Source organism: Dactylosporangium sp. NPDC051485 (assembly GCF_040682015.1).
In the GTDB taxonomy this organism is placed as follows: domain Bacteria; phylum Actinomycetota; class Actinomycetes; order Mycobacteriales; family Micromonosporaceae; genus Dactylosporangium.
In genome coordinates, this window is sequence record NZ_JBFAZW010000001.1 from 1 (window position 1) to 57,671 (window position 57,671).

The following is a 57,671-nucleotide window of genomic DNA, read 5'->3' on the forward strand; positions in this document are numbered from 1 at the left end:
CCCTGCCTAACGCCATCCCAGCAAACTACCCGAAATAGATCCAAAACGATGGCCGCCACGCCAGTGGCGGCCATCGTTTAACACCAGTCACCTAGGGGGCGTATCAAAGTCTGTGCCATCAGCGCTGCTGTCCGTAGTAGGTGTCGTTGCGGGTGTCCGGCTAAGCGGTGGCGTTGGGTAGTGTCGATGTGTGGCGGGGGCAGGACCGCGGCGTCGGGGGCCGAATCGGGCGGTGCCGTGGCAGCATGAGGGTCCGGTGTCGGTGTTGCGTCTGCCGCTGGATGTGCATGAGCCGCGGGTGCGGCTGGTGTTGGAGCGGGTGTTCGGGGCCGCGTTCGCGGTCCGGCGGGCGGTGCAGCGTGACGCCCGGGCCCGGGTCGACGCCTTCTGGGCCGCCCGCTGTGAGCGGGCGGCGGCGGGCCCGGAGGCGGTCCGGGGCCGGCTCGGGTTGTCTCGCAGCGGGCTGGAACACGCCGCCTACCGGCATCTGGACGGTGCACCGCACCTGCGGCGGTACCTGACCAAGGCCCTGGCCATGCACCTGGCCGACGGGGTGTGGCAAGCGACCGTACGGCATCTGTTCCCCGACGTCACCGGCCGCCGGCATGGCCGACCCCGCCCGGGCGGCTGGTGGGAGTTTGCCGCGATCCCGGGCCGGGCTCGTTCCCATACCCGGGCCCGGAAGTGGGAGACGTTCCGGCTCGTGGGGAGCCTGGCCGGGCACTGCGCCACGTTCGGGCACGGTGGCCGGTTGTGGCAGCCGCGCCGGATGCCGGCCGTCACCGCCACCGCCGCGGGCGTGCCGGTGCGGTCGTGGTGGGACCACGACGGCCCGTTCGCGATCGTGTGCACCGGCCTTGGCGGGGGTGACCTGGTCATACCGGTGCGGCTGCCGCAAGGCCCGGGCCGCTGGCCGGTCCTGGAGCACTACCTCGCCGATCCCGACAGATGGCACAAGATTGACCTGGTCCGGCACCGCGATCCGGGCAGCCCGGGTGGGTGGCGGTACGAGGCGCACCTGATGGTCCTCGGCCCCGGCTACACCTCACCCGCCGTCACGCAGCGCCGTCAGGCGGCCGCGCGGCTGGAGCGGCGGGGCGGGGTGGACGTCAACGTGTCCAACCTGACCATCGTTTCCGTCCCCACCAGCATGGACGGCGGGTTGGCGGCCAGCCGTGTCGCCCGCACCGGCGACCACGACACCGCCCTGGCGGCGGAGCGGCTGCGGCAGCGGCGCCGCAACCGGGCCCTGGACCGGTCCCGCCGCGCCGCGAACCCCGGCCAGTACCGGCTCTCACCACGCCAACAACGCCGCGCCGACCGCCGCCGCGCGGCCGGGCTCCCACCGGTGCAGGTCACGGTGCCCGGCGGGCCACGGGTCGCGAACACGGCCGGGATACCGGTCCGCGCCTACCGGCATGACATCGCGTCGAACACCTACCGGCGGCTCCGCGGACGGGCCGCCGCCGACGGTGCTGCCCGCACCAAAGCCGGGCACACCCGCGCCCGCATCACCGCCGCGGCCCTGGTCGCGGTCCACGGCGCGAGCCTGGTGGTCGAGGACGCCGATATCCGTGTCTGGGCCCGGCGGTGGGGCCGCGGTATCCACGCCTTCACCCCAGGCATGCTGCTGACCGCGCTGCGCCGCGAAACCACCGCCGTCACCGCCCACACCGGCCGCGGGCCGGGGCTGGTGCGGGCCGGAACCCGGCACACCGCCTGGACCCAACACTGCCTCTGCAGCCAGCGAGTCCCGAAGGGCCTGGCCGATCGCCGCCACTGCTGTCCCAGCTGTGGGCTGGCCGGGGACCGCGACCTCGTCGCCGCCCTCATCGGCGCGCACACCGTGCTCACCGACCCCGCCCAGCCCGCCACCGCCCGGGTCGACTGGGACGCGGCCCGGGCGACCCTCGCCCGGTACAGGGTCGAGACCATCAACGTAGGGCTGCAAGGAGCCCTGACCGAGTCAACCGGAACCCACCACCCCGACCCCCACCACACTGGTGGACGGTCGCGGCGGCCGCAGCCCACCACCAGCCAGCACGGTCGGTGGCGGGGCGCTCGGCGAACCTTCGGAACGAGCCCTCGACAACCCCGGATGAGCCCCACCACCACACCAGTGGCCAGGACCACGCCGGAACGACGAGACGCACAACCCGAACTGTTGAACAAGCCCGGCATTACGACCGGACTTCGATACAGACCTTAGGGCGCACCTCGCTGCCCAGCAACGGCAAGCAGGAACGCTCGCAGCCGACCCGGACGCGGCCAGAGAGCGCGCGGCCCTCCAGCCAAGGGCATCAGGCAGGCATGCCCGCAGGCCAGGAGAGTCCAGGAACGGGCGCCCCGCCGACCGAGTGAGGGCGGGGACCAGCGGCGAGCCTCAGGGCGGATCGGCTTCAGGCAGCGGCCGTATGCGGACAACCCTCAGCCTGGCTGTCAATCCGATGGTGATGACCGGAACAGCGCCCGGTTGTCCCTGGACCACTGTGCCCGGGCCGCGAGTTCCTCGCAGAACCCTTGCGCAACCCAGGTGCGTTGCGGTTCCAGCCCCCGCTCGGCCAAGGCACGCACGTACACACCGTCCATCTCTTGCCGGCGGATCACCGCCTCGACGAGCCCGTCGACGGTGGCAAGCCCGTACTCATCGGCGAAGATGGCGATGCGTTCGGCGCGGTCCGGTGGCATGTCGTAACCCTGCCAACGCATCGCCTGCGCGTCGTCGCAGAATGGCACCACGTACCCCAAGGCGTATGCCACATCGTCGAGCGCTTCGCCAGGCTGGGCGAAGTCGAAGTCCACCAGACCCACCGGGACCAAGCCGTCCCACACGATGTTCCACGGGCCGAAGTCGCCGTGACAGATGACCTCACCTGCCCCGGCAGGCCCATTCGCCAACGCCCAGCAGGCATCGGGCGGTGCGACGAAGCCCTCAACCGCCTGGTGGTACTCACGAAGCAGCCGGGCCAGCGCCCGCAGGCCAGCCTCGGGCACAACCCGCCGCCAACCAGCCGACCCCGAGTCGCCCGGAATGAAGTCGAGAACCTCTCGGCCGTCGACCACGCCGAGCGGCCTCGGTACCCGGGTGAAACCCACGTCGTGCAGATACCTCAGCAGCGCATGCACCGTCGGGGTCCACCACCCGGCAGGCCGATACACCCGATCACCTATCACCGCGACACGTTCATGTGCCATGCCCCGACCGTAGCGGGCTACCCGGTCCGACATCGCGACCGATTGATGTCGCGCTCGGCACCTGCAAGACGGTTCACGAACGTGGCCGCCCACCCGGAATTCCCGCTAGCAGACGGGCCCAGCCCGCGGCACAGCCCCGTGGACCCGGCGCCGGCGTTGAATCCGGAGGCCGGACGCGGACAGCCCCGGCCCGGGGCGGAACGCGAACCCCGGCGACCGACGAAGGCAGGTGGGCCGGACGCGGACAGGCCGAGCCGGGCCGAGCCGACGCGGGCGGGCGGGCGGGCGGGTCAGGCGGACGCGGTTTGCAGGAGGGCGGCGAACTCCTCAGCCGGCATGATACGGACGCCCAGTTCCTCGGCCTTGGCCGCCTTCGAGCCCGCGCCCTCCCCCACCACCACGAGGTCCGTCTTCTTCGAGACCGAGCCGGACGATCGGCCGCCGAGGCGCTCCACGGCCTCGTTGCCCTCGTTGCGGGTCAGGCCCGGGACCGAGCCGGTCACCACCACCGTCATCGGCGTGCCGTCGTCCTTCTGCAAGGGGAGCAGGGCGACGGCGGCGGCCGGGTCGGCGTCGGAGCCGTCGGGCGAGGCGTCAGAGGCGGCGTTGGAGGCGGCGGCCGGGCGGGGGCGGTGGGTCGGCTCGGTCATGTTGACGCCGCGGGTCGTGAGGCGGGCGATGACCGGCTGGAGGTCGACGAGCTCAGCGGCGATGGTCACGGCGCGCTCCGGGCCGACGCCCTCCACCTCCTGCAGGTCGGCGACGGAGGCGGTAAGCAGAGCCTCCATGGTGCCGAAGTGGGTGGCCAGGCGGCGGGACATCGAGCGGCCGGTCATGCGCACGCCCAGGCCGGTCAGCACCCGGGACATGGGCTGGGCCTTGGAGGTCTGGATGGCGGCGACCAGCTTGGCGGCGGAGACCTCGCCCATGCGGTCGAGGGCGGCCAGCGTCGGGGCCTGCAGGTCGTAGAGGTCGGCCGGGTCGGTCACCAGGCCGGCGGCGGTGAGCATGTCGATGAGCTTGCCGCCGAGGCCCTCGATGTCCATGGAGTCGCGGGCCGCGTAGTACGACAGGGCCTCGCGGGCGCCGCAGGCCCGGCCGCGGGTGCAGCGCCAGCGCTTCTGGGTGCGGTCGATCTCGCCGTCGCAGCGGGGGCAGTGAGCCGGGGGCTCGAAGGGCTGGGCGTCGGCCGGGCGCTCGTCGAGCTTGGCGCCGGTGATCTCGGGGATGACGTCGCCGGCGCGGCGGACGAAGACGGTGTCGCCGGGGCGCACGTTGCGGCGGACGAGGTCGTCGAAGTTGTGCAGGGTGGCCGAGGTGACGATGACGCCGCTGATCTGGACCGGCTCGAGGACGGCGACCGGGGTGATGACGCCGGTGCGGCCGACCTGGACCTCGATCGCCTTGAGCCGGGTGGTGCGGGTGTCGGCCGGGAACTTGTAGGCGATGCCCCAGCGCGGGGCGCGGCTGGAGGAGCCGGCCAGGTCGCGGTCGGCCGGCTGGTCGGCCTTGATGACGGCGCCGTCGATGCCGTAGCCGAGGGTGCCGCGGCTCGCGTTGAGCGCCTCGACCGCGGCGAGCAGGTCGTCGATGCCGGTGCAGACGGGCATGCCGGCGGTGGAGGAGACGCCGAGGCGGATCAGCTCGGCCATGGCGGCCGAGTGCGGGCCGTCGCCGAGGCCGCGCACGCCATACGCCAGAAAGGACAACGGCGCGTCGTAGGTCCGATCCTGCGCACGCAGTGTGCCGGCCGCCGCGCTGCGTGGGTGCGCGAACGGTGGCTCGCCCGTGCCGGTGCGCATGGCGTTGGCGACCTCGAAGTCGGCGTCGGTCATGAACACCTCGCCCCGCACCTCGATGGTGCGCGGCTCGGCGAGCCGCTCGGGCAGGCCCGCGGCCCGGCGCGCCTGGCCGGTGACGTCCTCGCCGGCCCGGCCGTCGCCGCGGGTGGCGACCTGCACGAGGCGGCCGTCCTCGTAGCGGGCGGCGATGGCCAGGCCGTCGATCTTCGGCTCGACGGTGTAGCCGTCGGCGGGCCGGCCCAGCAGCCGCTCCAGCCGCTGCGCCCACTTGCGCAGCGTGTCGGCGTCGAAGACGTTGTCCAGGCTCAGCATCGGCTCGCTGTGCACGACGTCGCCGACCACCCCGCCGCCGGCCGCGACGACGTCGGTCGGCGAGTCGTCGACCTTCCAGTCGGGGTGCTCGTCCTCCGTCGCCGCCACCCGCGCCATGAGGGCGTCGTAGTCGGCGTCGTCCATCGCCAGGTCGGGCCCGGCGTAGTAGGCGGCGGCCGCCTCCCGGATGTGGGCAACGGCGGCGCGGTAGTCGGCGAGCGTTTGGAACGTCATGCGGGGGAGCCTAGTCAGGGGGTACGACAAAATCGGCGGCGAGACGACCGGCTCGCCTCGGGTCGCCGCCGTCAGGCCGTCGAGGTCAGGCCGTCGAGGTCCTCGGCCGGGAAGCCGGCGGTCCCGAACGCCCGTAGGGCCGGCCTAGAAGCCGGCCCGCCGCAGCCACTGCACGTACCCGTCGTCCTGCTCGAGGTACGACATCCGGTTGATGACCCCGGGCAGCTCCGGCGGCCGCTCGAACGCCGACTGCACCGCCCCGCCGGCGATGGCCCGCTCGAGCGTCGCGTTCAGCGCGAGATGCCGCTCCAGCCCGGGCAGCACGACGTCGTCGAGCATCCGGCGCACCTCGGCCCCGTACTCGGGCGCCGCATCGGCCTGCCGCAGGTTCCAGTCGTCGCTGCCCCGATGGAAGGCGTACCCGTCCCCGGGCCGCACCCTCCCGTAGACCTGCCCGAGCAGCGCGGCGACGTCCGCGTCGGGGTCTTCCCGGCGGCGGTACTCCACCCAGCGCCCGGTCGCCGCATCGACATTGACGAAGAACGCGACCTGTCCGGGGAACGTCGGCTGCGAGCCCTGGAACCACAGCGAGATGGCGTCGCCGTTCCCGGCTACCCACAGGTGCCGCCCCCGAGCCTCGGCGAACCCTCGCTCGACGAGCAGCGGCACCACGATCGAGGCCAGCATCTCCTGATAGGCAACCCGGACGTCAACGGACACACCATCAGCGTAAGCCCGAGATGTCGGATTCGTCCGGAAAACCCGGCAGGCCGGCCACGGATCTCAAGCGTATTGACATACATGCCCATCGATCATATCGTGAGAGCGCTCTCAGCATCCGCCGCCCGCCCTCATTTCCCTTCCTTCGCGGATGTGGAGAGCGCTCTCTGCACATGTCCCGCCCCGGCCGCCAATACCGGGCGAGGGCCGGTCCGGGGTGACATCGTCCGAACGGAGGACACCCCCTCAATGCGTACACGAAAGCTGCTCGGCCTCATGACCGGGCTGGCCACGGCCGTCGCCGCCACGGCGGTCGTGGTCGCGGGCGCAGCGCCGGCCGCACATGCGGTCGGGCCGGCGCTGCTGCCCGTCACCGTCACCAACAGCACCGGGCGCGGGGACGCCGTCTACCTCTACGTCCTCGGCGTCAACCTGGCCACCGGCAAGCTCGGCTACGTCAACTCGGCCGGGACGTTCACCCAGTGGAGCGGCGGCGCCATCCCGCCCTCGCCGGCCCCGGACGTCTCGATCGGCGGGCCCGGCAACGGGGGCTCGGCCACGCTGCGGTTCCCGCGGGGTTTCTCCGGCCGGGTGTACTTCTCGTTCGGCGAAAAGCTCAAGTTCTTCCTGACGCCGGACGGGCTCGTGCAGCCGGCTCCATGGGCGGCCGGCGACCCGAACCAGAACATCCTGTTCGACTGGAGCGAGTTCACCTACAACGACGCCGGGCTGTGGATCAACAGCAGCCAGGTCGACATGTTCGCGGTGCCGCACGCGGTCGCGGTCACCGGCGCCAGCGGGGCCACCCAGCGCACCGGCGACCCGGTCAACGACGGCCGCAACAACGTCATCAACCAGATCAAGGCCCAGTCCGGCTGGGCGAGCACGGTGTACACCCGCAGCGACGGCACCGTGCTGCGCGTGCTCTCCCCCGGTAAGGCGGCCAGCTCCGGGCTGCTCAGCGCCACGTACCTCGACTCGTACATCACGAGCGCCTGGAACGCCTACACGTCCAAGACGCTCACCGTCGTGCCCTTCGCCGACCAGCCGAACACGAAGTACTTCGGCCGGACCAGTGGCAACACCATGACCTTCACCAACACCTCGGGCGCGGTCGTGGCCTCCTTCAACAAGCCGGGCTCGGCGGACGTCTGGGGCTGCGCGGGCAACCTGCCGGCCCCGAACGACCAGGTCGTCGGCCCGATCTCGCGCACTCTGTGCGCCGCCCTGAACCGCGGCACCCTGGGCACGGTCGACACCCAGCCGGACCTCAACTCGGCCGGCTTCTACAAGAACAACCCGACCAACCAGTACGCGAGGGTCGTCCACGCCAACATGACCGACGGCCGCGCGTACGCCTTCCCGTTCGATGACGTCGGGCACTTCGAGTCCCTCGTCACCGACTCGGACCCGCGCTCGGCCGCGATCGTCCTGAGCCCCTTCGGCGCCGGTGGTGGCGGCGCGCCGAGCGGCTGGTCGAGCATCGTCAACAAGAACAGCGGCAAGTGCGTGGACGCCCGCTCGTCGGGCACCGCGAACGGCACCGCGATCCAGCAGTACACCTGCAACAACAGCTACGCGCAGCAGTTCCAGCAGCAGGGCACGGACAGCGGCTACGCGCGGGTCAACAACCGCAGCAACGCGGCCCAGGTCCTGGACGTCAACGGCGTATCGACGGCCGACGGCGCCCTGGTCCAGCTGTGGGCCTACGGCGGCGGCGCCAACCAGCAGTGGCTCCCGGTGGCCGAGTCCGGCGGCTACTACCACTTCGTGAGCCGCAACAGCGGCAAGTGCCTGGACGTCCCGGGCTCCTCCACCGCCGACAGCGTCCAGCTGCAGCAGTGGACCTGCAACAGCACCGGCGCCCAGTCCTTCCGCCTGGTCGCCCAGCCATAGCGATCGATGCGATCCGCCGGGCGGGGCACGCCCCCCGCCCGGCGCGATCAAGCCTCAGCAGGGTACGGGCTGGAACGGGCCGACCGTGCCGACCGTGCCGACGCCGGGCTCCACCAGCTCGTAGCTGGACTCGGCGACCGGCTGCCAGGCACCGACCAGCCCGCCCAGCGGCTCGGACACCACGATCCGGGTCTCGTCCGACACCTGCTGCAGGACGTTGTTGTCGGGGTACATCTCGCGCAGCGTGTCGACGGCGGTGCTGCAGTACAGCGACCGGCTGTTGCGCTCGGTCGAGTAGCGAAACGCCCACAGCCGCTCGCCGTCGGTCATCGCCACCGTCATCTGCACCGGGTTGTCGATGCCGTTGCGGCGCCCGGCGTCCTCGATCCGGCCCACCATGTGCTCGACCGCGGAGACCGGGTCGGCCTCCAGCCCGTAGGTGAGCGCCAGGTAGAACATCAACTCGGAGTCGGTGGAGCCGCCGATGTCGGGGTACAGCTCCGGGTCGACGGACATGGCCAGGGTGCGCTTGAGCTTGGCGTAGCCGCGAATCCGCCCGTTGTGCAGCCACAGCCACCGCCCGTGCCGGAACGGGTGGCAGTTGGTCTGCTGTACCGGCGTGCCGGTGCTGGCCCGGATGTGCGCCAGGAACAGCCCCGAGCGCACCGAGTGCGCCAGCTCCCGCAGGTTCTCGTCGCCCCAGGCCGGCCCGGTGCCGCGGAACAGCGTCGGCTCGGCCGTCCCGTCCGGGGTGTACCAGCCGACACCGAACCCGTCGCCGTTGGTGGTCCCGACGCCGAGCCGGGCGTGCATGCTCTGATCGATCAGCGAGTGCTCGGGCTTGTAGAGCAGTTCCTCGAGCAGGATCGGCGTCCCCGAGTACGCGAGCCATCGGCACATGTGGCACCTCCTCACCCGATCGTCGGCGCCCGGCCACAGCGGCCACTCACCCGGGCGGGATGACGTGCGGGGTCGCGGCGCGGGGTGACGCTTCACCCGACAAGCAAGCGTCCGTGAAGGGAGGCGAGCGACGATGCTCACCGTAGGCGTGCTCACCGTAGGCGTCGAAGAGGAGTTCCTGCTGCTGGAGCCGGACGGCTCCGTGGCACCGGTGTCGGCCGGCGTGCTGCGGGTCACCGACGGCGACGACCGCCTGCGGCACGAATTCACGGCGTACCAGCTGGAGACCGCCAGCGGCGTGCACACCCGGCTCGACCGGCTGCACGACGAGCTGGCCGAGCTGCGCTGGGTCGCCTCCCGCGCCGCCGCGCTGTCCGGGGCGCGGCTCGTCGCGACCGGCGTGCCGCCCTTCCGGCGCGGCCCGCTGGAGGCGCTGGCCGACGACGCGCGGTACCACCGCCTGGCCGCCCGCTTTCCCGCCGCGACCGCGGCCGCCGCGGGCACCTGCGGATGCCACGTGCACGTCGGGGTGGCCGACCGCGACCTGGCCGTCGGCGTGCTCGGCCGGCTGCGTCCCTGGCTCGCGCCGCTGCTCGCGCTGAGCGCCAACTCCCCCTTCGTCGGCGGCGCCGACACCGGCCTCGGCAGCGCCCGCTACGAGGCCCGCCGCCACTGGCCGACGTTCCGGGCCCCCGAGGCCTGGGCCGACGCGGCCGAGTACGACCGGGCGATCGCCGGGCTCATCGCCGACGGCACCGCGCTGGACGTGGGCGGCGTCCACCTGCTGGCCCGGCTCTCCGGCCGCTTCCCCACCATCGAGTTACGGGTGGCCGACACGTGCCTGCGCGCGGCCGACACGGTGCTCTTCGCCGGCATCGCCCGCGCGCTGGTCGCGACCCTGATCGACGACATCCGCCACGGCCGCCCGGCCGAGCGCCGGGGCGCGGGCGAGGTCGAGGAGGACCTGGCCGCCGCGGCCCGGCACGGCCTCGTGGTGCGCGGCCCCCAGCCGCCCGGGCGGCCCGCGGCCGCGATCGCCGACCAGCTGCGGGTGCTGCTGCGCAAGATAACCCCGGCCCTGGCCGAGTTCGGCGACGCAGCCGCCGTGCACGCCCGGCTCGGCTGGCTCTGCCACAACGGCACGGGGGCCGAGCGTCAGCGCACCCTGCGCCACCACGATCCCCGCCCGCGCGCGTTCATCGCCGCCCTGGCCGACCACACCGCGCCCCACTCGGCCACCGCCCGCCAGCTCGCCTGGGCCGTCTGAGGTCCGTGTCGCCGGCCGCAGAGCCGGGCGCGTGTGCGCCCGGCTCGGGTGCCTGCCGGCCGACGCTCCGGCCCGACGACGTACAGCTATGGGACGACGACGTACAGCTACAGGACCGCGCCGCGAGGTGCCAGTTCCAGGGCCGCCACGCCGCGTCCGTACAGCACGACCACCCGGTCGCCGTGGCGGGTGCGGATCATGCCGGAGTCGGCGGCGAGGGCGGCGATCACGCGCTCGGCCGCCTCGTCGACGTCGGAGGCGTCGGCGTCCTCGTACGCGACGTCCAGGCTGTCGCCGGTAATCAGCCGGATACGCAGCACAATCATCGCCATACGGTCAGCCTACGCGCACCACAGGTGATCGTCGGCCGCGCCAAGATCGCCCGCGTTCCTTGGCCGGGCCTGGTGTTATACGGTCGGTAGGTGAGAATCGAACGTCATTGGTGGAACGGCGACAGCACCGTGCGAGGGCGTCGCGATGTGTACATCCGCACCGATGGCGAATCATGGGAGGTCGAGGCCCAAGCCGGCGGCGGCGCCGGCCGGTCGAAGATTCACCAGTGCCCGAGCCGGCAGTCCGCGGAGATCCTGGCCGGGGCGTGGATGGCCGGGCGGAGCCGGTGGCAGGCCGTGGCGCACTGACCGGCCGCTGCCCGCTGCCCACCGCCGGTCAGCGGGCAGCGGGCCTCGTGGCAGGGTCGAGTAGAATGGCGGCGCGACCCGCCCGATCCTGGCGGGCCGGGTTCGATGTCCGACGCCACGCGCCGCGACCGAAACGGTCAGCGCCGGGCGGGACGTCCCTTCGACGTACGGAGCCTCTATGGCGGCACGCCGCCCGCAGCAGCAGACCCCCTCGCCCAAATCCCCGACCTTCGCCGACCTCGGCGTGCCCGACGCGCTCATCCGCGTGCTGGCCGCGACCGGGGTGAACCGGCCCTTCCCGATCCAGGCCGCGACCCTGCCCGACGCGCTCGCCGGGCGCGACGTGCTCGGCCGGGGCCGCACCGGCTCGGGCAAGACCTACGCCTTCGTGCTGGCGGTGCTCACCCGCCTGGCCGCCGCAGCCACGCCCCGGCGGGCCGGGCGGCCCCGGGCGCTGATCCTCGCGCCCACCCGCGAACTGGCCGCCCAGATCGACGCCGTGATGGCGCCGCTGGCCAAGGCGCTGTCGCTGCGGACGATGACCATCTTCGGCGGCGTCGCCGCCGGGCCCCAGGTCGCCGGGCTGCGCGCCGGGGTCGACGTCGTGGTGGCCTGCCCCGGACGCCTCGCCGACCTCGTCGAGGCCGGCCACGCGCGCCTGGACGCCATCGAGATCACCGTGCTCGACGAGGCCGACCACATGGCCGACCTCGGGTTCCTGCCCACCGTACGGCGGCTGATGGAGCGGACCCCGCGCGGCGGGCAGCGCCTGCTGTTCTCCGCCACGCTCGACGACGGCGTCGACGTGCTGGTGCGGCAGTTCCTCACCGACCCGGTCGAGCGCAGCGTCGACTCGAAGCTCTCGCCGGTCGCCGCGATGACGCACCACGTCCTGCACGTGCGCACCGAGGACCGGTTCGCCGTGCTGGTCGAGCTGACCGCCGCGCCGGGCCGCACCGTCGTGTTCACCCGCACCAAGCGGGGGGCGAAGCTGCTGACCCGCCGGCTGGTCGCGGCCGGCGTGCCGGCCGTGGAACTGCACGGCAATCTCGCCCAGGCCGCGCGCACCAGGAACCTGCGGGCGTTCTCCGACGGGGACGTGCGCACGCTCGTTGCCACCGACATCGCCGCCCGGGGCACCGACGTCAAGGACGTGGCCCTGGTCGTGCACGCCGACCCGCCGGCGGAGCACAAGGCGTACCTGCACCGCTCGGGCCGCACCGCCCGGGCCGGCGCGGCCGGCACCGTCGTCACGCTGATGACCGACGGACAGGCGCCCGAGGTCCGGGAACTGACCCGCAAGGCCGGCATCGCCGCGACCACCACCCGGCTGCGCCCCGGCGACGCGCTGCTGCGCACGCTCGCGCCCGGGGAGCGGACGCTGGTCGCCCAGCCGGCCCCGCAGCCCACCGGCCCTCGGCGTGAGGTTCAGGCCGCCCGGGGCGACGCGGGACGCCGCGGCGGTGAGCCGTCGCTGACCGCCTCGGCAAAGTCCGCGCCGGCACGATCCGGTGCGGCGGCCTTCTCCACCCGGGCCCGGCCGGGCGCTCGCCGAGGCCGGGCGGGACGAGCCTGAGCCGAGGCCGCCCGGGACGAGCCTGAGCCGAGGCCGCCCGGGACGAGCCTGAGCCGAGGCCGCCCGGGACGAGCCTGAGCCGAGGCCGCCCGGGACGAGCCTGAACAGGGCCGCGGCCGGCATTCCCGGCGGCCTGCCATGACGGCCAGGCCTCAGGCGCCGGCCGGCACCGAGCTTTGAACAGGGCGGCGGCCGGCATTCCCGGCGGCTGGTCAGGGCGGCCGGGCCTCAGGCGCCGACGGGGTAGGGAGTGCGTCCGACCGCGTTCAGGTGGCGCAACGCCTGGGCGTACGAGGCCAGCAGGCTCGTCTGGCAGTACGCCAGGTCGTGCGCGTGGCAGAACTGCCTGACCATGGCCTGGGCCCGGCGCAGGTTCGGGCGCGGCATGCTGGGGAACAGATGGTGCTCGATCTGGTAGTTCAGGCCACCGAGCATGAAGTCGGTGAGCCAGTGCCCGCGCACGTTGCGCGACGTGAGCACCTGCCGGCGCAGGTAGTCGGTGCGGTCGTCCGGGCGGAGCATCGCCATGCCCTTGTGGTTCGGCGCGAAGGAGCAGCCGAGGTACAGCCCGAAGAGTCCCTGGTGGAGCAGGATGAAGGCCACCCCCTGCAGCGGCGACAGGACCACGAACACGGCCGTCAGGTAGCCGGCGACGTGCGCGGCGAACAGCGCGGTCTCCCAGCCGGGGCGGCGAATCGCGCGCCGGGCCAGGGCACGGAGGCTCGACAGGTGCAGGCTGAGGGCCTCCAGCAGCAGCAGCGGGAAGAAGAGGTACGCCTGATAGCGGTAGACGACCGCAGCGGTCCGGCCCCGGCCGCGGGCCTGGGCGGCCGTGAACGCCAGTGCGCCGATCTCGATGTCGGGGTCCTTGCCCTCCTCGTTGGGATGGGCGTGGTGCCGGTTGTGCTTGTCGATCCACCAGCCGTAGCTCAGGCCGATGGCGAGGTTCGCGTGCAGGACACCCACGACGTAGTTCGCCCTGCTCGAGCTGAACATCTGCCGATGTCCGGCGTCGTGGCCGAGGAAGCCGAGCTGGGTGAAGACGAACGCCAGGAAGGCGGCGGTCGCGAGCTGCCACCAGGAGTCACCGATGGCGACGAATGCGGCCCAGCCACCCAGGAACAGCGCCGTCATGACGGCCATCTTCCACCGGTAGTAGCGGGGCCGCCGGTCGAGCAGACCGGCCGCCTTGACGAGGCGCAGCAGGTGCGCGTACTGGCTGCCGTGCCCGAGGCGGACGGTGGGCGGCGCCGGCTGCGACGGTGACATGGTTCGATCTCCTGGCTGCACGCATGCATGACATGACGGGGGGGGACGCCTCGCAGAACCGCGACGGCCCGGCCGGTCGGTCGAAGACCGGATCGGCCGGGCACGCTCAGTGCGACACGGGTCGCTCAGATGGCGCGGATGTTGGCCGCCTGCGGCCCCTTCTGACCCTGGGTGATGTCGAACTCCACCCGCTGGTTCTCCTCGAGGCTGCGGAAGCCGCCCGCCGAGATCGCGGAGTAGTGGGCGAACACATCGGCGCCACCGCCATCCGGGGTGATGAAGCCGAAGCCCTTCTCCGCGTTGAACCACTTCACAGTACCGACGGTCATGTGCTTGCTCCTTCGCAAGGCAGATGGAGGCCACACGGTGTGGTCCTCCCGCGTCGCCGCTTTGATCACCCTGCTCCGGCCAGACCGGCAATACTGACAGCGCCCGCAGGTGTGGTACCCACGGGCGCGGCAACGTACATGGAAATCAAGACTGCAACAGCGCAAACGTAGCACGGGCAGGCCCCCGCAAGACCGCGTTGCGGCAGCTCCGACGGCTGGCACGATGACAGATGGCCGACAGCCTTTCCCACGCCGTTAGGCCAGCATCTCCTCGACGCTCATCGCGTCGCCCTGGGTCATCAGCAGCACCCCGTTGTACACCGCCTTGAACAGATCCGCGGAGTTGATCGTCTTGTCGATGACGCAGGTCATCCGGTCCTGCGGCAGGAACTGGATCGCCCACCGGGGGCTGAAGAACAGGATGCCCTCCGGCGTCGTCGGGTCGACGATCACCGCGGAGAGCGTCGCCGCGCCGACGTGGAAGTGGGCCGACATGAGGTCCCGCTCCTCGCCGTCGAGCTCGGCGAGCATCGACCGGATGTCCTTGGCGCTCTCCCGCAGGTGTACGGCGCCCTCGGCCGCGATCGGGCGAAGGCACGCATAGGTCGTCAGGATGAGGGTGACCCGGACGTGGCGCTCCTTGACCAGGGCGACGAGGCCGCGCTTGCACTCACGGTCGCTGAGCCAGCTGCGCAGGTTCGGTCCGGCCAGGATCAGCTCCTTGCGGGCGCGCCGCATCAGGTCGGCGCGTGAGTAGCCGGCCGAGTCGAAGATGGCCGGCCCGGCGAGGATGTGGTTGCCGGCCGGGACGACCCGCTGGACGGTCTGCAGCGACGCCCAGGCCCGGCCGGCCAGCTCGACCAGCGCGCGGGTGCGCGCCTCGGGCGTGAGGACGCCGAAGGCGATCTCGTCGATCAGGTCGGCCGGGACCTCGGTGAGCGTCTCCGGGGAGTCCGCGTAGGGCGCCACCGTGACCTGCGGCGACGCGAGCGCGTGCCGGAGCTCCTTCATGCACCAGCGCGAGCGCAGATAGCTCTTCGTGACGTACGCGAACATGAGGCTCGATCGCGAGATGGCCTCCTCGATCGCCGGATTCAGCCGGTCGCCGGCCCGGATGTTGGCGGTGTCGATCCAGCATTCGACCCCGGAGGAGAGCAGATCGCCCCGGAGGTCGCGCACGTAGTCCTCGTCGCGCCGCGAGTACGACATGAAGATCTGCGGCCGAAGCACAGTCACCGGCCCAGGCTAGTGACCCCGCGCGAACCGGGCCCTCCCCGGAGGCGGCCGCGGCATCGGGACGAACCCGGCCGCACCGCCCGTTGCGCGGCCCGGACGCGCGCCGCGGGCCGGGGCATGACACCCTACTCGGCATGGCGCTGTTCACCGTGGCCGAGGCCCGCGCCGAGCTGGCCCGGCTCCGCCCGACGCTCGACCGGCTGGTCGCCGTGCGGGCCGACGCCGCCGAGCTGGCCGCGTCGCTGAGCCCGGGTGGCGCGCCGACGCCGCTGGGCGGCATGCCGGAGCTCAAGGCGGCCGAGGCGCTGCTGGACGAGCTGATCACCACCGTGCAGGACACCGGGGTACACCTCAAGGGGCTGGCCCCGCTGCTGCTGGACTTCCAGGCCGAGCTCGGTGGCGAAGAGGTGCTGCTGTGCTGGCTGGAGGGCGACGCCGGCATCGACTGGTACCACCGCGTCGACCTCGGCTTCGCCGGCCGCCGTCCGCTCCCCTCCTGACCCGAAGCCCGCGCTACCGACCCCGATGTCGCCCGGGTCGACGGTGGCGCTGCGGGAGGTACAGCGGGCATCCTCTGGAGATATGACCGACATCCCCGCGGCGCCGCTCGACCCCCACGCGGTCGAGGCGGCGCTGCGGCCGTTCGGGGCGTCCCGGACGCTGCCGGCGGCCGCGTACACCGACCCGGCCGTGCTCGCCTGGGAGCGCCGCCACCTCTTCGCCGGCGCCTGGACGTGCGTGGGCCGCCTCGACGAGCTGCGCGAGGGCTGCACCCAGCGCGCGGTCACCGCCGGTGACGTCGGCGTGCTGCTCACCTTCGGCGAGCGCGGCGCACCCCGGGCCTTCGCCAACGTGTGCCGGCACCGGGGCCACGAGCTGCTGGCCGACGGGGAGGTCGCGGACCGCCCGTCGGCCGTGTGCCCGTACCACGGCTGGGCCTACCGCCTCGACGGCTCCCTCGCCACCGCGCCGCACCTCGCCGCGACCGACACCAGCGAGCTGAGCCTGGTGGAGCTGCGCGTGGCCGAGTGGCACGGCTGGCTGCTGGTCAACGCCGGGCACCCGGCGCCGCACATCGGGTCGTACACCGGTGCGCTGGACGGGCTGCTCGCGCCGTACAACTTCGGCAGTCTGCGCAAGGCCGCCCGGCACGACTACCGGATCGCGGCCAACTGGAAGGTCGTGGTCGAGAACTACCAGGAGTGCTACCACTGCCCGCTCATCCACCCCGAGCTGTGCCGGGTCTCGCCGCCTGCCTCCGGCGACAACTGGGCGCTGCCGGGCGCCTGGGTGGGCGGCACGATGGACCTGCGCGAGCACGCCGAGACGATGTCGTTCGACGGCCGCGGCCCGGGCCGGTGCATCGCCGGGGCGCCGCGGCGCACCATCCTCTACGTGGCGCTGTTCCCGAACCTGCTCGTCTCGGCGCACCCCGACTACGTCATGACCCACCGGCTCACCCCGGTGGCGCCGGACCGCACCGACATCGAGTGCACCTGGTACTTCCCCGACCCGGACGTCGACCCGGCCTACGCGGTCGACTTCTGGGACCTCACCAACCGGCAGGACTGGGCGGCCTGCGAGTCGGTGCAGCGCGGCCTGTCCTCCCCGCACTACGTGCCCGGGCCGCTGGCGGACAACGAGGACGCCGTGTACCAGTGGATCGCCCTCGTCGCCGCCGCGTACCTCGACCCGGTCGCGGCCCTGCGCAAGGCGACGTCAGCGCTCGTGGAAGACACACCCGGCTAGCGCGCCGCCGGTGTAGGCGACCACGCCGGCGTCGCGCCCGGCGACGGCGCGCACGAACGTCCCGGCGTAGCCGCGGCCGGTGAGGAACACGCCCCACGTGGCCGTGTACGGGTCCGGCATGAGCTCCGGCTCGGGCACCACCCGCCGCTGCAGCACGAACGGGCCGCCCTCGGCCCGGCGCAGCTCCCGCTCCCACTCGTCCGGCCCGACCAGCCAGCCGGCCACGAAGCCGTGCCCGCCGTGCAGCATCGTCGCCTTGACGACCAGCCGCTCCCGGTCGCGCAGCGCGTAGTCGAGCAGGTCGGCCCGCTCGCCGTCGACGGTGACCGGGCCGGCCTGCAGCCGCCGCGTCCACGGCAGCACCCGGTCGATGACGTCCAGCTCGGCCGCGCAGAAGCGGTCCCGGTGCCGCTCGTCGGACAGCAGCACCAGGGCCGTCTTGCTGCCGTAGAGCTCCGAGGCGATCGGGGTGAACATGGCGACCTCGCTGCGGGCGGCCGCCGCCAGCACGGGGGCCAGCAGGCCGGCGCCGCCCGGGCGCAGCAGCGACTCGACCAGGAAGAGCCGGTACACCACGTCGAGGCGGCGGCCGTGCAGCCAGACACCGCCGTCGCGGTACTGCAGCATCCCGACGTGCCCGACGATCGCCTCCACCCCGCGCTCGCCGAGCAGCTCGGCGTTGCGGCGCAGCTGGACCTCCAGGTGCGGGTAGCTGTCCGGCCAGTCCACGATGCCGACCAGCGGCTGCCGGCCGGCCGTGCCCGTCTCGTCGCCGAGCGTCTCGGCCAGCGCCACCAGGGTGTCGACGTGGCCGAGGTTGTGCTCGGCGGCGAACTGGGCGAAGGCCGGGCTCTCCAGGTACGCCTCGTTGAGCCGCGCGTTCTCCAGCCCGCCGACCGCGCCGGTCACGTTGAGCTCGAGCAGCTTGAAGCCCTCGGCGTCGGCGTAGAGGTCGGCCCGGGCCAGCCGGGTGACCTGCCCCTTGGCCGCCCGCGCGGCGTCGATCTGCGGGCCCTGCGCGCCGACGGCGGCGGCGAAGGCGGCCGCGTCGCCGTCGAAGAGCCGGTCCGGCAGGCTGGTGAGGGCGGCGTGCAGCACGCGCAGGTCCGCGTCGAGCCCGTCGCGCTGGGCCCTCGACAGGAACAGCGGGCGGGGCAGGTGACCGTTCCCGTAGTACGTGTCGTTGAGCCCGGCCCCGCCGAGCGCCTTGACCAGTTCGTCGGGCGGCACGCGCCCGGCGGCGACGGCGTCGAGGTACGCCCGGGTCATGGAGTTCACGACGGCACCTTCTCGATCTCGATCCGGCCCTCGATGGCCCGGATGTGCTGGTAGTCGGCCTCGATCCGGTCCGGGTCCGGGCCGGCCAGGATGACCCAGGCCAGGAACGTCACCAGGTCGTCGCTGGCCGGCACCAGGTCGCCGGTGCCGAACGGGAAGTGCTTGGCGACGAAGGACGGCAGCGCGTCGACGCCGTCGAAGATGTCGCCGTTGCGCCAGATGCCGGCCGCGGGCGAGGAGATGAAGACCGCCGACAGGTGCTGCCGCAGCTCGTAGTCGGGGCGGAACCGCCCGTGCAGCCGGTGCGCGACCGTCCGGGCGATCTGGCTGTCGCCCGTGGCCATCCGGGTGATCATCTGGTGGCCGCCGCCGGCCGGGCGGGCCCCGACCTCCATCAGCCGCGGGCCGTGCTTGGTGAGCATGACCTCGCTGTGCCCGCAGCCGTTGCGCACGCCGAGGGCGTCGAGGACGGCGAAGACGTACGGCCGGATCTCCGCCACGTCGGGGTCGTCCGGGGCCAGGAACTGCACCCGCTCGTAGATGCCGATCCGGTCGTCGCGGCGGGCCTTGGCGTAGCGGCACACGTCGACCAGGCCGTGCCGGCCGTCGACCGAGTACGTGTCGATGAGGAACTCGGTGCCCTCGGCGTACTCCTGCACCAGCACGGCCTCGTTGCGCAGCCCACCGTAGTTGATCTTGCCCAGGATTCGGTCGAAGACCGGGTGCCAGTCCTCGCCGGGCCGGATGAGGTGCACGTCGTCGGTGGCCGCGGACTTCGGCGGCTTGACCACGAACCGCCCGCCGGCCAGGCCCTGCTCGGCGATCCAGGCGTCCAGCTCGTCCCGGTCGGCCGAGCAGTGCTGACGCAGGTGCGCCAGCCCGGCCCGCCCGAGGGCCTTCGCCATGTGCCACTTGTCGCGCCGGTCCAGCGTGGTCGACGAGTCGTTCCCGGCCTGCGGGCACAGGATGCCGGTGAGCGCGTCGCACAGCTCGACGCCCACCTCCGATCCCGGGATGAGCCATTGGGGGTCGTACTGCCGCAGCTCCCCGGCCAGGTCGGCGACGCTGCGCTGCCCGAGGACGTGCACCTTGGCGAAGTTCTCCGGGTGCCAGGTGTGCGCGAACGCGGGGACCGCCCGCTCGGAGGTCATGACGGCGATGGGGGTCAGCCCCTCGGCCCGGAACGCCTCGGCGTACTCCTGCCCGGTGGAGATCGGTTCCACGAGGACCGCATACTGCTCAGGCATTGGCGCTCTCCTTCGCTGCCGGTTGGGTGTCGCGCATCGCGGTCCAGGCCACGACCAGGCCGAGCAGGCTGGCGGCGCCGAAGAGCCACCACACCGGCGGCCCGAGGGCCAGCCACAGCGCGACGCCGCAGATGGGGCCGAGCACGGTGCCAAGGCCGAACATGGCCTGGGCCGCGCCCTGGTAGCGGCCCAGCAGCTCCTCCGGGGCGGCCAGCGCCGGGTAGGCGAACATCGTCGGGCCGCCGACCAGCTCGGCGAGGGACCACAGCACGGTGCCGGCCACGAACGCGACCACGCCCCAGCCGAAGCCGTACAGCCCCTGCCCGACGCCGAGCAGCAGGAACCCGGCGGCGGCCACGTAACGCGGCGCCCGGCGCTGGGTGACCTTGGTGACGAGCAGCTCGAACGCGACCACCATGAGGCCGTTGAGCGCGAGCATGGCCGCGTACCAGCCGGTGGCCAGCCCCTCGGCACGCATGGCCAGCGGCAGCACGGCGATGTACTGCACGTAGACGAAGATGTTGAGGAACATGGCACCGAGGAAGAGCACGTAGCGCCGGTCGCCCAGCATCGCGCCGTAGCCGCCGCGGACCGGCGCCCCGGACTTGGCCCCGTCGCGCCCGCGCGGGAACAGGAACACGGCCACGAGCGCGAAGACCGCGGTCGAGCCGGCCTCCACCCAGTACAGCAGCGTGTAGGAGACCGCGACGAGCAGCGCGCCGAGCAGCGGGGCGGTGCTCGCTCCGATGTTCTGCACCAGCCGGTACACCGCGAAGATCATCACGCGGCGGTGCCGGGCGGTGTGCGAGGCGAGCATCGCCGAGGCGGCCGGCCGAAAGAGCTGGGTGCTCAGCCCGACCAGCGCGACGACGACCAGGATGGCGGCGTACCGGTGCAGGTACAGCACGGCCGGCAGCAGCACCGCCGAGCCCGCCATGCTCAGCAGCGTGGTCCGGCGCGGCCCGAGCCGGTCCGCGAGCGCCCCGCCGGCGAGCAGCCCGCCGATCGTGCCGGCCCCGTAGCCGCCCAGCGCCCACCCGGCCTGGGCCGAGGAGAACCCGCGCGTGGTGAGGAACAGCACGAGGTACGCCTGGAAGAATGTCCCCAGCCGGTTCACCAGCACACCGACGAGCAGCGCCCGCACCGGCGCGGACGTGGCCCGCAGCGTGGCGAGGACGCCCGCCTCGGCGTGCTCCTCCGCGGTGGCGACGGCGGCGGTCACGTGGTCACCCGCAGCGCGGCGCCGGCCCCGTCGAGCGCGGCGCGGCACTCGGCGGCCGTCTGCGCGACCGCGATGGCGAACGCGAGCCGGCCGAAGGTGGTGCCCCTCGGCGGCGGCGAGACGACGGCGCCGGGTTTGACCAGGGTCACCGCCTCGGCGATCGCGGGCGGCAGGGCCTCGGCGTCGAACGCGATCGACGCGACCGTGGTGTCCTCGGCGTCGGCGTAGAAGAACCGGATGCCGGCGACGCGCGAACGGTCCCGGGCCACCTCGGGCGGGAGGCCGCAGGCGGCCGCCGCGGCGGCCGGGCCCGGGTCGACGCCCGTGGCCAGGGTGCCCAGGTGCGGGATGAGCCCGCCGCCGAGCCGCGCGTTGATCTCGATGACGAGCGGGGCGTCCGCGGTCAGGCGCAGTTCGGTGTGCGTGAAGCCGTCGCGCAGGCCGATGGCGTCGTGGGCGTGCTGCAGTACCGCCCGGAGCCCCTCGTCGGCGAGCAGCGGGTCGGCGCCGTCGACGATGTGGCCGAGCTCCTCGAAGTAGGGCTCGTAGCCGACCTCCTTGCGGGCCAGGACCACCGGGGTCAGCACGCCGTCGTGCACGACCGAGTCGACGCTGATCTCCGGGCCGTCGGCGTACTGCTCGACGAGCACCGACACCTCGTAGGACGGGGCGCCGGGGACGGTGGTGTCGCGGGCGAAGGCGAAGTGCCGCTCGACGTCGGCCGGCCCGTCGGCGCGGACCACGCCGAGGCTGGCGGCCAGCGCACGGGGCTTGAGCACGACCGGGTAGCCGATGCCCCCGGCCGCGGCGAGGGCCTCCTCGAGCGAGCCGACCAGGACCGACTCGGGCTGCGGGACGCCGGCCGCGGCGAGGGCGGACCGGGTGGCGTGCTTGTCCCGGCAGGCGGCGACCGCGGCCACGCCCGGGCGGGGCGCGCCGAGCGCCGCGGCCAGATGGGCGGCGGGCAGGATGAGCGCCTCGTCCCAGCACAGCACGCCGGCCACGTCCTCGACCGCCTTGCCGGCCACGGTGAGCGCATCGACGTCGGCGAGGTCGGGCACCTGGGTGGCGCCGGAGAGGTACGGCGGCTCCCAGGTCGGGGCGGACGGGCTGAGCAGGTGCAGGCGGTAGTGCGGGGAGATGGACTCCAGCAGGTACTGCCGGTAGTCGCGCATGCCGGTGCCGACCAGCAGGATGAGCGGCTTCGCCACGGTCGTCATGCCGGCACTTCCTCGATGCGCGAGGTGCCGGCCGAGCCGTCGGCGCGCCGCCAGCGCTCGGTGAGCCGCAGCCGGCCGTCGGCGAGCCGGTCGGGGGTGCTGACGCAGGTGCCGGCGATCACCGCCCCGTCGGCCATGACCTGGCAGTAGGCGGCGCTGATGACGCCGTCGGACCCGCACGTGCCGACCAGGCGCCCGGAGCGCACCGGCCCGCCCTCGAACTCGGCCCACACCAGCGTGCCGTCCTGGTGGTAGCAACCGACGGCGCCGTTGGGCTCCTCGGGCTGCACGACCAGCCCGTCGTAGGTGCTGACGGTGGTGCTCATGCGATCCACCGCACCGGGCAGAGGTCGTCGATGACGTTGAAGACCTGGCGGCCGGCCATCGCGTTGATGACGGTCGCGGCCCGCACCGGCAGCAGGGTCAGGTTGGCGTCCGGCACGCCGTGGCTGTACCGGGCCCGGTTGAGCACGAAGATGCGGTGGCCGTTCATCCCCTTCCACCGCAGCGAGTAGTCGGGCTCGATGAGCATGTCGCCGTCGTCGTCGTACTCCACCCGCTCCGCCAGGTCGTCGTCGAACGGGACCGGGCTCGCCTCGCGGCCGACGGCGACGACGACGTACCGCGCCCGGTGCTCCTCCCGGCCGCCCGGGGTCTCGCAGCGCATGACCAGCTCCCCGCCGTCGGCGGCGACGGAGACGACGTCGCGGCCGGGGTACAGCACCGCCGGGAACCGGTCGAGGTCGAGCATGCGGTCGTAGTTGCTCTGGTACAGCACCCGCAGCGCGCCGGGGGTCAGCGCGTCGCCGGTCGGGCCCTGCTCGACCACGAGCCGGCGACGGGTGCCCCGGCTGAGCTGCTGCAGGAACTGGCCGTGGGCCGGGCGGTAGAACTCGTTGGCCACGGGCGAGTCGTCGATGGTCTGGAACCACTGCCGACGGCCCAGCCAGCGCACGTCGGTGAAGCCCGCGTACAGCAGCTTGAGCACGCACTCGAGGCCGGTCTGCCCGCCGCCGACCACGGCGACCGGCGCGTCCAGGGCCCCCTCGGCGGCCTTCATGGCGCCGATGTGCCAGCCGAGGTCGTCGGCGATGAACGCGGTGTCCGGCAGGCCGTCCAGCCACGCGGGGCGGGAGGCGCGGGTGCCGACGCCGATCGACAGGTGCCGGGCCCGGGCGATGGGGCGGCCGCCGGCGAAGAGCTCGAAGCCGTCGTCGGTGTAGGTGATCCGCTCGACGTCCGTGCCGTAGTGGATGCCCTCGATGCGGCGGGCGGCCCAGGTGAGGTACCGCACGTACTCCAGCCGCGGGATGGTGTCGAACTGGGCGTTGAGCAGCGCGAACAGCCGGCCGGTGGTGACCAGGTAGTTCATGAACGTCAGGGGGTGCCGCGGGTCGACGAGCGAGACGAGGTCCTTCATCCACGACGTCTGCATCCGCACGCCGGGGCTCAGCAGCGCCGGGTGCCAGGCCGGGCCGGGCTGGCGGTCGAAGAGGGCGACCGGGCCGAGGCCGGCGGCCGGTAGCAGGGCGGCGAGGCTCAGGTTGGCCGGCCCGGCCCCGATCCCGACGGTGTGATAGGTCGGCAGCTCAGTGGGTTGCACGCGCTTCCTCCTGGATGTGCATGAGTTGGTCGGTGGCCCGGGCGGCGGCGGCGAGCGCGGTCTTGGCCGCGCCCCCGGAGCCCCCGGTGAATACGTGCATGCGTCCCCCCGTGCCAGGGACCTCGCGCAGGGCGAGGACCGGCGGGTCGGCGTAGCAGTCGGTGGCGTCGGCGCGGCCCAGCGGCGGGCCGATGCGCAGCCCGGGCAGGCGGCGGCCCAGCAGTGCCGCGACGTCGGCCGGCGGCGCGGTGGGCGGGGCGCCGGGCTCGACGCCCCACTCGTCGGTGGCCACGCCCGCGATGAGGCGGCCGTCGCCGAGCGGGATGCCGTAGAGCGGGCCGTCGCAGAAGATCGGCGGGGGCGGGCCGAGCAGCCGGTGCACGGTGTACCGGATCGCCTTGACCTTCAGGTCCAATGTGGCCAGTCCGGCCCTCGCCAGCAGCGCCGGGGTCCAGGCGCCGGTCGCGTAGACGAGCACGTCCGGCTCGCCGCTGAGCCGCTGGCCGATTGCCGCGCCGGGGCGGCCCTCGAGGTCGCGCAGCAGCGCGTCGCGCAGCGCCGCGACGTCGATGCGGCCGCCGGTGTCGTCCCGCACGGCGGTGGTACCGGCGGCCAGGCCTGCCCAGCCAAGGCCCTCCAGGTCCCCGGTGCCGAGCGGGCCCGGCTCGCCGACCAGGACCGTCGGCATCGGGCGGAAGCGGGACCACTCCAGCAGGGCCGGGCTGCCGCGCAGCTCGGCCAGGCTCGCGGTGGCCAGGCAGCGCTGGACGGGGTCCGGGTCGTAGGAGCGCACCGCGCCGCCGGAGACCGCGGTTGCGTCCGTGCGCCCGGGCGGGCCGGTGGCGAGCTCGACCCGGACCCCGGCGCCGGCCAGGCGCCAGGCCAGGGTCGTGCCGGCGATCCCGGCGCCGAGGATGCCGACCCGCATCACGCGCCGCCGGTGAGCACGGACCGTAACGTCGCGCCGGCGTCCCCGCCCGCGGCCAGCAGGGCCAGCAGCGCCCGAGCGGCCAGCGGGGCGTCGAAGCCGGTGTAGCGCAGCGCCAGCTCCCCGCGCCGGCGCTCGGCCTCGATCAGCTCCGGCGGCAGTGCGTGCGGGTGGACGGTGCCCTCCAGCAGCGGCCGGACGTAGGCGGCGAAGGCCTCGAAGGTCTCCCGGGTGAAGTCGCTGCCGACCCGGTCGGGCCGGTTGAACGCCAGGAACAGCCGCACGATCGCCGGGTCGGCGCCGGCGAGCAGGTCGTTGGCCCAGATGGCGTGGTTGCGGCTGGTGGAGAACTTGAAGCCGTCGAGGGTGAAGAACCGGTTCACCACGCTCATGCCGGCCAGCCGCCCGAGGTCGACGCCGGCCGAGGCGAGCAGGGCCGGCCACATGATGCCGTAGAAGTAGGCGTTGTCGATGCCGTAGAAGTTCCACATGCCGCGCACCCGCCGCCGCCACACGTCGGCGTAGGCGGCCGGGTCCTCCTCCACCCCGGGCTGCAGCGCGTGGGCGACCCCGCGGACCAGGTTGAGACAGACCTCGACGTAGACGTCGACGCGCATGCCGTCGATCGGGCCCGTGCCGGGCACGCCCCAGTCGGTCGGGTACGCGGCCGGGATCACCGGCAGCTCCCCCCGCAGGGCCGTGCCGATCAGGGCACGCACGTCGACCGGCAGCTCGGCGCGCAGCCACAGCGACTCCAGGGCGGCCCGGTGCCGCTCCAGGTCGAGCACGGGGATCGTGGCGGTGAACGGCACCGGGGCGCCGCCGCAGCGGGCGCAGCGCACCTCGACCATGGTCTGGGCCGAGGTGAAGCCGCCGCAGCCCTCGCAGCCGCCGCCGCAGGCCTCGTGGCCGCAGGCGCCGCACAGGCCCTCGACGTAGGAGTGGTGCAGGGTGCGGGCGCAGCCGGCGCAGCGGTGCAGCTCCAGCTCGCGCAGCGGCAGGGCGCCGCGCTCGACCAGCCGGGCCACCATGCCGGCCATCGCCGGGGCGTAGCCCTCGGCCCGCGGGTCGACGAAGGCGTCGTAGCCGATGCGGGCCCGGCGCAACGCCTCGACGATGTCGTCGCGGTAGCCGTCGACCATCTTGTCCACGTCGACGCCGTCGAGCTCGGCCCGGGTCAGCACGTAGTTCTGGTGCACGTCGACGCCGGCCATGGCCAGCACGTACTCGCCCCGGGCCCGGGCGGCCCGGGCGGCGAAGTCGGCCGCGAGGTACGGCCCCGAGAGATGCCCGACGTGCAGCGGGCCGTTCGCGGTCGGCGGCGGGATGGACACCACGTCGACCATCGGCTCCGGCTCAGCCATCGTTCTGCCCTCTTTTCGCAGCCCTCTTCGGACCTTGCTCGAACCAGTAGGCGCTGAAGACGACCAGCGGCTCGTCGGGCCGGCGGTTGTGCACCACGTGCCGCTCCCCCGCCTCGAGCAGGAACGCGCCCCCCTGCCGCACCTCGACCGGCTCAGCACCGTCGACCGACACCGCCGCGTCGCCGCTGACCACGATCGACAGCTCCAGCTCCGGGTGCCGGTCGGCCGGGCTCACGCCGCCGGCCGGCACGCGGTACCACATCGCCCGGAACGGCATGGCGCCCGCGCGCTCATAGCCGTCCCACCGGAACACGTCCACGTCCCCGACCGGCTCGTTGGGCCCGTCGGACAGCTGATACGTCCGCATGGCGGCCAGTCTCGGGGTGCGTCCCTGCGGACCGGTTGCGGCGCGGTGCCGGACCTCCTTGCGGTTGCCTTGCGGCCCGCGTTCCTCGAACGATCTCGACCCGCCGCGCCTTGCGATCCAGCGATAGGGTTCGATCGTGCAGTTTCGGTTACTCGGCGCGGTCGAAGCGGACGTGGCCGGCCGGCCGATCAAACTCGGCTGGCGCCAGGAGCGCTGTCTGCTGGCGTTGCTCCTGTTGGAGGGCGGCCGGCCGATCCACAACGAGCGGCTGGCCGAGCTGATCTGGGAGGGCGAGCCGCCGCCGGATCCGCGCGCCGCGCTGCACGTGGTGGTGGCCCGGCTGCGCGGGCACCTCAACGGCGCCGACGCGGCCGCGCACGGGGTGCGGCTGGTGACCAAGGGCGACAGCTACGCCCTCGAGGTCGCCCCCGAGCAGGTGGACGTGGCGCGCTTCCGGATGCTGGTGGCCCGCGGCCGATCGGCCGAGCACCCGGACCGGGCGGCCGCGTTCCTGCGCACCGCGCTGCGGCTGTGGCGCGGCCCGGCGCTGGCCGACGTGGCCGGCCCCTGGTTACGCCGGCGGGTCACCGACCCGCTGGACGAGCTGCGGCTGACCGCCACCGAGGAGCTCATGGAGGCCGAGCTGGCCGCGGGGCGCCACCACGAGCGCATCGCCGAGCTGACCCAGCTCGTGGCCGAGCACCCGCTGCGCGAGCGGCTGCGCGGGCAGCTCATGACGGCGCTGCACCGCGAGGGCCGCCGGGTGGCCGCCCTGGACTGCTACGAGCAGCTGCGCCGGACCCTGCGGGACTCGTTCGGCCTGGAGCCGGGCGCCCAGCTGCAGCAGCTGCACGGCCGGATCCTCCGTGACCTCGGGCCCGCGCCCGCACCGCAGCCTTCGCTCGGGGTGCCGGCCCGGCCACCCACCCCGGCCGAGCTGCCGGCAGACGTGGCCGGGTTCGTCGGGCGGGACGCCGAGCTGCACCGGCTCGACGCGATGCTGCCGGAGGCGACCGCCGGCGGCGGACCGGTCGTGGTGACCGCGATCGCGGGCACCGCGGGCGTGGGCAAGCCGAACCCAGGAAACTAACCTACAAATTTCCGCCCGGATCGCACCGTTTGATCCGGGAATCGACCCTCGGGTCCCTGCATCTGGTGCTCAGTGCTACCGACATTCCCCGCACTGGGAGCGCCTGCCAAGCATACGGCACCGAGGCTGATCGTCTCCTGACTCGGGCGCACGACCTGGCGGCATCGTGGCTCAACCGGCGCGAACTCGTGTTGATCCACTCCGTAGGCCCGCCCGGCGAAAGCAGACGGCTCTGCGACATCGCGGCCACGATCGGCCACGGCGTCACCATGGGCACGGCGAACCGGCCGGCGACCGCGTGAGCCGCCGCCGTCACCGCCGCGACCGCATCGGCGAAGACCGACCCGGCCGGCTCCGGCATCACCGGATCCGCCGAGACCGCTACCAGCACCCGGGTGAACCAGACCCGCAACCGCTCGGCCCGGCCGGCCACCCGCCGCAGCCAACCCCCTCACCGTCCTCAACGGGCGGCCGGCCGCCGCCGCGATCGGCCGCGCACCCAACCCGACTGCCTTCGCCATTAACGCCGTCCCGATCACCGCCACCGTGTCCGCCCGCCCGGGTGTGTCAGCCGCAGCGAGGAGCTAGGCGACCCCATGGCGAGCGAGATAGAGCGATACCAGAGCAGTGATCGCGGGAACCCCGATGATCAGCAGACAACCTTGGTTGGCCAGCGGCACTGGCGTCCCGACAGGCTCGCCAGTCACCGTATTCACCCACCCCGTCCCGCCGCAATCCCAGCAGTGCTTTGAGCCACCGCCCTCTCTGTTGCCGTAAAAAGATCCTTTGCCTTTGCATGTCGGGCACCATCGTGCGTTGCCATTCGACAAGATTTACATCCTCCGCTCAGGGGTAGTTGTGTGTCCGCATCCTCTCCAACATCTATGCGGAGAGCAATCGGCCCAATAGCCCGAGCGGGCCTTCCGCGCAGCCCATCGCGACGTGGTGCGGCCCCAGGGCCCGCTCTGTCCGTGCAGCTCTCGTTGTGATAGCCCCGCAGTGCCTGCATCACCGACACGGTGATCAGCTCGGCATCGGTGATCTTCGGGGCAATCCCGACCTTCGGCCGCCACCGATTGAGCTGCGGGGACGCCTTCAAGTCGTCGTCGATCCTGACGTACAGTGCGGTCGCGAGGGTGTCCAGATCGACGTGCACGGGGCCTCCATGGTCTCGTTGCCTAGGCAACGTCGATCATGGATGCCCTCGCGCCTGTCTGCGGCCCCGTATCCCTTAGAATCGATCATCTAGGCAACACCGGGCCGGCTGACTCCGGCCCGGGTCCGGCGCGGATTTCGTCACCTACGCGCGAAACTCCCCGTCCCTGCCGGCGCACCGAAACCCACCCGGCCAGGACCAGGCCGCCCACCCGGGTCCCGCAACAAGCACGTCGCCGCTCATCCACCCGTCGGGAAAGCCGAACACCGGAACCAGACAGCAAGCACCAAACCTATCGAAAAGGTTTAAAACTAGCTAAGCAGCCCGGGGTGATGAGAGCGCGGCTAGGGCTAGGTGCCATGGGAACGCGGTGATCTGCTCGTCGCCAGTTCCCGGCGGGTGAGGCACCCACTCGCCTGATCCGAAGAGGACTCGCACACCCTCGGCGCGCAGCGACGCTACCGATCGGATAAACGGGTGTCTTGAGGCTAGGGCTGAGTTGACGAACGGGAGGATGACGACTGGGGTGCCTCGTCCGATCGCTTCTGTGACGACGTTCAGGGCGTAGGTGTCGTTAATACCTAACGCCAGCTTGTTGATGGTGTTATAGCTGGCTGGCGCCACGATGAGAGCGTCCGGAGCTCTTGATCTTGTCGTGCCGGACGGCCGATAGTCATCGCGGACCTTGGCGCCACATATGGCGCTGAGCGCGTTGACGTCAACAAATCCCATCGCGGCGGGCGTCGCGACCACGCGAGCGGACCAGCCGGCCGTCTGGGCCAGCTCGACCAATGTTCCCACGTGCGGCGCGGGACCAGCGCCGCAAACCACGATGCACAGCGTTGAGCCTGGCTGAGGTCCGCTCACGCGGCGGCTCCAACGGCGCGGGCGTAGTCCTGGACTTGGCGCCGCAAGGGATCCGGGCATCGGCGGCCGAGCTCATTGATCAACTGATGCACCGAGCGACGGCTCCGGACTTCTTCGGGCGCAAATGCCTCGGCCGTCCGGATAGCGTCCAGCGCCCGCTGGCACTTGCCCCATTGCGTCAGGGCTCTGGCGGTATCCAGCATTAGCATGGCTTGGCGTTCCGGCACGGCGATCGCTTTGAGATTAACGGTTTCGGCGAGATCGACGGCGGTGCCAGCGTCGCCGAGTTCGACGGCGACGGCGACTCGATGTACGAGGACGTTTGTCGGACCGAATGCCGTCCAACAAGCGTTGCCGTCATGGCCGAGATGAGCTGCGGATGCGGCTGCCTCGTCGAGCAACGCGCCGGCGAGGTCTCGATCTTCAGCATGGGCAGCAGCGACGGCGCCACGCAAAAGAAGAGCGCCGTGCACCGAAAGCGCGGGCTTGGAGTTCAGCCCGGCATCCGCGGCGAGTCGGTCAGCTGCGACCGCTGCAAGGTTGGCCGCTCGTGCCGGATGGCCACCGGCGAGCAAACTGTGTACCACAGCGCGCACGCTACTGGCGATGACGAGCGGCTCACCGCTGTTCTCGGCCGCTGCCATGCTGCGGTCTGCGGCCACCGCTGACAGCGCAACATCATCTGACTTCAAGCAGAGTCCGCTGGCAACTTGATATGCCTGGGCGGCCAACTCGGCAATCCGCGGTTCACGTGACTCGGCTTGTGCGCCGGCAAGAGCCGCTAAGACGGTAGGCAACTGCCGTAGGGCGTTCTCGTAGCGGCCGTGTTGGTAACCGCGGCGGACCTTTGCTACCTGCGCCTCGATCTGATCGAGATCGGTTGTCTCGCTCGGTGATGCTTGCGCTAAAGATCCGTACGGCGAGGAGAGGGCGCCTATCAGGCCGGCAAGGACGGTGCGGCGGCGCATGGTGTCGTTGTCCTCCGCCGTGAGGTGATCCGAGGTTGTTCCCTTGTCAACGTAGAGGCGGTCTAGTCGGGCCGCCAATCGTGTTGGGAATATCGGTCCCGGGCGAGCGCCGGCAGGAATATCGTGCTCGCTCGTCGATGCCTGGGGATTGTTAGGCAGCGTGAACCACAGCAGTGCTGGTGGTATGTGCAGCAGCTGGGCCCAGAAGATGAGCCGGTCGATGGGTTGGCGGTCGGTGGGTTGGCGTTCGAGGCGGCTGATCTGGGCCTGGGTGAGGTGTGCCCAGCCGGCGACGGCAGCTTGGGTGATCGGGGTGTCATGGTACGGGTGGGTGCGGAACCCGGCGATCATGTGGCCCATGTGCCGCTCGTGAGCGGCGCCCCGGATGGATGGGTAGTCCCAGAAATCCGGGGGGACGTCGGGTGGCTGCTCCCGCTCGCTGATGACGGCCGGTCCGCACACGCTGCAATACGGCCCGGGGTTGTCCCGGGCAAGACCGGCGTGGCAACGGGCGCATCCACGCCCGCTCGGGAAGTCCACGCGATCAACCCCCACCCACTTCGGAGGACTGCGATACGCAGGGGAGCCTACCGATATCTCCCAGTGACGTACACCTAGGCGCACCACGATCGTCGACCTGGAGGCCGATCGTCTAAAGATCAACGGGTCGGGTAGCCATCCGCCGTCCGCCGTGATCGCGTCACGGTTACGCCATGACGGCCCAATAGGGTGGAGCTGGCCCCGGTGCGCGGGGCTGCTGCTTGGGTCGAGGGAGGCGGTCGGGCGTGGGTTCGGCGTATCGGCAGGTGACGACGGCGATTGATTCGCTGGAGCAGGCTCAGCGGTTGGGTCGGGCGGTAGTCGAGGCACGGCTGGCTGCCTGCGCACAGGTTCTGGGCCCGATGTCCAGTACCTATTGGTGGCGGGGCGAGGTGCGGGTCACGGATGAGTGGCTGATCGTGTTCAAGACGTCGGCTGACCGGTTCGCGGAGTTGGAGGCGTTTGTCAGGACCGCGCATCCGTACGAGGTGCCCGAGGTCGTCAGTGTGGCGATCGATTCGGGCAGCCGGGCGTATCTCGACTGGATCGATGTGGAGGCAACCGGCCGGGCGGGGACTAGTGGAGGCTAGTGGCTAGCAGCTCGTGTAGTTGCCGCATGGCGGGCACGTGCGTGAGCTGCGCGGCCTCGCGCTGGACGCGCTGTAGGCGCTGTCTGCCCATGAGGACGTCGTGGGTGAGGGTTGCGGTCAACGCACTCGTGGCGTAGGTGGCGGCGTTGTCATATTGCCTGCGGTGGAGTGCGGCGGTGGCCACGTCGGCCAGGACGATGGCGTGCAGCTTCTCGTCGCCGGGTTCGAGACCGGCAATGACCGCGTTGGTTGTGGCGTCGAGGTCGGGGTGGTCGAGCCGGGTGTAGGTCGTGATGGCGATGCTGCCGAGCCGGCTGGGGTTGAGGAAGCTGGTCCAGCTGCGCTCGATGGCCGGTCGCGCTGTGGCATACGCGCCAGCGGCTCGTGTCAGCGCGCGTTCCGCTGATGCGTGCTCGCGTGGGAGTCGAGCTGCTACCTCGGCTTCCCGGGCGGCGAGCCAGGCGCCGGTCGTCAGGCTCGTCTTCGCGTTGATGAGCGTTTGTGCGGTGCGAAGCTGTTCGAGGGCCTGCGGGTGTGCGGCGCGGGCTTCGGCGAGGTAGCTGCGGTACGCGAGGACGCACGCGTGCAGCGGTCCGTCGCCGGCGTCGCGTGCAGCGTTCTCGGCGAGGTCATAGAACCGTTGCGCGGTCGGCTGGTCGCCCAGGTCGAAGGCGATCCAGCCGTAGAGCACGAGCGCTTCACCGGTTGTGGACAGCAGCTGACGGCGCAGAGTCGACGGTGGCTGCTGGTCCGCAACGATCGTGGTCAAGCGTTGAATGTGCGTCCGTAGGCCCGCAGCGAGTCTCCGGTTTGGGACGAGTTCCTCGCGGCGGAAAAAGTCGGCGGTGCGATCCTCAAGGAGGGCTATCGCCTGTTCGTCGAGTGGTGCTCGGCCGGCAAGGATTCTGGCGATGCGGTTCCACGGTTGCTCGACGTCGACGCCGAGGCCGGTTGCGGCCACACCAACAGCGAGCGGGAGTGTTACAATGCTGCGTCGTTTCACTGGTTCCTCCTCGCCGTGGCTGTCCGTTTCGACGGTACCGGCGATGCGGCCAGGGTCCGATACGTCGCTCGCGTCGGTGGGAAACCATGTATACGAGGGCGGCATCTTGAGCGCTCGCGCCCAGCGCTGCAGCTTCTCGGGCGTGCGGACGCGGCTGGTGCCGCGCTCGATGCGGCAGATCTGCGCTTGGGAGAGCTCCAGCCACGATGCGATCCACTCCTGCGGCACGGGCCGCCCGTCGGGGAGCCGATTGTCCGGGTGGTAGCGGTAGGCGCGGCAGACCTGCCCCATGTCTTCGGTGTGCCCGGCGCCCTGCAGGGACGGATGATTCCAGAACTCGTCCGAGCGGCTCGGGGCTTCGGCTGGTGCGGCGACATGTGCACCGCAGGGGCCGCAAACCGGGCCGGCATTGTCGCGGGCGAGCAAGGCGCGGCAGCGGGCGCACCGGTGCGTATCCGGTGAAGCCATGCCATCGACCTCCGCCTGTGTCGGAGCTGTAGCGGTACGTCGACGAGCGTAATCGACCTGGACACGGTGCGTACATACGCCGGGCTACAACCGTTGCCCGCGTATGCGGCCCCGGCTAGGCGTTGATCTATGTCGCCGGAGCCGCTCGGCCGTGATGGATGGCTGTGACGGGCAGGAACAACGCGCGCCCGGCGTTCCGTCGTTAACTCGCCGCTACCGACGTGCTGCGCCTTGTGATCTCCGCGGGGGTCGTTGAAACTCGTTCGAGCAACTCCGAGCACGACCCGAGCGAAGGAGACCCCCGTGACGCTACGGTTCCTGGGCAAGGACCCCGACAGTCCCGTCAGCGACTCGCCGACGATTTGGGACAATGGCCACAGTTACGTGATCCAAGGGTGGAAGATCGCTGATGCGGCGACGCTCGCCGAAATCGGTGAGATCCCGGACCACGAAACCGTCCTTGAGATTCCCAAGCGGATGATGCAGTTCTTTCCGGAGGTGCACGGTGACAGCGCAGCCGCCGACGTTTGACGAGCTGCTGCGTGCGACCCAGCGGTCAGCACTGCACCTCGAAACTCGGGACGGCTACTCCACCAGCCACCACGCCTACCGAAGCTGGCAGGCCGGCGAGCACGTCGACCCGCACGCTGTCTGGCCGCAGTGGCGTGAATTGCTTGCACCGGTGACCGAACGCGGCGCCGTTGTGCAGCGAGCCCGGATCGTCAGCGAGCCGATCAGCGACTACATCCGCTTCGAGCACGCCATCACCCCGGACCTCAACCTTGCCGCCGGTGAAGACGTCCGGTGGCTGCCGCGCCGGCAGGCATCCGACCTTGCCCTGCCGGGCAACGACTTCTGGATGTTCGACCACCACACGGTGCTGTGGGTCCACTTCACCGGCGACGGTGAGTCGGCAGGCCACGAGATCACCGACGATCCGGCGCTGGTCAAGCTGTGCAGCGACGCATTCCAAGCAGTGTGGGAGCGGGCCATCCCGCACACCGACTACCGGCCGAACTAACCTCACCAACCAGCAGCCTCCGGTGCCATCGCCGTCCTCCAGCGTCCAACAAGCCAAACAGGCCCTGGGCAGCCGGCTGCGTGAGATCCGCAATGACGCGGGCCTCACCGGCCGGCGCCTGGCCGACCTGGCCGGATGGCACCGCACGAAGGTGAGCAAGATCGAGCACGGCACGACCACGCCGACCCCCGACGACATCCGCGTCTGGTGCGTGCACTGCACCGCAACAGACCAAAGCGCCGACCTGATCGCCTCCCTGAAGGCTGTCGAGGGGATGTTCGTCGAGTGGCGGCGGCTGGAACGCACCGGTCTCCGCCTTGCTCAGGAGTCCGTGACTCCGCTGTTCGACCGGACTCGGATCTTCCGGGCGTATGAGTCGTGGCTCGTCCCGGGGCTGCTGCAGACCGCCGGATACACCGCGGCGATCTTGACGGCGACCGCCGCCCGACGCAACGTGCCCGACGACATCGACGAAGCCGTCGCAGTCCGCATGCACCGCCAACGCGTGCTCACTGAAGGCGACCACCGCTTCGCCGTCGTCATCGAGGAGTCTGTGCTCCGCGCCGGCATCGCCGAAGTCGACGTCATGGCCGGCCAGCTCGGCCACCTTCTGACCGTCGGCTCATTGCCGTCGGTCAGTCTCGGGATCATCCCGTTCGGGCACAGCCGAGCACTCCGCCCGGTCGAAGGATTCTGGATCTTCGACGAAGAGCGCGTCACGGTCGAGCTGATCTCCGGATTTCTGACGATCACGCAGCCACGGGAGATCGCCATGTACGTCCATGCGTTCGACTCGCTGGCAGGGCAGGCAGTCTTTGGCGCTGCGGCTCGGACCTTGATTGCATCCGCGATCACCGCGCTCGACGACCTGTCGTGAAGCGTTCGAGCAACTTCAAGCACACTCGTTGAGGTTGATCTTTCCGTCGCCATAGCGTGCTGAAGCAGTGAAACGGCATTCGTTGTCGCAGTTCGGCCACCAGGCTTTATACATCGATCGTCCGTTACTCCGGGTGCTACTCGAAGGACGTATAGGTGATGCCGGTCGACGACGCCACGATGGCTCTGCAATGAAGATCGATGGCGGACGAACCCGTCAGCCCGTCCCCGCTGGAGGTATCGATGTTGACGGCCAGCCGTCCTGCATCCGAAGCGGGCCGCAGAGAATCGGATGCTGCGGCTCGTCCATGGCCTACCAACGCGGCGGAGCAGCGGCTTACGGGACCAGGTACCGGCGTTTCCCGGTCCACCGGTTGGCTCAACGCCCCGGCGCTCGGGTCGCTGCTGGTGTGCGACGGGTGCGACCGACCCCTGCAACTGTCGTGGAGCCCGGAAGGCCGACGGCGGTACGTGTTCCTGTGCGGTTGCCAGCGGGCCGAGGTCGACGCCGCACTGGTCGAACGGCTCATCCGTGATCGGGTCGAGGCCGAGTCGGCAATCTTGGCGACCGACATCAGTCCTGAGGAGCTTTCGCGGATCGTCCGCGCTCTGTTCGTCGCGGTTCGCATCGGCAATAGCGCTGACGACCTGGTGTTCGTCTGGAGGATCTAGCAAGGCTTCTGGCCGCCGTCACTGCGCAGGCTGATGGCGGCGGCCAGATTTCACAGCTCACACAACACGGCATCAGCGCGTCAGGCGGTGACGCGCGGATGGGTCATGCCCACCGGCGGCCGGTCGGTGGTTCACGAAGTCGATTGGGAGGACAAGCGACGTGAGTACAACACAGCGAGTACCGGTGCCGGCGGACGGGGCGCCGGTGCAGGGCAGTGGGTACCGGCCGGAGTTGCGGCGGACCCTCGGGTTCCGCGACCTCGTGGTGTACGGGCTGGTGTTCATGGTGCCGATTGCCCCGATGGGCATCTTCGGCTCCGTCTACGCCTCGTCCGGCGGCATGGTGGCCTTGGCGTACGTGGTCGGCATGATCGCGATGCTGTTCACGGCGGCGTCCTACGCCCAGATGGTGAAGGCGTTCCCCCTCGCAGGGAGCGTCTACAACTACGCGGGCCGGGGCATCGCGCCGCCGGTGGGGTTCCTGGCCGGGTGGGCGATCCTGCTGGATTACCTGCTGGTGCCGAGTCTGCTGTATCTGATCGCGTCGGTGGCGATGAACGCCACCGTCCCCGCTGTCCCGGTGTGGGCGTGGCTGATCGGGTTCGTGGCGTTCAACTCGTTCGTCAACGTCCGCGGGATCAAGATGACCGCCCGTTTCACGATGGTCATGCTGGCCCTGGAAGCGGTCGTGCTGGTCATCTTCCTGGTCGCCGCCGGGATCGCCCTGCTGGAGGGCAAGGGCCACGGCTCGGTGTTCGCACCGTTGTACAACCCGGCGACGTTCAGCGCGGTGGTGGTGTTCGGGTCGGTGTCGGTGGCGGTGCTGTCGTTCCTCGGCTTCGACGGCATCAGCATGCTCGCGGAGGAGAACCGCGGCGGCGCCGGGCAGATCGGCAAGGCGATGATCGCCGCCCTCGGCCTGGCCGGGCTGCTGTTCATCGCGCAGACCTGGGCCGCGTCGCTGCTGGTCCCGGACCCGGCCGGGCTGCTGGCCAACGGCGACCCGAACGGGGTGGCGTTCTATGACGCGGCTGCGGTCGCGGGTGGTGCCTGGCTCAAGGTGCTGACCGCGGTCGCGACGGCTATCGCGTGGGGTGTAGCGAACTCGATGGTCGCGCAGGTCGCCACGTCGCGGCTGCTGTTCGCGATGGCACGGGACCGGCAGCTGCCGAAGTTCCTGCGCAAGGTGTCGATCAAGCACGGCGTCCCCGCGAACGCGATCGTGCTGACCGCCGTGCTGTCCGTGGCGATCGGTCTGTACATGGCCTGGCGGTCCGACGGCATCGAACTGCTCTCATCGCTGATCAACTTCGGGGCGCTGTGCGCGTTCCTGGTCCTGCACGTCGCCGTGGTCTGGCACTACATGGTCCGGAACAAGTCGCGGAACCTGTGGGCGCATCTGCTACTGCCGGCGGCCGGGTTCGCGGTCCTCATGTACGTAGTGATCAACGCCAACGTCGCCGCGCAGCGCCTCGCGCTGATCTGGATCGTCATCGGTGTCCTCGTCCTGATCGGCCTGTACGCGGCCGGGCGCCGCCCGACGCTGTCGGGGATGAGCACGTCGGCGTCGAAGGAGGCGGCATGACCACCGCCGGGCACAGCACGGTGACCGGTCCGACGGTTGTCGAGCACCTGATGACGGAGCCGGATCTGACCTATGTGTTCGGCGGGCGGGACCCGATCGCAGAGGTGCTGCCCGGTCAGGTGCTGCTCACCAGCACGGAGGACTGCTTCGGCGGTGCGGTGCTGTCCATCGACGACCTGCCGTCCAAGGTGTGCCAGGGCCGGTTCAACCCCGTCACCGGCCCATTCCAGGTGCCCGGCGCGATGCCCGGCGACACCCTCGCGCTGCACTTCGCGGCGATCCGACCGGCCCGCGACTGGGGCATGTCCGCGGTCTTCCCGCACTTCGGCGCCCTGACCCGCACGCACGCCACGGCGATGCTGCACGAGCCGCTGCCGGAACGCGTCTGGCAGTACGACATCGACACCACGGCCGGCATCGTGCGCTACCGAGCCCGGCACAGCGACTACACGGTGGAACTGCCCCTCGATCCGATGCTCGGCACCGTCGGGGTCGCCCCACCCGGCGGCGAGGTCCGCTCCAGCATCGTGCCCGACCTGCACGGCGGGAACCTCGACACCCCGGAACTGCGGGCCGGGACCACACTCTATCTGCCGGTTAACGTGCCGGGTGCAATGTTCTCCCTCGGCGACGGCCACGCCCGGCAGGGGCAGGGCGAGGTGTGCGGGGTCGCGGTGGAGACGGCGATGCACGTCACCGTCGTCGTCGAGGTCCTCAAGGACACGCTGACGCCGGTGCCGCGCATCGAGACCGACCATCAGCTGATCTCGATCGGCGTGGCCCGGCCCCTAGAAGACGCCTTCCGCGGCGGCTACCACGACCTGGTCCTGTGGGCCGCGCAGCTGACCGGACTGGACGTCCTGGACGCCTACCAGCTCGTCTCGCAGGCCGGCCGGGCCGCGCCCGGTAACGTTTGCGACCCGAACTACACGATGCACGCCGCCGTCGACACCGCCGTGCTGCATGGTGTGACCGGCTACGGCGGCGTCCACCGGCGGCTGAGGGACGTGGGCCGGACTGTGCCCGCCGACGTCCTTGAGACGCCGCCCGGGACGGCGTTCGGGACGATGCGGTGAGCGACGATGACTCGGGCACTCGGCGAACCCGCAGCCACGATCCGGCACCCGCTGCGGGTGGAGCTGTACTTCCTGACCCACAACGAGGCCGGCGAGCCGCTCGCCCATCACCGGGCTCTGTCCATGGCGCTGGCCGGTGCGATCCTCGCCGACCTGGCCGCCCCGACAGCCCATGTGCAGATCGTCTACGGGTCCGTGCTGGTGCGGACGTGGCAGCTGACCGGCGACCCGGTCGCCGACTGGGCCCTGCGGGTTCTGCAGGCGCACCGGCCCCCACCGGCCGCGCACGACGCGGAACATCAGTACCTGAAGGTCCGCGACGCGATCCGGGAGCTCGCCGTCGCCGCCTACGAACGGACCCTGGCCGGGCTGGTCGCCGGGGACCTGGTCCGGGAAGCCGTACGCCGCCGGATCGTCGGGACCAAGGTGCGGACCTTCCCGCCGACCGACGACCGGGTCATCGCCAGGGTCCGCGGCCGGTTGAGCAGCGTTCTAACCGGGTTCACCAAGCCGGACTGGCAGACCGACGCGCTCGGCGGCATGGTTCGTGCCCTGGACCTGGTGTCGGAGCTATACCTCGACGGCTCCGGTCTCGACATCCCCGCGCTGCTCACCGAGATGGTCCAACGCGTCGGCGAGGGCTACTCGGGCGTGCGGGAGATCATCGAGGCCACCGATGAGCTCGTCGCTGAAGCGGCCGTAGCGGTCTACGGATAGCCGTAGCGCCAACGGTCACGGGTTCAGCGGCGGGGGCGCTGTGCAGCCTTCGTCTGCGACCAGGCAACCGGTCTCGTCGCGGGAGGCAGCGCCGCAAGGTCAGCACTGGATGCCCGGCCGGACTGCCGACCGGCAGCGGCCGGGCTCCGGACGGGCGGCGGTGCGCCTCCACCGCCGAGTGTTGCCCGCCGTCCACGCGGGGTGGTTCGGCTCCGAGCCTCCCAGGGATGCCGGACCACCCCGCACCCCTCGCCGCGCCCGGCACCGAGCCCACAGCCGCGGGCCGGGCTTGACGAGAACAACAGCACTACGCGTGTGTTTCGGCGCCCGTGCCGAACCACCGCATGTCGGATACCACCCTCGACCAACGCACCAGCGCACATGCAGGGGTCCGGCCCGGCCGCCAGATCCGAGCCGGACGGGCCGAACCCCTGCACCGCCAGACCGCAGACGACGCCGGAGGACGCCATGGCCACCAACCACGATCTCGACCTTGCGCCCGCGCGCTCCTCCCCGCTCGCCCGAGCGGCTGACCGCCCCGACCTCCACAGGTCCGGCCACGGCCGCGGGCGACCGCTGGACTGCCTCGCAAGGGAGCTGTAGGCGTGAACGCCGCCGTTCCACCCCAGACCACCGTGTCGGTCGCGGTCACGCTGCTCTTCGAGGTCCCAGCCGCGGCCTGGGCGATAGCCCACGACCTCGCCCCAGCTGCGACGGCCGACGTCGCACAGCACGTCGCCGGCTACTTCTTCACCGCCATCACCACCGGCCGGATCACCGACGCCCTCGATGAGGCCCTGCCGGCATGGCAGCCCGCCGGTGGAACCGTGCGCGTCCTCGACGGGGTCGTCACCACCGGAGGCCCCCTACCGGACATGACATCGCCGCCGGTGAACCGGGCGACAGCAGCGCCAAGCACGCCGCCGGAAGCACCGCTGCCGCTGCTGCTGCTGCCCATCCAGCGAGCTGCGCCTGACAGCGCAACGAGCCAGGGGTGGTGGCCACCGCAGTGGTGGGACCACGAGCCGGTCCGGCCGACCTGGCTGTGCCGTGTATGCGGCCAGGTGTGGCCTTGCCAGACGCGCCGCGCCCAACTCCGAGCCGCTGTCAACAGTGGCGGCCGGGCCGGCGTCGGGCTGCTCCTCGACCACTGCCTGATCCAGCTCATGCACGACCAGCCAGACCGCTGCCCCGGCTGCCTCGCCGACCAACTCATGACCGGCATCCGCGCAGACCCGCACCGCGGCTCCGGGCACCCGCCTCGCCGCACTGGCACCACTGCCAGCGAGCCAGAGGGGTTCGGGTTCACCAGCGAACGTCCACCGCACCGACCCGACTGTCCGACGACCAACGGAAACGACCACCATGACGACTGACACAGCCACCAGCAGACCCCAGCCGGCCCCCGCCGCACGGGAACGCGGATGGTGGCGCTCCGACGAGGTTAGTGCTGATATCGCCGCCCGCTACCGCGACGGCCGGTCGGTTCGCGGGATCGCCGTCGACCTGCACTGCGGCTACGGCACCGTGCATCAGGCCCTCGTCCTGGCGCAGGTCACGATGCGGCCCCGCGGCGGCAGCCGCAAACGCCCCGGCGCCGAGCCCGACCACCGAGCCGGCGGGCGGTTCGACCACCGGGTCCGGGCCGGGATCTGGGCAGCGGTGGAAACCGCGGAAGACCACCTCGCGCAGAATCGTCCAGACCCAGCCGGGCAACTGCTCGCCGATGCGCTGTCCCCGTTCGATCCGGAGACGGTCCGGCCGGAGGAGTGCCTGGTCGAGGCGGCCATCGTCTACGCCGCGACAGCCGACGGGAGCGACGTGGATGCGGTGCTGCCGTGGGCGCGATATGCGTACCGCAACAGCCGCCGTGTCTTCCCGACCGGTCACCTCCGCATCGCTATTGCGGTGGAGACCTACGCCAACGCGCTCGACGTGGCCGGCGACCGGGCCGCGGCGATCCTGATCGAACGGGAACACATCGCGTTGCTCCCCGCTGACCGCAGCAGCACCGATCTACACCGGCTGCATCTCGCCCGGACACTGCACGACGCCGGGCAATGCCAGCAGGCACTGCACGAAGCCGCCGCCCTGCTCGAAGTGATCACCGAACGCCAGCCGATCCTCGACGGTGACGCGGCGGCGCTGCTGCGGTCGGTCGCCGCGATCCAGCACGGCTGCCACCAGCACGACCTGGCCGCCCACACCGCTGCCCCGACCACACCGGAAAACGTCCGCGGTGACCTGCGCAGCATCCCCGGCTACGCGCACCTGGCCGCGGCGTGGCAACAGGAGCCAGTCGAGCACGCCGCCACCTGGCATCCCGGTCAGGTTTGCGACCACCCGGCATGTCCAGCCGCCAGGTCCGCGCCCGGCTCGGCGGGGCAGCTCACACCATCGGCGCCCGGTGCCGCGGCGTCGCTCCCGCAGGACGGGTGCCGGACATGACGGTGCGCATGGACATGACCCGCCCGCCGCGCCGGGCCGTCGTGCGACGCGCCGCAACCCTGCACGGCGAGGACCGCCACCGGGCAGCAGGCCGGTCGCCGGCCGGACCGGCACGGGCGGCAGTACGTCCCGCATCCCATCAACTCGCACGAACGGAGCGACTCGCCATGACCGCCCAAGCCGCCCGCGAGGTGGTCGCCGCCATCTCGGTGACGATGCAGTACGCCGTCCCGATCGAGGCGCTCTCGGCCGGCAGTGACCAGACGCCGGACGGCGAACGGCAGATCGCCCGCGAGGTCGCGGACGCGATCGGCGACGGCAGGGTCGCCGCAGCGCTGCTCGGAGTGCTGCCCGGCGCAGACACCGCCCTGTCCGTGCGGATCATCGCCGGTCACACCACCCTCATCCCGGCACCGGCACCCGCCGGCAGAGGTCCGCTGGGCACAGCCGACGAGGAGCACACGGTGCCGTCGACGGTGCTGCTGCTGCCGATCTCCCGTACCGATCCCACCTCCGTGCAGTTGATGGCGGCGCATCAGCCGCGGCAACCGGACTGGTGCTGCGCCACTTGCGCGACGCCTTGGCCATGCCCCGTACAGCAGGCCAGTCTGACCGCGAACATCTACGCCGGCAACGGCCGCGGGGTCGGACTCACCCTGACCAGCAACGTCGCCTGCGCCTTCCTGGACCAGCCCCGCGCCTGCCCCGGCTGCCTGACTCGGCAGTTCTTCGGCTGGATGGACGACGACCTGTACGCCCGCATGGTCGCCGACCCGACCACCCCCGTGCCGGCAACGGGCGGCGATAACGCGACGCATGGTGCGGCGGCGGCCCACGCCCCGAACGACGATCCGCGGGCACGGCCGCGCTCGCGGACCTTCACACCCGCCCACCACCTCGCCGACTGTTCGAACGAAGCGCCCGCTGCGGATCGGCTTGGTTCACCGTCTAGCGCAACGCCTACGGGGATGGTGTGCGCGCATGACCACCGCTGAGCAGAGTGACCGGGACGACAGCATCATCTTTGCTGGGCTGCTCGCTGACATCGACGCAGACGGACCGGCCGCCGCGGTGCTGGCCGAAGTTCTCCGCGGGCTCGATCCGGCCACAGCGCCACCGGACGAGTTGCTCATCGATGCGGCGATGCGGTACTCGCGGCTCGCCGAACCGACCCCGGGCCTCGTGCCCGACGACGTGGCCTGGGCCAGCTACGCACACCGGGCGGCACGCGCCCGCTACGGACCGGACCATGTCACCACCCTCATGGCGATGGACAACCTGGCCGCCGTGCTGTACGTCCGCGGCCGGTTCGACGACGCCAACCGCGTCCGCCGGGACCTGATCCAGGTGCACCTCGACCACGGCAACATCGACGCCCACCTGACCCAGCGGATCGAGCTGGCCTACCAGCTTCACGCCGCCGGCCGCTGCGACGACGCCATCCGGCAGGCCCGGGGCGCCTGGCAAGCGTGGATCAGCCGCCACGACCCGGCCAGCCTCGACACGCTGTGGATCATGTTGCAGTTCGTCACCATGCTCATCGCCTGCCACCGGTTCGATGAGGCCGTCGCCGTTCGCAGCGCGGCCCAGTTCACCCCGCCGAGCGACGCTGATCCAACGAAGGCCGGCTACAACGCGTTCGCCGTCACGATTCCCGTGACGATCATCCAGCATCGTCCGGTCTGCACCCGCCAGAACTCCACGGCAACGGCCACAACCGGCCAGGACGGGGTGCGTTGATGGCCCGCTCCCGCCGCCCGGTGCGGCTCCAGCTGACCGGCCGCCGTGCCCTCGCCCGGGCCGAGCAGCTGCTCGACAGCGGCCGGGCCGCCGAGGCCGCGTCGCTCATGGTGAAGACCTACCTGCGGCACGAAAACCCGCAGACCGCCACCCCGCACGAGGACCTCGTCGACGCGGTCGGCTGGTACGTCAAGGCGGTCAACGCCGACCCGGCCGCCGTCCCCGAGCCGCTGGCGTGGGCCCGCTGGGCCTACGCCGCCGCGCACCAGCTGCACGCAGCCGGTCCCGATCTGGACACGCTGCAGGTGGGTGTGGACGTACTCACCCATACGCTGCTGTGGGCCGGCCTGCGTGAGGACGCGCTGGTCGTGCGGCGTGAGGCGATCCAGGTCGCCGCCGCGCGCGGCGACACCACCCGCGCCCGGCAGCGGCACTGCTGGCTGGCCTCGGAACTGCTGGCGATCGGCCGCTGCGCCGAGGCCGCCGACGAAGGGCTCGCCGCGATCGAACCGACCTTCGACGCCAGCCCGGAAGCCACGTCAGACGACATCAGCGCCACTCTCAACGTCTACATGGCGCTGGAATCCTGCCACCGCCACGACGCCGCCACAGCACTCGCGGCCCGGCTCGGCGGTCATCCAGCCGTAGTGGAGGCCGTGGCGCTGCTGTCGTTCGGGGCCGACTGCGACGACCTGCTCAGCATCCTGCCGCCGTCATTCCAAGCCCACGCCCAACAGCACCACGCCGGAGAACCGTGCACCCGGCTGGACTGCCCGTCCGCCCGCGGCAACGCGCTCGGCGCTCGATTTTACGCCGCGCTGCTGTCCAGGTGTGACCCGGCAGCCGCCGAACCCGACGTCGCGCTGATCAGGATTGCGTCCCGGTTCGTGCTCTTCCCCGAGGCCGACACGCAACACAACGCCGATGCTGCGGCCTGGGCGGGATACGCCCACCGCGGCACCCTCGCCGTTCCCGGCAGCAGCGTCGAGCACATCACCGTCGCGACGCGGCTCGTCCTCGCCGTCGCCGACCGGCACGGCTACGCACAGACCGGGATCGACGCATGCCGCGCCGCCGTCGCCGCGCTCACCGGCCGCGGCGGGGTCGCCGACGTCGTCGCCGTCCGGCTGCAGCTGGCGCAGCGGCTGCATCGCGCCGGGTTCTGCGACGACGCGCTCACCGAGGCCGCCGCCGCGCTCACCGCCTACGCAGCGGTCGACACCGACCGCGACGTCACCGGCGTCACGCACTTCATGACCGTCTCCGCGATGTTCGACGGCTGCCACCGCCACCACGACCTCGACACCCTCAGCTACGACTCGGCGTTCGACGGTGCGTACTTCAACGACCAAAACGAGGTTCTGGCCGCCTGGCTGGTGGTATTCGAGGACTCGCTGCTGACCATGCTCGACCACACCGGCACGTTCCACCCCGATACGGCCTGCGCCCACGAACGGTGCACCCGGAACCTCGCCGCCGCAGCAAACATCCCGCACGAGCGGGCGCTGCGCCACATCATGCAGCTGTACGACCAGCAACGCCTCGACGAGGCGGTGACCGCCGTCCGGCAGCACCTCGCCGCAAACGACCCCGCGACCAGCCCACCATCGTCGGGTCTGGCCAAGGTGGCCCTGTGTCACCTCACCAACGCCGTGGAACACTTCCCGGACGAACCCGACGAGTCCGTCCTGCCGTGGGGCCGCTACGCCCGACACGCCGCCGATCTCCTCGACCCCGACCGCACCACCGGCTGGACCGCGCTCATTTCCATGTTCGTGCGCGCGGCGACACTGCACGGCGAGCACGCGGAGGCGATCGCAGCCGCCGCCGAGGCCATCGAGCACTGCGTCGACCGCGGCGACGCTCCCGCCGCCATCAGCGCCCAGTTCGAGCTGGCCGCTGCGCTGCACGCCGCCGGGCACTGCGACGAAGCCCGCGAACATGCCATCGCGGCCTGGCACGACACCCTGGAACACCTCGATCCGGCCGACCCCGAGCAGCGGCTGACCGGCCTGATCGCCGGCACCGGCCTCGTGCACCATCTCGGCGACTGCCACCAGCACGAACAGGCCGTCGCCGTCATGACACGGGCCTCGATCACCTACGGCGCCCACGACACCACCACAGGAATCAGCGCCGGCGCTGAGGAACGCGAACGGCGATGGCAGCGCGCCAACCGCGGATTCCTCCACCGCAGCGACCGCCACCGCACCGCCTACCACGCCACCGACCCCTGCCTCACCGAACACGAACACATCGACGTGCCAATCGCGTTGGCCCTCCAGGGCATCCCGGCGCACACCGATACCATCTTGTTCCGCGTCGCCGTCTTCCAGGACACACCATGACTTCCTTCAGGCCAGACCAGCCCGCCGGCCCGTACGTCCTGCCGGACGGTCCCCGTACCGCGTCCCGCTACGACTTCCTGCTCGGCGGCAAAGACAACTTCCACGATGACCGTGCCTCCGCCGCGGCCCTCGCGGAAGCGTTCCCGGATATCCGTGTCGCGGTTCAGGAGCTGCGCCGTTGTATGCCTCGTTGCGTACGGTACCTCGTCGCCGAGGCCGGTATCCGCCAGCTTGTCGACATCGGTGTCGGCATCCCCAAAGCACCGAACGTGCACGACATCGCGCACCAGTACGCGCCGGGCACCCGCGTCGTCTACGTCGACCACGACCCGAACGTGATGGTCCACGCCCGTGCCTTGCTCACCGCCGGCGAGGGCTGCGCTCCCGTTGACTACCTCGAAGCCGACCTCCGCGACCCCGAGGGCATCCTCACCAGCTCCGCGCTGCGCGGCCTCGACCACGACCGACCCGTCGGTTTGCTGATGTTGGCCGTGCTGCATTTCATCCCCGACGACGAGCGCCCGGCCGAGCTCGTCCGGGCCCTGCTCGACGGGTTGCCGCCAGGCAGTTACGTCGCGATTTCGCACACCACCTTCGACCCGCTGCCCGCCGAGGTTCGCGCGAAGCTCGACGCGCTGCCGCCCGGCCAGCACGGGACCTTCCAAGCCCGCACCTTCAACCAGGTCGCCGGACTCGTCGACGGCCTCACCCTGGTCCCGCCCGGCCTGGTACCCATCAGCCACTGGCGGCCCGACCTCAACACCGACAGCGAGCCGCTCGCCGACCCGGCGGAGGCCGCCGGATACGCGGTGATCGCCCGAACCCCGTCCGCGCCGCGCGCCCCCGCCCACAACCGCAATACCAGGCCCGCACAACACGCCGGTCAGCCGGTCACCGGTCCACAGCCGCAGGGGGTCCGCCCGTGATCCCGCCCCGCACCCCGGACCACGCTGCGACACGACGTTTGGTGCAGCAACGTCTCACCCTTATCCGGCACCCTCAGGTCGCGGTGGGCGGCGATGCGCTGGCAAGCCGGTTCGCCGCACCTGACGCCGCACATGGGGCGCCGTCGCGGACATTCCTCGAGTACGACAGCGACGTGCTGCTCCAGGCCCGGCTCGCCCGCGCAGCGCGACTCCATGCCGTCGGCTGCTGTGGCGACGCTGTCCGGCAGGCAACCGCTGTCTGGCGGGCCTGGACAGCCGGGCACAGTTGCACCAGTCCGGCATCGCAGCTGCTGGCGTTGCGCCTGGCTGGCATGCTCACCGCCTGCCAACGCATCAGGGAAGCCGATCACCTCATCGCCGAGGCCGACCTGTCTCTCGCTGATCCTCACAGCCCGCTCCACGCCGCCTACCGCCGGTACCTCACCGTCGGCGCTGCCGAACGGGTCTTGCACCGGCAGCGCTGCGCCCGGCTCCTCGGCTCGCCCACCACCAGGCCCAGTGAGCATCGATGAACATCCGACGATCGCCCCGCCTGGCCGCCGGACGTCGTGGCCACTGGATCAGGCCCGGGACCGTGGTCCGGGTGAGCGCGGCGTGTCTGGCCATGACGATCCTCGCTGCGGTACCCGTCAGCATCACGCCGGGACGACCATTCCAGCAGCGGATGGCGTTGAGCATCCTCCCGCCACGGACGTACCTGACCGCGCCCGCGTTGCTTCTCGACCTCGCCCAGCACTCGACGGCCACCAGCGCCGATCAGCAGGCCGGCGCCGACAGCTGCACCACCCTGCGCCGCACCACATTCGGCGCCGACGGTGACCGGGTCGGCACCGTCACCGTCGTCAGGGTGCTGCACCCTGACGGTTCGGGGTTGCTCCTAGAACACTCGCGTTTCGGTACGAGCACCTCCGGCGGGGGTTGGACCCGAACCGTCTTCACCGCCGGGCAGTTGTTGGCCGGCATCGCTGAGCCGCTGCCCGACGACCCGCGCGCGCTCGCCGCCGCCGTCACGGAGGCGACCGCCGGGTCAGGCAGCTCCGCCGCCATGCAGGCCGCGGTCGTGGCCGACCTGGCCAGCCTGCGCGTCCTCGATGCGCCGCAGCGGCGGGCGGTCCTGCGCCTCCTCGCGACGTTGCCTAGCAGCACGATCCTCGGCCAGGGCGGCGCCGGCCTGGGCGAGCCGATGATCGGCGCCCGTTTCGGCGACGGCACGCCGGTGAGCATCGACTTGTGGTTCACCACCACCGGGCGCCTCGCCGTCATCACGCACACCGACACCCGCAATGGTGTTCCTCGCATCCGTACCGACGTGCTGCACAGTGCACGCTGCGACCCCGACAACGGCCTCCCGCGGCTCCAGCGTTTCCCCGACGGTTCCGGCGAGACTTGGGCCGTCCGACTCCCTCGCATGATCGGCCCGCAGTGATGGGCCAGATCACGCGGGCGGGATCATCGGACAGCCTGGCCTTCGACGCGGCAACGGCCGGCGCGGAGGCTGTAGCGGGCATGGGGCGTTCTGCGTGCAAGCGGGAGCCGGGTGCTGCTGCCGCTGACCGGATCGCGGGCGAGCCTGGGCCGCGGATGGGGGGTGCGCTGCCGTCGGTTCCGCCGGGCGACGTCGACCTGCGGCACGGCTACACGCTGGGCGGGATCAATCGGCTGGCGAGAGCGGCGGTGTCCCGGGATGTGTTTCATCAGAGTCTGCCGTTCGCGGAGCGGCTCGAAACGGCGTGGTCGGCCATCGTGGAGTGCCTGTATGCCGCCGACGAGGCACCTCGCTCGGGTGACCTGATCCGGGCAGGGTGGAACGGTCTGCGGGCACGGGTGGAGGACGAGTGGCGCACGCACGGCATCGGGCGGGCGGGGGTGATCGACGGTGACGCCACAATGGTCAACTTCTGGCGGTATTGGTGGCCGCAGACCCGCGCGACACCCAGCCCGGAAGACCGGGTGGTCGACCGGCTCGCCCTGGCCCAGATCTGGCCGCTGCTGACCCCGACCTATCAGCGCCTGCTGCTGGCGTTGGCCGTCCACGACGACTATGGCCGCGCCGCCGAGGCGTTGCAACGCCCGCGCGGATCGTTCACCACACATGTCTCGGCCGCTAGGCGGGAGTTTCTCGGCTGGTGGCATCAAGGCGAAACGCCGTCCCGCGTGTGGGTCCAGGACCGGCGCCGCTTCGGCCGCCAGGACCGGCCGCACTGGGCTACAACGGCTGTGCGACGACGCTCGGCGGCCCGCCGCCGAGCGTCCGGAACCGGCGGGAGCACGGCGGAAGGCAGGGCGTAACGCATCGCTCGGCCCGGAATTGTCGACAGGGTTCAACTGGCCACGATTGGAGGCTCGACCATGACCGAGCAGGTAGCGCGCTTCGCGCGAGCACCGCATGCACCGCGAGCAGCGACCCCACCGGACGCATCCGCCGTTCCGGCTGCGAACGGGGTCGCCGGTGATCTGGTGTGGGCGATGTCGTTGCGGTGGTGCGTGCACGAGCTCGGCTTCCGCGCTGCGGTGCGGCGCGTGCGTGAGCTGGGTGTGTCGGCGGTCGAGCTGTGCGGGATGAGCGGTCCGGACGTCGACTGGTGGCGGGACGAGGGCGCCGGGTCCGGGTTGACGGCGGTGAGTGTCCACGCTCCGTGCCCCGACGGGTCAGACGCCAGCCGTCAGTACCCGGGTGACTGGTTCCTCGACGATGATCCGCAGCGGCGGGCGGCGGCGGTGTCGTATGCCGTGGACTCGATCCGGTTCGCCCGGCAGGCCGGCATCCGGCATGTGGTGTATCACCTGGGCAGCTACCAGCGGCGGGAGCTGTTCACCGCCCTGGTCGACGCGGTCGATGCCGGCGGCCCGCAGTGTCGGGCAGCGCGGCAGGCGCGCGGCGCGTACCTGCAGGGTGTCGAGCAGGCCGCCACGGCGGTCCGGGACCGGCTGCGCAGCACCGTGGAGCGGCTGCTGACGGAGGCTGGCGAGGACGTGGTGGTATGCCTGGAGAACCGCTACCGACATGATCAGGCGCCGAGCCCGGCCGGGGTGGTGGCGCTGGCGGAGGAGTTCCGGTCCCCGGCGCTGGGTTACTGGCACGACACCGGCCATGAGGCCGCGCAGCGCCATCTCGGCGTGTGGGACAACGGCGCCGCGGACGCCGCGCTGCAGCTGCTCGCTGGGATGCATCTGCACGACTGCGGCGGCGTCGACGACCATCGCCCCCCCGGGGAGGGCTACTACGACTTCTCCCCGATCCTGGCGCGGCGCGCACCGTCGATGCCGCTGGTGCTGGAGCTGGCGTCGTCGGCCAGCGCTGAGCGAGTCCTGGCCGGGATCGCGTTCCTGGACCGGCTCGCACGAACGGGGCGGCGATGATCCCGCCGCCGGTCCACGCCGGTCGCTGGCCGCTCGACGCGGCCGGCACCTTCGGCGGCACCCGGATTCCCGCTGGGAGGCGGACCGAGCTGCTGTGCGATCCGCGCGACAGTCATCTGCTCGTCGTCGTGTCGGGGGTCGTCTCGGTCGCATTGTTTCAGCCGGGCGGCCCGGACTATCGGTCGTGCCGGTCGGGTGACATCATGTCGATCCCGCCCGGGTGCGGGTATTCGGTGGCCGCGGACGGGTTGGACGGCTCGACGATCCTCGACGTGCGGGCCCCGGCCGAGCAGGGCCGTCCGGCCGCGGTCGTGGACCACTTCGAGGTGCCGCTGTCGGCGCAGCAGCGGCGGGTGGCGTTGCACCGGGCGACCGAGGCGGCATGGCCGCTGGGTGACGTGGTGCGCATGGCGCAGGACTTCCACGCCTTCGACGCGACCCTGTACGCCGACCCGAGCCACTACCGGGTGACTCGGATCGGACCGTTCGAGTGCGTCATCGCGGTGGAACCCGTCGAGCGGGTGGTCGGCCTGGACGTCTTGGACGTGGTCGCTGAGGTCATGGCCCGGCATGGGCTGCCGGTGTTCCTGGAGGGGTCGCAATCGCCGCTGTCGGTGAAGCAGCCCTGCGCGTCGTCGGACGTGGATCTGTTGGTCGCGATCGACGACGCCGCGCAGATCGGCGTGGCGCATCGGGCGGTCGCCGATCTGGAGGCGCTGCGGCAGCTGGGTGCGGTGCGGATCTCGACCGGGATCGTGCTGCGGCCGTGGCTGCGGCTGCCGAACTTCTACTCCGCGCTGTCGGTCGACGCCGCTGGCCCGGACCGGCGCTGGTGGCGGGCGTCGCCAGCCGAGCGGCTGGCCGAGGCGCACCGGCGGGTCAGCCGGGGGCTAGCCGTCATTGCCGACCCGGACAGGATCGGCGCCATCCAGGACCAGACGATCGCGCTGATGCGCAGCACCACCCGGGGCGAGGTCCGCGAGATGCGGCTCGTGCCGCGGTGGGTCGGCCTGCAACGCATCGTCCTGCCCGCTGGGATCGGGACGGAGGCGGCATGATCGTCAGGATCGTGGTCGGCGCGGACGGGTTCGTCGGCCGAGCGCTGGTCGCACGGCTGCGGACCGAACCGGGCCGGCTCGTGCTGGCCGATACCCGGCCCATCGACGCGGGACCCGGGATCATCACCGTGGCGGAGGACTGCCGTGCTCCACGGTTTGGGGAGCTGCTGCAGCCCCATCTCGTGGCCGCGGACCGGGCCGAGGTGTTCGTCGCCGCCGGTGACGTCGGTGAGCTCACCCGCTTGGGTTACGTCACCCTCGACCAGTTCCGTGCCGCCGTCGCCGCCAACCTCGATCCTGCGTTCGCGGCGGCCCAGGCGTTCGCGCAAGTGGTGATCCGGCTCGGCGTCCCCGGATCGATCACGTTCTGCAGCTCGCTTGGTGCGGCCAGGGCCCACCGGTACAAGATCGGGTACGACGCGGCGAAGGCCGGGGTGGAGAGCCTCGCCCGCGGCTTCGCCCTGGAATACGCAGGCCAGGGCGTCACGACCCGGGCGGTGCAGGTCGGGCCGATCGCCGACTCGGCCAGCAGCACCGCTGACGGACCCATGGCCGAGGCGCTGGTCCGGCTGGTGCCCGGCGGCCGGTACGCCACCGTCGAGGAGGTCGCCGACGCGATCGTGCGGTTCGCCGGCCCCGGCTTCGACCTGGCGACCGGAGCGGTCCTGCCCTTGGACGGCGGGCTGGTGCAGCAGCTGCGCCCGGCCGACACCGAACGGGCGCCTGCCGCACCGGCGGTACCGGGAGTGGCCATGCCGGATCGGTAGGATCGCTGCCGGCGCGCCGCGCCGAATTGTTCTTTTCATGTAGTTGCGGCAACCCGCTGTAACTAAGAGCCTTTGGGGCCTCACATGCTATCCATGCAGGACGCGCTGTCCGCGCTGACCAGGTACTGGGCTGGGCATGGCTGTCTAACCGTGCAGCCGATGAACACCGAGGTCGGAGCAGGCACGCTGAACCCGGCGACGTTCCTTCGGGTGCTGGGCCCGGAGCCGTGGAAGGTCGCCTACGTCGAACCGTCCGTGCGTCCGGACGACGCCCGCTACGGGCAGAACCCGAACCGGATTCAGACCCACACCCAGTTCCAGGTCATCCTCAAACCCGAACCCGGCAACGCGCAGGACCTGTATCTGGGCAGCCTCGCCGCCCTCGGCGTGGACGTTGCCGCGCACGACGTGCGGTTCGTGGAGGACAACTGGGCCTCCCCGGCGCTCGGCGCGTGGGGACTGGGCTGGGAGGTGTGGCTCGACGGCCTCGAAATCACCCAGTTCACCTACTTCCAGCAGGCCGGCGGCCTGAACCTGGACCCGGTGTCGGTCGAGATCACCTACGGCATGGAACGCATCCTGATGGCCCTGCAAGGGGTCAGCCACTTCAAGGACATCGTCTACGCCGACGGGGTCAGCTACGGCGAGATCTTCGGCCAGGCCGAGTACGAAATGAGCCGCTACTACCTCGACGACGCCGACATGGCCGCGAACCAGACCCTGTTCGACACCTACGCCGCCGAAGCCCAGCGGATGATCGACGCCGGGCTGCCGATCCCGGCGAACAGCTACGTGCTCAAGTGCAGCCACGCGTTCAACGTCCTCGACGCCCGCGGCGCGATCTCCCCGACCGAACGTGCCCGCGCGTTCGCCCGGATGCGCCGCCTGGCCGGTGAGGTCGCCAAACTGTGGACCATCCGCCGCGACGAGGCCGGCCACCCGCTCGGCCTCGCCCCGCAGACCATAGCCCCCGCGATCACCGCCGAACTCCCCGTCGTGGACGGCCCGTCCACGGTGCTGGTCGAGATGGGCATGGAGGAACTCCCGCCCGCGGAGGTCGCCCGCACCGCCGAAACGCTCCAGGCCGCGCTGGCCGCAGCGCTCGCCGGAACCCGCCTCGACCACGGCGACATCACCGTCTACGGCGCGCCGCGCCGGGTCGCGGCGGTCATCACCGGTGTCGCCGCCCGTGAGGACGACCACGACCGGCAGGTCCGCGGCCCCCGCATGTCGGCCGCCTACGACGCCGACGGCCAGCCGACCAAGGCGGCCCTGGGCTTCGCCCGCGGCAAAGGTGTCGACGTCGCCGAGCTCCAGCCGGTCGACGTCGACGGCGTAACCCACGTCGCGGTCGTGCAGCACGTCACCGGCAGAACCGCCGCGACCGTCCTGGCCGACGTGCTGCCCGGCATCGTCGCCGGGTTGCAGGCCGAGAAGAACATGCGGTGGAACGCCCCTGGACTGTCGTTCTCTCGGCCGATCCGCTGGATCGTGGCGCTGCTCGGCGAACACGTCGTGCCGTTCACCGTGGCCAACCTGACGTCCGGACGGACCACCAGCGTGCACCGCACCGCGGACCAGCCGCGCGTCGAGATCCCGGCCGCCGACGCGTACCTCGACACGCTCACCGCGCACAGCATCACGGCCGACGCCGCGGTGCGCCGCCGCGCCATCATCGACGCCGCCACCGCGCTGGCCGCCACGGTCGGCGGGACCGTCGACATCGACGGCGAGGCGAAACTCCTCGACGAGGTCACCAACCTGGTCGAAGACCCGAACCCGGTCCTCGGCAGCTTCGACCCGGCCTACCTCGACCTGCCCGCCGACATCCTCACCACCGTCATGCGCAAACACCAGCGCTACCTGCCGGTCCGCGGCGCTGACGGGCAGCTGCTGCCGTCCTTCGTCGCCGTCGCCAACGGCCGCTGCGACATCGACCAGGTCCGCGCCGGCAACGAAGCCGTGCTCCGCGCCCGCTACGAGGACGCCGCGTTCTTCTGGCGCGCCGACCTGACCATCCCGCTGGAGCAGTTGCGGGCCGCGATCGGCCGGCTCACGTTCGCCGACCGGCTCGGCTCGATGGCCGACCGTGCCGACCGGATCGCCGCACTCGCGGCGACCCTCGCCGAGCAGGTCGAGTTGGCCGCCGAGGACAGCGCGACGCTCGCGCGGGCCGGGGCACTGGTGAAGTTCGACCTGGCCTCGCAGATGGTCACCGAACTGTCCAGCCTCGCCGGGCTCATGGGCCGCGAATACGCCCTCCGAGCCGGGGAACCCACCCAGGTCGCAACGGCCGTGTTCGAGGCCGAACTACCCCGCCACGCGGGTGATGCGACCCCGGCCACCACTCCGGGAGCGCTGCTCGCGCTGGCCGACCGGTTCGACCTGCTCGCCGGGCTGTTCGCCGTCGGCGCGACCCCCACCGGCAGCTCCGACCCGTTCGGGATGCGCCGCGCCGCCCTCGGTGTCGTGAGCATCCTGCGCCACCAGCCGGGACTGGCCGCGATCACCGTCCCCGACGCGTTGCGCGCCGCCGCACACCAGCAGCCAGTCCCCGCCGACGATGTGGTCGCCGCGGCGACCGAGTTCATCGTGCGCCGCTACGAACAGCAGCTCCTCGACGCTGGCCACGACCACCGGCTGATCCAGGCCGTTCTGCCCCTGGCCGTCGCACCCGCACACGCCGACGCCACGCTGAGGGAACTTGAACGGCGCAGCACCGATCCGGCGTTCGGCCGGCTCGTGCAAGCGTTCCAACGCGTCCTGCGGATCGTCCCGGACGGCACACCGACCGGCTACAACCCGGCCGAACTGCGGGAACCCGCCGAACTCGCACTCCACGACGCGGTCGCCAAGACCCGGGTCGAACTCGGCGACACCGCCGACCTCGGCCGCTTCGCCGACCTCGCCGCCGCGCTCATCGAACCGATCGACACTTTCTTCACCGACGTCCTCGTCATGGACGACAACCCCAGCGTGCGCGCCAACCGGCTCGGCCTGCTCGCCACCATCCGCAGCCTCGGCGCCCGCCACCTCGACTGGACACAACTCACCTAAACGGAGGACACATGGGGCAGCAGGCGCACGCCATCAGGGACACCGGCCCGACCGTCGCGCAATTCCCGCACCACAGCGCCATCAACCCGGTCCTCGACGCCTTCACCGAAGCCGTCACCGCCGCCGGCGCGCACCTGCTGCCCCACCAACTCGTCCCCGGCAACCCCGCCCACTTCCCGGCCTGGGTCGACCAGCACCTCCACCACCTCGACGTCATCCATCTGCACTGGTTCCAACGCCTCTACCTGCGCCGAGGACGCCTGCGCACCCTGCACGGCATCCGCCAGTTCATCACCACCCTGCGCCGGGCACAACGCCACGGCATCGCCGTCACCTGGACCGTGCACAACCTGCGCCCCCACGAACAGCCCTACCCCCGGCTCGACGCCCTCGCCCACAACCTCGTCGGCCGCCTCATCGACCGAGCCACCGTCGAAACCCCCGCGGCGCTGCCGGAGCTCTACCGGGTCTACCCCATGCTGGAAGGCCGCACATCCACCGTCGCACTCGGCTCCTACCAGAGCATCTACCCCCCGCCGATAGACATGAGCGACGCCCGGCAACGCCTCGGACTGCCGCCCACCGCGAGGATCTGGCTCGCATTCGGGCTCATCCGCCGCTACAAACAAGTCCCCGAACTCATCACCACCTTCGCCGCCGCCCTCGCCGGCCCGGACAACATCCTGCTCGTCGCCGGGGAACCACATACCGACGACGAACGCCGCCGCATCGAACACGCCGCCCGGACCGCCCCGAACGTCATCCTCCAGCTGCATAAAGTCCCTGACCACGCCATCCCTGCCGTCTTCGGCGCCGCCAACTACGTCGTATGCAACTACCGAGCCACCTTCAACTCCGGCGTCATCCTGCTCGCCGCCTCATACGGACGCAGCGTCATCGCCCAACCAGTCGGCACCAGCTGCGCCCTGCCCAACGACATGTTCGCCGCCCGCATCGCTCCCGATCCCGACGGCCTCCACCACGCCCTCCGCCTCTCTGCTGGAGCCAACTGGCACCACGCCGGAGCAACCGCGTTTCGATGGGCCTCTAGCCGTACCTGGACCAGCACCGGAACCAACACAGTCGCGACTTGGGACCAGGCCATCCGCGCCCGCAGACAACGCCGAGCCGGCCCGGCGCCGTTCCTACCTCACCCTGCATCGGAATCCGCCACCGACAGGTAACGGCAGGTACTGGCCGGACGCCGCCGACGAGGATGCGGCATCGACAACCTGCGTCACCACACTCCACGAACCGGCATCACTATGAGTCCCACAGGGAGGACCGCGTGAGCGCACCGTTGATCCGCGCCGTCAGTTGGAATCTCCTGTCGTACGGCAAGTCGTCGACGCCGACCCGACGCGGGCAGCACGAGCTCCTACGGTTCCTGCGACCGGACGTGCTGTGCCTACAGGAGATCTACTCGCAGGACTCGACTCGTGCCGAACTGAACCAGTTGGTCACCGGCATCGCCGACGCCGTCGGCATGGACTACTTCCCGGTGCCGGCCAGGCACTCCGACTGCCACCTCGCGATACTCTGGCGCCCCGGCTACAGCCTCTTGTCGCAGCGGGCGTACGACCTTCTGCTGTGGCACGGGCTAGGTGTCGTCCGCCTCGACGTCGGCGCGGCGGTTCCGCTCGCCGTCGCGGTCACGCACCTGGGACCATGGGACCCCGACAAGCAACTCCGCGACGCGTACACCCTGACCGGGCAACTATCGCTGTCGGACGCCACCCTCTTGGCCGCCGACTGGAACTCCTTCGGCGCCGATCCCGGCTACGATCCCGACCCGGACTGGTCGTCGCTGCCCGAGGCATGGATCGAACGGCATGTGCGCTGGCACGACGACCCGGCAGCCCCACGGGTAGCCGACCGACGGCCCGCACAACTGCTACACCGCAGCGGCTTCGCCGACGCCGCACCGACCCTACGCGCGCCATGGCAGGCGACCGGGGGCCACCGCGGCGGCTGGGCCCGCCGCGAAGACGTCTTCTGGGCCACCAGACCGGCAGCGCTGCGCAGCTACCAGGTGATCGACACCCCGGCCGCCCGAGACCTCTCCGACCACCTGCCAATCCTGGTCGAACTGGACCCGCAGGCGCTGTCACAGACGACCCCGAGCGCCGACGACGACGGCCTGCGTGGGTCCCGCAAGGACGCGATTCAATGACAGCCTCGACAAATATCCAACGGCTAAAGCCGGACGCGGGTTGATACCGACAAGATCGGCTTTATGCGAAGGCGAACCCAAGTTCAGCTGCCGCGTCGGCAAGGTAGTGCGCCACCTGCGACCAGATAGCCCCTTGCTCACTGCAATCGATCGCGTCAGCAGCTGCCGTTGCGTGCAGGTCGGCCAGATGTCTGACGAGCTCGACAGCCGCGCACCGAAGTTCGATCTTGTCAGGACCGGCTACGGGAAGGTCATCGACGAAGGTTCCTTCACCGTTCATGTCAGGGTGTAGCACGTCAATTGCATGCTGGAGGGCATCACCGTAGGCCGCCCAGTCCTGAATGGCTGGGCCGTCGGCGGTTGCGGTCGCCGCGTGTGCGGCCAGCACGAGTGCGCGGTTGACGGATGGATCGTTCGGGCTAGCTGTCGTGGGCAGAGCTTGGGCCGTGCCGCGGAGCAAGTCGCGGAAAGTCACGGATGAGTCGGCCATGCTGGGTACCTTCCGTCTGGGATGACGCATCTGTTTGTTGCGTCGTCTTGCAGAGGTGGGGTGGCTGCGCTTTCGAGGAGCTAGTCCCACCAATCCGTCGGTGCCGGAGAGATATCCGGAACGGGGGGTGGCTCGTGCTTGCCGGCTCGGGTGCCTTCGGGTTGGCGGCAGTTGCGGAACGGGCCGTCGGCGGCGATCAGGATTGGTAGGTGGTGGTCGAAGTCGAGCCACCAGCCGGCTTTGGCTTCGGGTTGCCAGCGAGCGGCTTCCCAGCTGGTCCACAGGAGGGTGAGTCGGGC

Annotated in this window: 53 protein-coding genes (1 of these 53 running past the window's edge); 31 read left to right on the top strand and 22 right to left on the bottom strand. The window is 71.4% G+C overall.

From position 1 onward, the window contains the following. The first annotated feature begins 256 nt into the window (after positions 1–256). Positions 257–2,209 (top strand): hypothetical protein, encoded by a 1,953-nt coding sequence (locus AB0M46_RS00005; protein WP_363331914.1) that lies wholly within the window; start codon positions 257–259, stop codon positions 2,207–2,209. 230 nt (positions 2,210–2,439) lie between these two features. On the opposite strand, the gene AB0M46_RS00010 is transcribed toward AB0M46_RS00005, so the two are convergent. The 3 genes from AB0M46_RS00010 to AB0M46_RS00020 form a co-directional block, all read right to left on the bottom strand. Further along, a complete protein-coding gene (locus tag AB0M46_RS00010; protein ID WP_363331915.1) occupies positions 2,440–3,195 on the bottom strand; it encodes an aminoglycoside phosphotransferase family protein in 756 nt (251 codons plus the stop codon). A gap of 290 nt (positions 3,196–3,485) precedes the next feature. Next, positions 3,486–5,543, bottom strand: coding sequence for an NAD-dependent DNA ligase LigA (ligA, locus tag AB0M46_RS00015; protein ID WP_363331916.1), 2,058 nt, complete (start codon positions 5,541–5,543; stop codon positions 3,486–3,488). Between the two features lie 144 nt (positions 5,544–5,687). Beyond that, positions 5,688–6,263 carry a hypothetical protein gene (locus tag AB0M46_RS00020; RefSeq protein WP_363331917.1) on the bottom strand — a complete coding sequence of 192 codons (576 nt, stop codon included), beginning with the start codon at positions 6,261–6,263 and terminating at the stop codon, positions 5,688–5,690. 249 nt (positions 6,264–6,512) lie between these two features. Between AB0M46_RS00020 and AB0M46_RS00025 the strand changes: the two genes are divergently transcribed. Then, positions 6,513–8,159, top strand: coding sequence for a beta-1,3-glucanase family protein (locus AB0M46_RS00025; protein WP_363331918.1), 1,647 nt, complete (start codon positions 6,513–6,515; stop codon positions 8,157–8,159). 54 nt (positions 8,160–8,213) lie between these two features. Here the strand turns inward: AB0M46_RS00025 and AB0M46_RS00030 are convergent, their stop codons facing one another. Next, the gene (locus AB0M46_RS00030) at positions 8,214–9,059 is read right to left on the bottom strand and encodes a class II glutamine amidotransferase (protein ID WP_363331919.1); all 846 of its coding nucleotides are present in this window, start codon (positions 9,057–9,059) and stop codon (positions 8,214–8,216) included. Positions 9,060–9,192: 133 nt separating this feature from the next. Between AB0M46_RS00030 and AB0M46_RS00035 the strand changes: the two genes are divergently transcribed. Further along, positions 9,193–10,326 carry a YbdK family carboxylate-amine ligase gene (locus AB0M46_RS00035; RefSeq protein WP_363331920.1) on the top strand — a complete coding sequence of 378 codons (1,134 nt, stop codon included), beginning with the start codon at positions 9,193–9,195 and terminating at the stop codon, positions 10,324–10,326. Positions 10,327–10,433: 107 nt separating this feature from the next. Here the strand turns inward: AB0M46_RS00035 and AB0M46_RS00040 are convergent, their stop codons facing one another. Next, positions 10,434–10,658 (bottom strand): hypothetical protein, encoded by a 225-nt coding sequence (locus AB0M46_RS00040; protein WP_363331921.1) that lies wholly within the window; start codon positions 10,656–10,658, stop codon positions 10,434–10,436. A 90-nt stretch (positions 10,659–10,748) separates the two neighbouring features. Here AB0M46_RS00040 and AB0M46_RS00045 point away from each other — a divergent pair, with 90 nt between their 5' ends. Both AB0M46_RS00045 and AB0M46_RS00050 read left to right on the top strand, forming a co-directional pair. Next, the gene (locus AB0M46_RS00045) at positions 10,749–10,967 is read left to right on the top strand and encodes a hypothetical protein (RefSeq protein WP_363331922.1); all 219 of its coding nucleotides are present in this window, start codon (positions 10,749–10,751) and stop codon (positions 10,965–10,967) included. A gap of 178 nt (positions 10,968–11,145) precedes the next feature. After that, positions 11,146–12,543, top strand: a complete 1,398-nt coding sequence (locus AB0M46_RS00050) for a DEAD/DEAH box helicase (protein WP_363331923.1) — start codon at positions 11,146–11,148, stop codon at positions 12,541–12,543. Positions 12,544–12,771: 228 nt separating this feature from the next. On the opposite strand, the gene AB0M46_RS00055 is transcribed toward AB0M46_RS00050, so the two are convergent. The 3 genes from AB0M46_RS00055 to AB0M46_RS00065 all read right to left on the bottom strand — a co-directional run bounded on the left by AB0M46_RS00055 (position 12,772) and on the right by AB0M46_RS00065 (position 15,377). Further along, a complete protein-coding gene (locus AB0M46_RS00055) occupies positions 12,772–13,812 on the bottom strand; it encodes an acyl-CoA desaturase (RefSeq protein WP_363331924.1) in 1,041 nt (346 codons plus the stop codon). A gap of 125 nt (positions 13,813–13,937) precedes the next feature. Then, positions 13,938–14,141, bottom strand: a complete 204-nt coding sequence (locus tag AB0M46_RS00060; RefSeq protein ID WP_363331925.1) for a cold-shock protein — start codon at positions 14,139–14,141, stop codon at positions 13,938–13,940. Between the two features lie 255 nt (positions 14,142–14,396). Next, complete coding sequence (locus AB0M46_RS00065; protein ID WP_363331926.1) at positions 14,397–15,377, bottom strand: toll/interleukin-1 receptor domain-containing protein; 981 nt, start codon at positions 15,375–15,377, stop codon at positions 14,397–14,399. A 134-nt stretch (positions 15,378–15,511) separates the two neighbouring features. Here AB0M46_RS00065 and AB0M46_RS00070 point away from each other — a divergent pair, with 134 nt between their 5' ends. Further along, the gene (locus tag AB0M46_RS00070; protein ID WP_363331927.1) at positions 15,512–15,877 is read left to right on the top strand and encodes a DUF2203 domain-containing protein; all 366 of its coding nucleotides are present in this window, start codon (positions 15,512–15,514) and stop codon (positions 15,875–15,877) included. An 82-nt stretch (positions 15,878–15,959) separates the two neighbouring features. Beyond that, positions 15,960–17,126: an aromatic ring-hydroxylating dioxygenase subunit alpha gene (locus AB0M46_RS00075; protein ID WP_363331928.1), complete on the top strand. Its 1,167-nt coding sequence runs from the start codon at positions 15,960–15,962 to the stop codon at positions 17,124–17,126. On the opposite strand, the gene AB0M46_RS00080 is transcribed toward AB0M46_RS00075, so the two are convergent. From AB0M46_RS00080 to AB0M46_RS00120, 9 genes are read right to left on the bottom strand one after another with little or no spacing between them, the layout of a single operon-like run. After that, a complete protein-coding gene (locus AB0M46_RS00080) occupies positions 17,097–18,404 on the bottom strand; it encodes a hypothetical protein (RefSeq protein WP_363331929.1) in 1,308 nt (435 codons plus the stop codon). The genes AB0M46_RS00075 and AB0M46_RS00080 overlap by 30 nt on opposite strands. Beyond that, on the bottom strand, positions 18,401–19,651 hold the full coding sequence (locus AB0M46_RS00085) for an ATP-grasp domain-containing protein (protein WP_363331930.1): 1,251 nt from the start codon (positions 19,649–19,651) through the stop codon (positions 18,401–18,403). The genes AB0M46_RS00080 and AB0M46_RS00085 overlap by 4 nt, the downstream gene beginning before the upstream one ends. Beyond that, positions 19,644–20,873, bottom strand: a complete 1,230-nt coding sequence (locus AB0M46_RS00090) for an MFS transporter (RefSeq protein WP_363331931.1) — start codon at positions 20,871–20,873, stop codon at positions 19,644–19,646. The genes AB0M46_RS00085 and AB0M46_RS00090 overlap by 8 nt, the downstream gene beginning before the upstream one ends. Next, on the bottom strand, positions 20,870–22,093 hold the full coding sequence (locus tag AB0M46_RS00095; RefSeq protein ID WP_363331932.1) for an ATP-grasp domain-containing protein: 1,224 nt from the start codon (positions 22,091–22,093) through the stop codon (positions 20,870–20,872). Before AB0M46_RS00095 ends, AB0M46_RS00090 begins: the two co-directional genes overlap by 4 nt. Beyond that, positions 22,090–22,419, bottom strand: coding sequence for a hypothetical protein (locus AB0M46_RS00100; protein WP_363331933.1), 330 nt, complete (start codon positions 22,417–22,419; stop codon positions 22,090–22,092). Before AB0M46_RS00100 ends, AB0M46_RS00095 begins: the two co-directional genes overlap by 4 nt. Next, a complete protein-coding gene (locus AB0M46_RS00105; RefSeq protein ID WP_363331934.1) occupies positions 22,416–23,696 on the bottom strand; it encodes a SidA/IucD/PvdA family monooxygenase in 1,281 nt (426 codons plus the stop codon). Before AB0M46_RS00105 ends, AB0M46_RS00100 begins: the two co-directional genes overlap by 4 nt. Beyond that, positions 23,683–24,627, bottom strand: coding sequence for an FAD-binding oxidoreductase (locus AB0M46_RS00110; RefSeq protein ID WP_363331935.1), 945 nt, complete (start codon positions 24,625–24,627; stop codon positions 23,683–23,685). The genes AB0M46_RS00105 and AB0M46_RS00110 overlap by 14 nt, the downstream gene beginning before the upstream one ends. After that, positions 24,624–25,988 carry a class I tRNA ligase family protein gene (locus tag AB0M46_RS00115; RefSeq protein WP_363331936.1) on the bottom strand — a complete coding sequence of 455 codons (1,365 nt, stop codon included), beginning with the start codon at positions 25,986–25,988 and terminating at the stop codon, positions 24,624–24,626. The genes AB0M46_RS00110 and AB0M46_RS00115 overlap by 4 nt, the downstream gene beginning before the upstream one ends. Beyond that, positions 25,981–26,355 (bottom strand): cupin domain-containing protein, encoded by a 375-nt coding sequence (locus tag AB0M46_RS00120; RefSeq protein WP_363331938.1) that lies wholly within the window; start codon positions 26,353–26,355, stop codon positions 25,981–25,983. The genes AB0M46_RS00115 and AB0M46_RS00120 overlap by 8 nt, the downstream gene beginning before the upstream one ends. A 136-nt stretch (positions 26,356–26,491) precedes the next feature. Here AB0M46_RS00120 and AB0M46_RS00125 point away from each other — a divergent pair, with 136 nt between their 5' ends. Continuing rightward, positions 26,492–27,445 carry a BTAD domain-containing putative transcriptional regulator gene (locus AB0M46_RS00125; protein ID WP_363331939.1) on the top strand — a complete coding sequence of 318 codons (954 nt, stop codon included), beginning with the start codon at positions 26,492–26,494 and terminating at the stop codon, positions 27,443–27,445. Between the two features lie 1,471 nt (positions 27,446–28,916). Here AB0M46_RS00125 and AB0M46_RS00130 read toward each other — a convergent pair. Together AB0M46_RS00130 and AB0M46_RS00135 are read right to left on the bottom strand one after the other, a co-directional pair. Beyond that, a complete protein-coding gene (locus tag AB0M46_RS00130) occupies positions 28,917–29,441 on the bottom strand; it encodes a flavoprotein (protein ID WP_363332107.1) in 525 nt (174 codons plus the stop codon). 23 nt (positions 29,442–29,464) lie between these two features. Further along, a complete protein-coding gene (locus AB0M46_RS00135; RefSeq protein ID WP_363331940.1) occupies positions 29,465–30,796 on the bottom strand; it encodes a hypothetical protein in 1,332 nt (443 codons plus the stop codon). Between the two features lie 425 nt (positions 30,797–31,221). On the opposite strand from AB0M46_RS00135, the gene cutA reads away from it, so the two are divergent. After that, the gene (cutA, locus tag AB0M46_RS00140; RefSeq protein ID WP_363331941.1) at positions 31,222–31,566 is read left to right on the top strand and encodes a divalent-cation tolerance protein CutA; all 345 of its coding nucleotides are present in this window, start codon (positions 31,222–31,224) and stop codon (positions 31,564–31,566) included. On the opposite strand, the gene AB0M46_RS00145 is transcribed toward cutA, so the two are convergent. After that, a complete protein-coding gene (locus AB0M46_RS00145; RefSeq protein WP_363331942.1) occupies positions 31,553–33,037 on the bottom strand; it encodes a hypothetical protein in 1,485 nt (494 codons plus the stop codon). The two genes, cutA and AB0M46_RS00145, sit on opposite strands and share 14 nt — an antisense overlap. 303 nt (positions 33,038–33,340) lie before the next feature. On the opposite strand from AB0M46_RS00145, the gene AB0M46_RS00150 reads away from it, so the two are divergent. The 22 genes from AB0M46_RS00150 (at position 33,341) to AB0M46_RS00255 (ending at position 56,882) form a co-directional block, all read left to right on the top strand. Beyond that, on the top strand, positions 33,341–33,568 hold the full coding sequence (locus tag AB0M46_RS00150) for a hypothetical protein (RefSeq protein ID WP_363331943.1): 228 nt from the start codon (positions 33,341–33,343) through the stop codon (positions 33,566–33,568). Next, positions 33,543–34,058, top strand: a complete 516-nt coding sequence (locus tag AB0M46_RS00155; protein WP_363331944.1) for a DUF6879 family protein — start codon at positions 33,543–33,545, stop codon at positions 34,056–34,058. Before AB0M46_RS00150 ends, AB0M46_RS00155 begins: the two co-directional genes overlap by 26 nt. 22 nt (positions 34,059–34,080) lie before the next feature. Continuing rightward, positions 34,081–34,935 (top strand): helix-turn-helix transcriptional regulator, encoded by an 855-nt coding sequence (locus AB0M46_RS00160; RefSeq protein WP_363331945.1) that lies wholly within the window; start codon positions 34,081–34,083, stop codon positions 34,933–34,935. A gap of 200 nt (positions 34,936–35,135) precedes the next feature. Next, positions 35,136–35,606 (top strand): hypothetical protein, encoded by a 471-nt coding sequence (locus tag AB0M46_RS00165; protein WP_363331946.1) that lies wholly within the window; start codon positions 35,136–35,138, stop codon positions 35,604–35,606. 160 nt (positions 35,607–35,766) lie between these two features. After that, positions 35,767–37,191: an APC family permease gene (locus tag AB0M46_RS00170; RefSeq protein WP_363331947.1), complete on the top strand. Its 1,425-nt coding sequence runs from the start codon at positions 35,767–35,769 to the stop codon at positions 37,189–37,191. 50 nt (positions 37,192–37,241) lie between these two features. Further along, positions 37,242–38,267 carry an acetamidase/formamidase family protein gene (locus AB0M46_RS00175; protein WP_363332108.1) on the top strand — a complete coding sequence of 342 codons (1,026 nt, stop codon included), beginning with the start codon at positions 37,242–37,244 and terminating at the stop codon, positions 38,265–38,267. A gap of 6 nt (positions 38,268–38,273) precedes the next feature. Continuing rightward, positions 38,274–38,984 carry a GPP34 family phosphoprotein gene (locus tag AB0M46_RS00180; protein WP_363331948.1) on the top strand — a complete coding sequence of 237 codons (711 nt, stop codon included), beginning with the start codon at positions 38,274–38,276 and terminating at the stop codon, positions 38,982–38,984. A gap of 605 nt (positions 38,985–39,589) precedes the next feature. Continuing rightward, a complete protein-coding gene (locus tag AB0M46_RS00185; protein WP_363331949.1) occupies positions 39,590–40,360 on the top strand; it encodes a hypothetical protein in 771 nt (256 codons plus the stop codon). Then, entirely contained in the window at positions 40,350–41,432 is a 1,083-nt protein-coding gene (locus AB0M46_RS00190; protein ID WP_363331950.1) for a helix-turn-helix domain-containing protein, read from the top strand. Before AB0M46_RS00185 ends, AB0M46_RS00190 begins: the two co-directional genes overlap by 11 nt. 191 nt (positions 41,433–41,623) lie before the next feature. Continuing rightward, positions 41,624–42,427, top strand: coding sequence for a hypothetical protein (locus AB0M46_RS00195; protein WP_363331951.1), 804 nt, complete (start codon positions 41,624–41,626; stop codon positions 42,425–42,427). Beyond that, positions 42,414–43,172, top strand: a complete 759-nt coding sequence (locus AB0M46_RS00200; RefSeq protein WP_363331953.1) for a hypothetical protein — start codon at positions 42,414–42,416, stop codon at positions 43,170–43,172. The genes AB0M46_RS00195 and AB0M46_RS00200 overlap by 14 nt, the downstream gene beginning before the upstream one ends. After that, positions 43,172–45,520 (top strand): hypothetical protein, encoded by a 2,349-nt coding sequence (locus AB0M46_RS00205; RefSeq protein WP_363331954.1) that lies wholly within the window; start codon positions 43,172–43,174, stop codon positions 45,518–45,520. The genes AB0M46_RS00200 and AB0M46_RS00205 overlap by 1 nt, the downstream gene beginning before the upstream one ends. Beyond that, a complete protein-coding gene (locus tag AB0M46_RS00210; RefSeq protein ID WP_363331955.1) occupies positions 45,517–46,446 on the top strand; it encodes an SAM-dependent methyltransferase in 930 nt (309 codons plus the stop codon). The genes AB0M46_RS00205 and AB0M46_RS00210 overlap by 4 nt, the downstream gene beginning before the upstream one ends. A gap of 41 nt (positions 46,447–46,487) precedes the next feature. Continuing rightward, positions 46,488–46,979, top strand: coding sequence for a hypothetical protein (locus AB0M46_RS00215; RefSeq protein WP_363331956.1), 492 nt, complete (start codon positions 46,488–46,490; stop codon positions 46,977–46,979). 71 nt (positions 46,980–47,050) lie between these two features. Then, complete coding sequence (locus tag AB0M46_RS00220) at positions 47,051–47,893, top strand: hypothetical protein (RefSeq protein ID WP_363331957.1); 843 nt, start codon at positions 47,051–47,053, stop codon at positions 47,891–47,893. Then, positions 47,890–48,756, top strand: coding sequence for a hypothetical protein (locus AB0M46_RS00225; RefSeq protein WP_363331958.1), 867 nt, complete (start codon positions 47,890–47,892; stop codon positions 48,754–48,756). The genes AB0M46_RS00220 and AB0M46_RS00225 overlap by 4 nt, the downstream gene beginning before the upstream one ends. Positions 48,757–48,933: 177 nt before the next feature. After that, on the top strand, positions 48,934–49,827 hold the full coding sequence (locus AB0M46_RS00230; protein WP_363331959.1) for a TIM barrel protein: 894 nt from the start codon (positions 48,934–48,936) through the stop codon (positions 49,825–49,827). Beyond that, positions 49,824–50,885, top strand: coding sequence for a hypothetical protein (locus tag AB0M46_RS00235; RefSeq protein ID WP_363331960.1), 1,062 nt, complete (start codon positions 49,824–49,826; stop codon positions 50,883–50,885). The genes AB0M46_RS00230 and AB0M46_RS00235 overlap by 4 nt, the downstream gene beginning before the upstream one ends. Then, positions 50,882–51,652, top strand: coding sequence for an SDR family oxidoreductase (locus AB0M46_RS00240; protein WP_363331961.1), 771 nt, complete (start codon positions 50,882–50,884; stop codon positions 51,650–51,652). Before AB0M46_RS00235 ends, AB0M46_RS00240 begins: the two co-directional genes overlap by 4 nt. Before the next feature lie 84 nt (positions 51,653–51,736). Beyond that, positions 51,737–54,709: a glycine--tRNA ligase gene (locus AB0M46_RS00245; RefSeq protein ID WP_363331962.1), complete on the top strand. Its 2,973-nt coding sequence runs from the start codon at positions 51,737–51,739 to the stop codon at positions 54,707–54,709. 11 nt (positions 54,710–54,720) lie between these two features. Continuing rightward, positions 54,721–55,893, top strand: coding sequence for a hypothetical protein (locus AB0M46_RS00250; RefSeq protein WP_363331963.1), 1,173 nt, complete (start codon positions 54,721–54,723; stop codon positions 55,891–55,893). A gap of 104 nt (positions 55,894–55,997) precedes the next feature. Further along, on the top strand, positions 55,998–56,882 hold the full coding sequence (locus AB0M46_RS00255) for an endonuclease/exonuclease/phosphatase family protein (RefSeq protein ID WP_363331964.1): 885 nt from the start codon (positions 55,998–56,000) through the stop codon (positions 56,880–56,882). 61 nt (positions 56,883–56,943) lie between these two features. On the opposite strand, the gene AB0M46_RS00260 is transcribed toward AB0M46_RS00255, so the two are convergent. Beyond that, positions 56,944–57,372 carry a hypothetical protein gene (locus tag AB0M46_RS00260; protein ID WP_363331966.1) on the bottom strand — a complete coding sequence of 143 codons (429 nt, stop codon included), beginning with the start codon at positions 57,370–57,372 and terminating at the stop codon, positions 56,944–56,946. Between the two features lie 80 nt (positions 57,373–57,452). Further along, positions 57,453–57,671: the 3' portion of a DUF4913 domain-containing protein gene (locus AB0M46_RS00265; RefSeq protein ID WP_363331967.1), read on the bottom strand. It continues 171 nt past the right edge of the window; only the last 219 of its 390 coding nucleotides appear in the window; its start codon lies beyond the right edge, outside the window — the gene reads right to left on this strand; its stop codon occupies positions 57,453–57,455.

Coding starts and splice junctions, on each gene's coding strand:
- AB0M46_RS00010 (WP_363331915.1), bottom strand. CDS start 3,195: ATGGCACATGAACGTGTCGCGGTGATAGGTGATCGGGTGTATCGGCCT.
- AB0M46_RS00180 (WP_363331948.1), top strand. CDS start 38,274: ATGACTCGGGCACTCGGCGAACCCGCAGCCACGATCCGGCACCCGCTG.
- AB0M46_RS00095 (WP_363331932.1), bottom strand. CDS start 22,093: ATGACGACCGTGGCGAAGCCGCTCATCCTGCTGGTCGGCACCGGCATG.
- AB0M46_RS00050 (WP_363331923.1), top strand. CDS start 11,146: ATGGCGGCACGCCGCCCGCAGCAGCAGACCCCCTCGCCCAAATCCCCG.
- AB0M46_RS00240 (WP_363331961.1), top strand. CDS start 50,882: ATGATCGTCAGGATCGTGGTCGGCGCGGACGGGTTCGTCGGCCGAGCG.
- AB0M46_RS00230 (WP_363331959.1), top strand. CDS start 48,934: ATGTCGTTGCGGTGGTGCGTGCACGAGCTCGGCTTCCGCGCTGCGGTG.
- AB0M46_RS00135 (WP_363331940.1), bottom strand. CDS start 30,796: ATGGGCCACATGATCGCCGGGTTCCGCACCCACCCGTACCATGACACC.
- AB0M46_RS00120 (WP_363331938.1), bottom strand. CDS start 26,355: ATGCGGACGTATCAGCTGTCCGACGGGCCCAACGAGCCGGTCGGGGAC.
- AB0M46_RS00025 (WP_363331918.1), top strand. CDS start 6,513: ATGCGTACACGAAAGCTGCTCGGCCTCATGACCGGGCTGGCCACGGCC.
- AB0M46_RS00035 (WP_363331920.1), top strand. CDS start 9,193: ATGCTCACCGTAGGCGTGCTCACCGTAGGCGTCGAAGAGGAGTTCCTG.
- AB0M46_RS00060 (WP_363331925.1), bottom strand. CDS start 14,141: ATGACCGTCGGTACTGTGAAGTGGTTCAACGCGGAGAAGGGCTTCGGC.
- AB0M46_RS00100 (WP_363331933.1), bottom strand. CDS start 22,419: ATGAGCACCACCGTCAGCACCTACGACGGGCTGGTCGTGCAGCCCGAG.
- AB0M46_RS00235 (WP_363331960.1), top strand. CDS start 49,824: ATGATCCCGCCGCCGGTCCACGCCGGTCGCTGGCCGCTCGACGCGGCC.
- AB0M46_RS00070 (WP_363331927.1), top strand. CDS start 15,512: ATGGCGCTGTTCACCGTGGCCGAGGCCCGCGCCGAGCTGGCCCGGCTC.
- AB0M46_RS00075 (WP_363331928.1), top strand. CDS start 15,960: ATGACCGACATCCCCGCGGCGCCGCTCGACCCCCACGCGGTCGAGGCG.
- AB0M46_RS00145 (WP_363331942.1), bottom strand. CDS start 33,037: ATGGCTTCACCGGATACGCACCGGTGCGCCCGCTGCCGCGCCTTGCTC.
- AB0M46_RS00040 (WP_363331921.1), bottom strand. CDS start 10,658: ATGGCGATGATTGTGCTGCGTATCCGGCTGATTACCGGCGACAGCCTG.
- AB0M46_RS00085 (WP_363331930.1), bottom strand. CDS start 19,651: ATGCCTGAGCAGTATGCGGTCCTCGTGGAACCGATCTCCACCGGGCAG.
- AB0M46_RS00210 (WP_363331955.1), top strand. CDS start 45,517: ATGACTTCCTTCAGGCCAGACCAGCCCGCCGGCCCGTACGTCCTGCCG.
- AB0M46_RS00245 (WP_363331962.1), top strand. CDS start 51,737: ATGCTATCCATGCAGGACGCGCTGTCCGCGCTGACCAGGTACTGGGCT.
- AB0M46_RS00190 (WP_363331950.1), top strand. CDS start 40,350: ATGACGACTGACACAGCCACCAGCAGACCCCAGCCGGCCCCCGCCGCA.
- AB0M46_RS00200 (WP_363331953.1), top strand. CDS start 42,414: ATGACCACCGCTGAGCAGAGTGACCGGGACGACAGCATCATCTTTGCT.
- AB0M46_RS00115 (WP_363331936.1), bottom strand. CDS start 25,988: ATGGCTGAGCCGGAGCCGATGGTCGACGTGGTGTCCATCCCGCCGCCG.
- AB0M46_RS00260 (WP_363331966.1), bottom strand. CDS start 57,372: ATGGCCGACTCATCCGTGACTTTCCGCGACTTGCTCCGCGGCACGGCC.
- ligA (WP_363331916.1), bottom strand. CDS start 5,543: ATGACGTTCCAAACGCTCGCCGACTACCGCGCCGCCGTTGCCCACATC.
- AB0M46_RS00250 (WP_363331963.1), top strand. CDS start 54,721: ATGGGGCAGCAGGCGCACGCCATCAGGGACACCGGCCCGACCGTCGCG.
- AB0M46_RS00055 (WP_363331924.1), bottom strand. CDS start 13,812: ATGTCACCGTCGCAGCCGGCGCCGCCCACCGTCCGCCTCGGGCACGGC.
- AB0M46_RS00165 (WP_363331946.1), top strand. CDS start 35,136: ATGGCGGACGAACCCGTCAGCCCGTCCCCGCTGGAGGTATCGATGTTG.
- AB0M46_RS00175 (WP_363332108.1), top strand. CDS start 37,242: ATGACGGAGCCGGATCTGACCTATGTGTTCGGCGGGCGGGACCCGATC.
- AB0M46_RS00030 (WP_363331919.1), bottom strand. CDS start 9,059: ATGTGCCGATGGCTCGCGTACTCGGGGACGCCGATCCTGCTCGAGGAA.
- AB0M46_RS00205 (WP_363331954.1), top strand. CDS start 43,172: ATGGCCCGCTCCCGCCGCCCGGTGCGGCTCCAGCTGACCGGCCGCCGT.